The sequence below is a fragment of the Rhodobacter capsulatus SB 1003 genome (assembly GCF_000021865.1).
In the GTDB taxonomy this organism is placed as follows: Bacteria; Pseudomonadota; Alphaproteobacteria; order Rhodobacterales; family Rhodobacteraceae; genus Rhodobacter; species Rhodobacter capsulatus_B.
On the sequence record NC_014034.1, the window covers coordinates 2,076,874 to 2,132,780 of the forward strand.

General features: G+C 67.0%; 49 protein-coding genes, 1 tRNA gene and 1 pseudogene (1 of these 51 running past the window's edge). 19 read left to right on the plus strand and 32 right to left on the minus strand.

The genetic code is table 11. The features are described 5' to 3' along the window. The 5 genes from RCAP_RS09540 to RCAP_RS18480 form a co-directional block, all read left to right on the plus strand. A protein-coding gene (locus tag RCAP_RS09540; protein WP_013067644.1) for a DMT family transporter crosses the window boundary here: on the plus strand, nucleotides 1–23 show its 3' portion. The gene continues 892 nt to the left of window position 1, outside the view; 23 of the gene's 915 nt are visible here — the last part of the coding sequence; the start codon falls outside the window, past its left edge; it ends in the stop codon at nucleotides 21–23. 25 nt (nucleotides 24–48) lie between these two features. Next, complete coding sequence (locus RCAP_RS09545; RefSeq protein ID WP_013067645.1) at nucleotides 49–909, plus strand: hypothetical protein; 861 nt, start codon at nucleotides 49–51, stop codon at nucleotides 907–909. A gap of 39 nt (nucleotides 910–948) precedes the next feature. Further along, on the plus strand, nucleotides 949–1,869 hold the full coding sequence (locus RCAP_RS09550; protein ID WP_013067646.1) for a homoserine O-succinyltransferase: 921 nt from the start codon (nucleotides 949–951) through the stop codon (nucleotides 1,867–1,869). Between the two features lie 57 nt (nucleotides 1,870–1,926). Beyond that, nucleotides 1,927–2,002, plus strand: a tRNA-Val gene (locus RCAP_RS09555). 78 nt (nucleotides 2,003–2,080) lie between these two features. Beyond that, entirely contained in the window at nucleotides 2,081–3,682 is a 1,602-nt protein-coding gene (locus tag RCAP_RS18480; RefSeq protein WP_013067647.1) for a DUF6538 domain-containing protein, read from the plus strand. A gap of 67 nt (nucleotides 3,683–3,749) precedes the next feature. Here the strand turns inward: RCAP_RS18480 and RCAP_RS09565 are convergent. From RCAP_RS09565 to RCAP_RS09605, 11 genes and pseudogenes are all read right to left on the minus strand, one after another. Then, nucleotides 3,750–4,031: pseudogene (locus RCAP_RS09565) on the minus strand (transposase); the annotation flags it as partial. Nucleotides 4,032–4,176: 145 nt separating this feature from the next. After that, complete coding sequence (locus tag RCAP_RS09570) at nucleotides 4,177–5,049, minus strand: ParB N-terminal domain-containing protein (protein ID WP_013067648.1); 873 nt, start codon at nucleotides 5,047–5,049, stop codon at nucleotides 4,177–4,179. Beyond that, nucleotides 5,046–5,588: a ribonuclease H family protein gene (locus tag RCAP_RS09575; RefSeq protein WP_013067649.1), complete on the minus strand. Its 543-nt coding sequence runs from the start codon at nucleotides 5,586–5,588 to the stop codon at nucleotides 5,046–5,048. Before RCAP_RS09575 ends, RCAP_RS09570 begins: the two co-directional genes overlap by 4 nt. After that, nucleotides 5,585–6,244, minus strand: a complete 660-nt coding sequence (locus tag RCAP_RS09580) for a hypothetical protein (RefSeq protein WP_013067650.1) — start codon at nucleotides 6,242–6,244, stop codon at nucleotides 5,585–5,587. Before RCAP_RS09580 ends, RCAP_RS09575 begins: the two co-directional genes overlap by 4 nt. Beyond that, entirely contained in the window at nucleotides 6,241–6,378 is a 138-nt protein-coding gene (locus tag RCAP_RS19595) for a hypothetical protein (protein ID WP_157850510.1), read from the minus strand. The genes RCAP_RS09580 and RCAP_RS19595 overlap by 4 nt, the downstream gene beginning before the upstream one ends. A gap of 662 nt (nucleotides 6,379–7,040) precedes the next feature. Then, nucleotides 7,041–9,356 (minus strand): EcoAI/FtnUII family type I restriction enzme subunit R, encoded by a 2,316-nt coding sequence (gene hsdR, locus RCAP_RS09585; RefSeq protein ID WP_013067651.1) that lies wholly within the window; start codon nucleotides 9,354–9,356, stop codon nucleotides 7,041–7,043. Between the two features lie 14 nt (nucleotides 9,357–9,370). Next, nucleotides 9,371–10,576, minus strand: a complete 1,206-nt coding sequence (locus RCAP_RS18920; protein WP_013067652.1) for a restriction endonuclease subunit S — start codon at nucleotides 10,574–10,576, stop codon at nucleotides 9,371–9,373. After that, nucleotides 10,573–12,021, minus strand: a complete 1,449-nt coding sequence (locus RCAP_RS09590) for a class I SAM-dependent DNA methyltransferase (RefSeq protein WP_013067653.1) — start codon at nucleotides 12,019–12,021, stop codon at nucleotides 10,573–10,575. Before RCAP_RS09590 ends, RCAP_RS18920 begins: the two co-directional genes overlap by 4 nt. A gap of 68 nt (nucleotides 12,022–12,089) precedes the next feature. After that, nucleotides 12,090–12,683 (minus strand): recombinase family protein, encoded by a 594-nt coding sequence (locus tag RCAP_RS09595; protein WP_013067654.1) that lies wholly within the window; start codon nucleotides 12,681–12,683, stop codon nucleotides 12,090–12,092. A 497-nt stretch (nucleotides 12,684–13,180) separates the two neighbouring features. Continuing rightward, on the minus strand, nucleotides 13,181–14,278 hold the full coding sequence (locus tag RCAP_RS09600) for an MraY family glycosyltransferase (protein WP_013067655.1): 1,098 nt from the start codon (nucleotides 14,276–14,278) through the stop codon (nucleotides 13,181–13,183). A 361-nt stretch (nucleotides 14,279–14,639) separates the two neighbouring features. Beyond that, nucleotides 14,640–15,149: a hypothetical protein gene (locus RCAP_RS09605; protein WP_131618305.1), complete on the minus strand. Its 510-nt coding sequence runs from the start codon at nucleotides 15,147–15,149 to the stop codon at nucleotides 14,640–14,642. 221 nt (nucleotides 15,150–15,370) lie between these two features. Between RCAP_RS09605 and RCAP_RS09610 the strand changes: the two genes are divergently transcribed. From RCAP_RS09610 to RCAP_RS09620, 3 genes are all read left to right on the plus strand, one after another. After that, nucleotides 15,371–16,771: a phosphohexomutase domain-containing protein gene (locus RCAP_RS09610; protein WP_013067657.1), complete on the plus strand. Its 1,401-nt coding sequence runs from the start codon at nucleotides 15,371–15,373 to the stop codon at nucleotides 16,769–16,771. Between the two features lie 117 nt (nucleotides 16,772–16,888). Beyond that, nucleotides 16,889–18,322, plus strand: a complete 1,434-nt coding sequence (locus RCAP_RS09615) for a mannose-1-phosphate guanylyltransferase/mannose-6-phosphate isomerase (protein ID WP_013067658.1) — start codon at nucleotides 16,889–16,891, stop codon at nucleotides 18,320–18,322. Nucleotides 18,323–18,326: 4 nt separating this feature from the next. Continuing rightward, the gene (locus RCAP_RS09620; protein WP_013067659.1) at nucleotides 18,327–19,307 is read left to right on the plus strand and encodes an NAD-dependent epimerase/dehydratase family protein; all 981 of its coding nucleotides are present in this window, start codon (nucleotides 18,327–18,329) and stop codon (nucleotides 19,305–19,307) included. Between the two features lie 8 nt (nucleotides 19,308–19,315). Here RCAP_RS09620 and RCAP_RS09625 read toward each other — a convergent pair whose 3' ends face one another. Next, nucleotides 19,316–20,122: a sulfotransferase family protein gene (locus tag RCAP_RS09625; RefSeq protein WP_013067660.1), complete on the minus strand. Its 807-nt coding sequence runs from the start codon at nucleotides 20,120–20,122 to the stop codon at nucleotides 19,316–19,318. Continuing rightward, nucleotides 20,119–21,549, minus strand: coding sequence for a hypothetical protein (locus RCAP_RS09630; protein WP_013067661.1), 1,431 nt, complete (start codon nucleotides 21,547–21,549; stop codon nucleotides 20,119–20,121). Before RCAP_RS09630 ends, RCAP_RS09625 begins: the two co-directional genes overlap by 4 nt. Nucleotides 21,550–21,660: 111 nt before the next feature. Between RCAP_RS09630 and RCAP_RS09635 the strand changes: the two genes are divergently transcribed. Together RCAP_RS09635 and RCAP_RS19295 are read left to right on the plus strand one after the other, a co-directional pair. Beyond that, nucleotides 21,661–23,151, plus strand: coding sequence for an oligosaccharide flippase family protein (locus tag RCAP_RS09635; RefSeq protein WP_013067662.1), 1,491 nt, complete (start codon nucleotides 21,661–21,663; stop codon nucleotides 23,149–23,151). Nucleotides 23,152–23,317: 166 nt separating this feature from the next. After that, nucleotides 23,318–23,884 (plus strand): calcium-binding protein, encoded by a 567-nt coding sequence (locus RCAP_RS19295; RefSeq protein ID WP_013067663.1) that lies wholly within the window; start codon nucleotides 23,318–23,320, stop codon nucleotides 23,882–23,884. A 6-nt stretch (nucleotides 23,885–23,890) separates the two neighbouring features. Here the strand turns inward: RCAP_RS19295 and RCAP_RS09645 are convergent, their stop codons facing one another. After that, a complete protein-coding gene (locus RCAP_RS09645) occupies nucleotides 23,891–25,255 on the minus strand; it encodes an FAD-dependent oxidoreductase (RefSeq protein ID WP_013067664.1) in 1,365 nt (454 codons plus the stop codon). A gap of 136 nt (nucleotides 25,256–25,391) precedes the next feature. Here RCAP_RS09645 and RCAP_RS09650 point away from each other — a divergent pair, with 136 nt between their 5' ends. Then, nucleotides 25,392–26,588: a polysaccharide pyruvyl transferase family protein gene (locus RCAP_RS09650; protein WP_013067665.1), complete on the plus strand. Its 1,197-nt coding sequence runs from the start codon at nucleotides 25,392–25,394 to the stop codon at nucleotides 26,586–26,588. Here the strand turns inward: RCAP_RS09650 and RCAP_RS09655 are convergent. Next, complete coding sequence (locus tag RCAP_RS09655) at nucleotides 26,557–27,798, minus strand: glycosyltransferase (protein WP_013067666.1); 1,242 nt, start codon at nucleotides 27,796–27,798, stop codon at nucleotides 26,557–26,559. The genes RCAP_RS09650 and RCAP_RS09655 overlap by 32 nt on opposite strands. A 246-nt stretch (nucleotides 27,799–28,044) precedes the next feature. On the opposite strand from RCAP_RS09655, the gene RCAP_RS09660 reads away from it, so the two are divergent. The 4 genes from RCAP_RS09660 (at nucleotide 28,045) to RCAP_RS18485 (ending at nucleotide 33,016) form a co-directional block, all read left to right on the plus strand. Then, nucleotides 28,045–28,950 (plus strand): glycosyltransferase family 2 protein, encoded by a 906-nt coding sequence (locus RCAP_RS09660; protein WP_013067667.1) that lies wholly within the window; start codon nucleotides 28,045–28,047, stop codon nucleotides 28,948–28,950. 145 nt (nucleotides 28,951–29,095) lie between these two features. Next, nucleotides 29,096–30,241, plus strand: coding sequence for a glycosyltransferase (locus tag RCAP_RS09665; RefSeq protein WP_013067668.1), 1,146 nt, complete (start codon nucleotides 29,096–29,098; stop codon nucleotides 30,239–30,241). A gap of 4 nt (nucleotides 30,242–30,245) precedes the next feature. Further along, complete coding sequence (locus RCAP_RS09670) at nucleotides 30,246–32,357, plus strand: YjbH domain-containing protein (protein ID WP_013067669.1); 2,112 nt, start codon at nucleotides 30,246–30,248, stop codon at nucleotides 32,355–32,357. Then, a complete protein-coding gene (locus RCAP_RS18485) occupies nucleotides 32,354–33,016 on the plus strand; it encodes a YjbF family lipoprotein (protein WP_013067670.1) in 663 nt (220 codons plus the stop codon). Before RCAP_RS09670 ends, RCAP_RS18485 begins: the two co-directional genes overlap by 4 nt. Before the next feature lie 30 nt (nucleotides 33,017–33,046). On the opposite strand, the gene RCAP_RS09680 is transcribed toward RCAP_RS18485, so the two are convergent. Next, complete coding sequence (locus tag RCAP_RS09680; RefSeq protein WP_031321251.1) at nucleotides 33,047–35,122, minus strand: GumC family protein; 2,076 nt, start codon at nucleotides 35,120–35,122, stop codon at nucleotides 33,047–33,049. A 302-nt stretch (nucleotides 35,123–35,424) separates the two neighbouring features. Between RCAP_RS09680 and RCAP_RS09685 the strand changes: the two genes are divergently transcribed. Both RCAP_RS09685 and RCAP_RS09690 read left to right on the plus strand, forming a co-directional pair. Beyond that, entirely contained in the window at nucleotides 35,425–36,123 is a 699-nt protein-coding gene (locus RCAP_RS09685) for a sugar transferase (protein WP_115503954.1), read from the plus strand. Between the two features lie 109 nt (nucleotides 36,124–36,232). Further along, entirely contained in the window at nucleotides 36,233–37,612 is a 1,380-nt protein-coding gene (locus RCAP_RS09690) for a polysaccharide biosynthesis/export family protein (RefSeq protein ID WP_013067673.1), read from the plus strand. A gap of 30 nt (nucleotides 37,613–37,642) precedes the next feature. On the opposite strand, the gene RCAP_RS09695 is transcribed toward RCAP_RS09690, so the two are convergent. From RCAP_RS09695 to RCAP_RS19600, 3 genes are all read right to left on the minus strand, one after another. Next, entirely contained in the window at nucleotides 37,643–37,888 is a 246-nt protein-coding gene (locus RCAP_RS09695; RefSeq protein ID WP_013067674.1) for a hypothetical protein, read from the minus strand. Nucleotides 37,889–37,982: 94 nt separating this feature from the next. After that, nucleotides 37,983–39,005, minus strand: a complete 1,023-nt coding sequence (locus RCAP_RS09700) for an NAD-dependent epimerase/dehydratase family protein (protein ID WP_013067675.1) — start codon at nucleotides 39,003–39,005, stop codon at nucleotides 37,983–37,985. A gap of 168 nt (nucleotides 39,006–39,173) precedes the next feature. Then, on the minus strand, nucleotides 39,174–39,347 hold the full coding sequence (locus RCAP_RS19600) for a hypothetical protein (RefSeq protein ID WP_013067676.1): 174 nt from the start codon (nucleotides 39,345–39,347) through the stop codon (nucleotides 39,174–39,176). Nucleotides 39,348–39,636: 289 nt separating this feature from the next. Here RCAP_RS19600 and RCAP_RS09705 point away from each other — a divergent pair, with 289 nt between their 5' ends. Further along, nucleotides 39,637–40,134: a hypothetical protein gene (locus tag RCAP_RS09705; RefSeq protein WP_013067677.1), complete on the plus strand. Its 498-nt coding sequence runs from the start codon at nucleotides 39,637–39,639 to the stop codon at nucleotides 40,132–40,134. Between the two features lie 95 nt (nucleotides 40,135–40,229). On the opposite strand, the gene RCAP_RS19605 is transcribed toward RCAP_RS09705, so the two are convergent. The 13 genes from RCAP_RS19605 to RCAP_RS09770 form a co-directional block, all read right to left on the minus strand. Further along, entirely contained in the window at nucleotides 40,230–40,547 is a 318-nt protein-coding gene (locus RCAP_RS19605; protein ID WP_157834366.1) for a hypothetical protein, read from the minus strand. A gap of 80 nt (nucleotides 40,548–40,627) precedes the next feature. Continuing rightward, nucleotides 40,628–41,230, minus strand: coding sequence for a YjbF family lipoprotein (locus tag RCAP_RS18490; RefSeq protein ID WP_013067679.1), 603 nt, complete (start codon nucleotides 41,228–41,230; stop codon nucleotides 40,628–40,630). Beyond that, the gene (locus RCAP_RS09720; protein WP_013067680.1) at nucleotides 41,227–43,347 is read right to left on the minus strand and encodes a YjbH domain-containing protein; all 2,121 of its coding nucleotides are present in this window, start codon (nucleotides 43,345–43,347) and stop codon (nucleotides 41,227–41,229) included. Before RCAP_RS09720 ends, RCAP_RS18490 begins: the two co-directional genes overlap by 4 nt. A gap of 141 nt (nucleotides 43,348–43,488) precedes the next feature. Further along, a complete protein-coding gene (locus tag RCAP_RS09725; protein WP_013067681.1) occupies nucleotides 43,489–45,681 on the minus strand; it encodes a polysaccharide biosynthesis tyrosine autokinase in 2,193 nt (730 codons plus the stop codon). A gap of 106 nt (nucleotides 45,682–45,787) precedes the next feature. Continuing rightward, the gene (locus RCAP_RS09730) at nucleotides 45,788–46,216 is read right to left on the minus strand and encodes an arsenate reductase/protein-tyrosine-phosphatase family protein (protein ID WP_013067682.1); all 429 of its coding nucleotides are present in this window, start codon (nucleotides 46,214–46,216) and stop codon (nucleotides 45,788–45,790) included. A 5-nt stretch (nucleotides 46,217–46,221) separates the two neighbouring features. Then, nucleotides 46,222–47,298, minus strand: a complete 1,077-nt coding sequence (locus RCAP_RS09735) for a polysaccharide biosynthesis/export family protein (protein ID WP_013067683.1) — start codon at nucleotides 47,296–47,298, stop codon at nucleotides 46,222–46,224. Between the two features lie 96 nt (nucleotides 47,299–47,394). Continuing rightward, nucleotides 47,395–48,231, minus strand: a complete 837-nt coding sequence (gluQRS, locus tag RCAP_RS09740; RefSeq protein ID WP_013067684.1) for a tRNA glutamyl-Q(34) synthetase GluQRS — start codon at nucleotides 48,229–48,231, stop codon at nucleotides 47,395–47,397. Further along, nucleotides 48,228–49,565, minus strand: a complete 1,338-nt coding sequence (trmFO, locus tag RCAP_RS09745; protein WP_013067685.1) for a methylenetetrahydrofolate--tRNA-(uracil(54)-C(5))-methyltransferase (FADH(2)-oxidizing) TrmFO — start codon at nucleotides 49,563–49,565, stop codon at nucleotides 48,228–48,230. Before trmFO ends, gluQRS begins: the two co-directional genes overlap by 4 nt. Before the next feature lie 67 nt (nucleotides 49,566–49,632). Beyond that, nucleotides 49,633–49,983 carry a DUF6614 family protein gene (locus tag RCAP_RS09750; protein ID WP_013067686.1) on the minus strand — a complete coding sequence of 117 codons (351 nt, stop codon included), beginning with the start codon at nucleotides 49,981–49,983 and terminating at the stop codon, nucleotides 49,633–49,635. A 60-nt stretch (nucleotides 49,984–50,043) separates the two neighbouring features. Continuing rightward, entirely contained in the window at nucleotides 50,044–50,748 is a 705-nt protein-coding gene (locus RCAP_RS09755; RefSeq protein WP_013067687.1) for a hypothetical protein, read from the minus strand. 29 nt (nucleotides 50,749–50,777) lie between these two features. Further along, nucleotides 50,778–53,429: a DNA gyrase subunit A gene (gyrA, locus tag RCAP_RS09760; protein ID WP_238530258.1), complete on the minus strand. Its 2,652-nt coding sequence runs from the start codon at nucleotides 53,427–53,429 to the stop codon at nucleotides 50,778–50,780. Between the two features lie 250 nt (nucleotides 53,430–53,679). Beyond that, a complete protein-coding gene (locus RCAP_RS09765) occupies nucleotides 53,680–54,165 on the minus strand; it encodes a disulfide bond formation protein B (protein ID WP_013067689.1) in 486 nt (161 codons plus the stop codon). Between the two features lie 2 nt (nucleotides 54,166–54,167). Beyond that, nucleotides 54,168–54,752, minus strand: a complete 585-nt coding sequence (locus RCAP_RS09770; RefSeq protein WP_013067690.1) for a YqaA family protein — start codon at nucleotides 54,750–54,752, stop codon at nucleotides 54,168–54,170. Between the two features lie 139 nt (nucleotides 54,753–54,891). Between RCAP_RS09770 and ypfJ the strand changes: the two genes are divergently transcribed. Beyond that, on the plus strand, nucleotides 54,892–55,800 hold the full coding sequence (gene ypfJ, locus RCAP_RS09775) for a KPN_02809 family neutral zinc metallopeptidase (RefSeq protein ID WP_013067691.1): 909 nt from the start codon (nucleotides 54,892–54,894) through the stop codon (nucleotides 55,798–55,800). The last annotated feature ends 107 nt before the right edge of the window (nucleotides 55,801–55,907 follow it).

Below are 55,907 nucleotides of genomic sequence, written 5' to 3' on the forward strand. Positions count from 1 at the left end.
ACGGCGGCCGCGACGCGCGCTAAACCCGGGCCAAACGAGGGGGCTCGCATGATCTACGCAAACCGCGCCGAATGGCGGACGGCCAGCCGCAAACGGGTGTTGTTCTTCGGCATGTCCGGTCTGGGCAAGACCTATCTGGCCAACATGCTGCGCGCCGCCCCCACGGGCTGGTTCCATTACTCGGTCGATTACCGGATCGGCACGCGCTACATGGGCGAATACATCGCCGACAACTTCAAGCGCGAGGCGATGAAGAACCCGTTCCTGGCGGAACTTCTTCTGTCGGATTCGGTCTATATCGCCTCGAACATCACCTTTGACAATCTGGCGCCGCTTTCGACCTATCTGGGCAAGCCGGGGTCCGAGGCCAAGGGCGGGCTGACGTTCGAGGACTACATGATCCGGCAGAACCAGCATCGCGGCGCCGAACAGGCGGCGCTGATGGACACGACCTATTTCATCGAACGCTCGCAGGCGATCTACGGGCTGCCGCATTTCGTCTGCGACTGCGGCGGCTCGATCTGCGAGGTGGTCGACCCCGAGGACCGGAACGACAAGATCCTGCGCGAACTTTCCGACCACCTCTTGATGGTCTGGATCGAGGGCAGCGCGGAACATACCGAGGAACTCGTGCGCCGCTTCGACCGCGCGCCGAAGCCGATGTATTACCAGCCCGCCTTTCTGGAAAGGAAATGGCTGCAATACCGGGTGGAACGGGGCCTGCGCGAGGACGAGGTGAACCCCGACGATTTCATCCGCTGGACTTATCATCAGGCGCTGGCGCATCGGCAGCCGCGCTATGCGGCGATGGCGCGGAACTGGGGGGTCAAGGTGGCTGCGTCAGATGTGGCTCTTGTCCGCGACGAGAAAGACCTTACATCGCTCATTGCCTCGGCGCTTCCGGCCTGAGGCGCGTCTGAACCTCCTCTGCCAAGTATCGGAAAGACAATGCCCATCACCCTGCCTGCCACGCTGCCCGCCTTCGACATCCTGTCGCAGGAAGGCGTGATGGTGATGACGCCCGAACGCGCGGCGCGGCAGGAAATCCGGCCGCTGCGGATCGGGCTTCTCAATCTGATGCCGAAGAAGATCCAGACCGAAAACCAGTTCGCCCGGCTGATCGGCGCGACGCCGATCCAGATCGACTTCCAGCTGATCCGGATGACCGCGCATCAGACGAAGAACACCGCCGCCGAGCATATGGCCGAATTCTACCGCCCCTTCGCCGAGATCGAGGCCTCGGGCGAGAAGTTCGACGGGCTGATCGTCACCGGCGCCCCGATCGAGCATCTGGCCTTCGAGGACGTGACCTATTGGGACGAGCTGCAGCGCGTCTTCGACTGGACGCAAAGCCATGTGTTTTCGACCTTCGGCGTGTGCTGGGGGGGGATGGCGATGGCCTATCACTTCCACGGCGTGGCGAAGCACCTGCTGGACGCCAAGGCCTTCGGCTGCTTCCGCCACCGCAATCTGGCGCCGACCTCGCCCTATCTGCGCGGCTTTTCCGATGACGTGCTGGTGCCGGTGAGCCGCTGGACCGAGATGAAGCAGGACGAGTTGGACCGGGCGGGGCTGCGCACGCTGATCGCGGGCGACGACACCGGCCCCTGTCTGGTCGAGGACCCCTGTCACCGCGCGCTTTATGTGTTCAACCATTTCGAATATGACAGCACGACGCTGAAGGACGAATACGACCGCGACGTGGCGGCGGGCAAGCCGATCAACGTGCCCGCGAATTACTACCCCGACGACGACCCGTCGCAGCCGCCGATGAATCGCTGGCGCAGCCATGCGCATCTGCTTTACGGCAACTGGGTGAATGCGATCTATCAGGACACGCCCTACGATCTGGCAAAGATCGGCAGCTGATCCGGTCCAAGATCGCGCTTGCGGTGCTTGCCGCACGCAGGCTAAGAGCAGGGCACCGGGTGATTAGCTCAGTTGGTAGAGCGCCTCGTTTACACCGAGGATGTCGGGAGTTCGAGTCTCTCATCACCCACCACCGCAGCCCATTGTTTTCCATAAGGAATTGCCAATAAAGGCAAATCTGCGCCTCTACTGGTACATAGAGGTGGTACATATGGGACTCAAAATGCCAGCCCCGGTTCTGATCGGTTCGACCTACTATCTGCGCGTCCATGTGCCCGCCGACGTGGCCCCGAAGGTGCGCGGCAAGAGCGTCTCGGTGCCGGTGGCTGGAATGTCCTGCGTGGTGCGGGTCAACGGCCCGGTGAAGGTATCGCTGCGCACCAAGGAGGCGAAGGAGGCCAAGGCCCGCTTTGCCGTCGCCCATGCCGCGCTGGAGGCGCATTGGGAGGCTGTCCGCAATGGGCCACGAGCGCTGACGCACAAGCAAAGTCTAGCCCTTGCCGGGGCGCTCCGGGCGTTCTGGATCGATGCCTTCGATGAAGACCCGGGAAGCCCCAAACGCTGGCAGAACGTGCAGGAAGTAAATGCCGCAGCCAAGGCCGGGCGACTGTCACTGCCCCTGATCGGCAAGGACGCGCAGCTTGAGGCCAGCCTGAACGCCCGCTTTGGCCCTATCGTGGATGCGTTCCTCGCGCACAAGGGCATTCTGCTTGCGCCCGAGTCGCGGCTGCCATTGTTGCGCCACGTCGTCGATGCGATGGACGACGCGGCGAAGGTGACCGAAGCGAAGGCGATGGGCGATTATTCCCAGCAGGGCAAGGCGGCACTCTACCCAGCGCTTGACCTTCCCGTTGCCAAGCCCTCGCCAAAGTCGGCGCCACCGTCGCCCAAGCTGACCTTCTCCGGCGTCATTGATGCATGGGTTGCGGCCAAGGCGCGGGGAAGAAATGCGGCCCCCGTACGCCCGGACACGGAACGCAAGTACCGCCGGGAATGCGCCGAGTTCGTCGCCTTCCGCGGCTCCGACGATATGACCACCGTCACCGCCCGCGAAGCCGAGGCGTGGCTGAATGCGATGCTGAGCGAGGCGAAACTGTCGAACAATTCGATCCGCCAGCGGTTGCAAAATATCCGCTCGGTGGTCGAACACGGGCGGCGGCAAAGCCTTGGCGAGTTGTTCCCGATGGGCAACCCGCTGGAGTTCGTGCAATTGCCCGAGGCGGCCCCGGTGGCGAGCGATCTGCGCACCCTGACGCTGGCCGAGGCAGAAGCAATCCTGCGCGCCGCCCGCGCCGAAACCCGGCCGGAACTGCGCTGGCTGCCGTGGCTCTGCGCCTATTCTGGCGCGCGGGTCAACGAGGTGGCGCAGCTGACGCCCGGAGACTTCTTCCAAGTCGGCGAAGACTGGTTCTATCGGCTCACGACGATGGGCGGCAAGACGCTGAAGAACCGGCACAGCGAGCGCCGAGTGCCTGTTCACCCCGATCTGGTCGCCGAGGGGCTGATCGTCTTTGTCGAGAGCCGCAGGGATCGCCCGGAGGAACGCCTGTTCCCGCGCCGGTCACAGGGGAACGTGGCAACATGGGTGCGCGAGAAAGTCGGCCTGACGCGCCCCGAACTCGCCCCGAGCCACGGCTGGCGCCACCTCTTCGAAGACAAGGCGCTGGTCGCCGGAATGCTGGACGCCGCCCGGCTCTATCTGACCGGGAGATCTGGGGGCGGCTCCGCTGCCGGGTATGGAAAGAGCGAGGTCATGCTGCCAGGGCTGGCGGCCGAGATGCGGAAGGTGGAAGGAATTCTGCATCGCCTATAGAGCAAAGGCGCACATAGCGTTCCGGAGACTTCTAAATTGATCGCCCAGGGTCCAGCCTCATTGAGTTTCACAGCCAGAACAAGACGGTTACGGCGAGGAGGATGGCGGAGAAGAAGGTCTGTGAGCAGCGGTCGTATCGGGTTGCAACACGCCGCCAGTCCTTCAGACGACCGAACATGATTTCGATGCGGTTGCGCCGTTTGTAGCGCCTCTTGTCGTATTTCACCGCCGTCTTGCGGGAGTTCCGGCCCGGGATGCAGACCTTTATCCCCTTGTCTTTCAAAGCTTCTCTGAACCAATCGGCATCATAGCCCCGAGCGGCCAGCAGCCAGCCCGCCTTGCTCATCGATCAGATCTCCTTGCGCAGCCTGAATCACGCCAAATGCCTGAAATCAATGGGTCTGAACCCTAACAACCTCCCTGCCCGCCAAAAGGCGGACAAGGAGATGCAAGATCACCTAAATAGGTGTTCCTTCTACATGGGCGTTTGGCGCTCAGAACTGCGGATCGGGGTCGTCGTCTTCCACGTCCTCGGCCGCCTCGTCACCGCCCGACCGCGCCAACTCCAGCCACTCGTTCGCCTCCTCCTCGCCACCGAGCAGGTAATCGAGCATCTGCTTCAGCGCGTTGTCGCCAAGCGCTTCGCCGATCGCCTCCCAGATGGCCTGTTGTTCGCGCAGGATGGGCCGTTCGGGATGCTTGCGACGGTCGAGAAGTTCACGAATGTCCCCCGCCAGTTTCCCGATCTCGGCCTTGCGCTGGGCGTCCGTCATCTGCCCAAGCCCGGCGTCATTTGCATCATCCCGCGTCCGGCGATCTCGCGCCCAAGACCCGGTGATCTCGATGCCTTCCTCCTGCATCACCCGGAACCGCGCCCGCATGTTGTCCACCGTTGCCCGCGCCACATCGGCCCAAGCGGCGATCTCTCGGACCTTGTAGCGGCGCGGCACAGGCTCGCGCACAAGCCGCCATGCTGCATCCATCCGCTCGGCCTGAGAAAGCCCCCTTGTGCGCTTCGCATTGGCCCGCAGCGCCGCGCCGAGGGCATCCCGGCGATCCGTCCCGACAAGGACAATGGCCGGGATCGGTTGCGACCACTTCACCGCGCGATAGGCCGCAAGGCGGTGCGCCCCGTCGAGCAGGATCAGCTTGCCCGATGCCCCGATCTCGCCCGGCCCGGCTCGCCACAACAGCACCGGATCGAGCGGCGCACCCGTGTTTCGGATCGTGCTCGCAAGGTCCGCCTTATGGGTCGCGTCGATGCCATCCGCCCGGAATTTGAAGTCGGCGCTTTCGGCAATCTGGTCGAGGGTCACCTCCATGGTGACGGAACCCGGTTTCGCCGTGATCGGTTGCATCGACGTCATGCCAGTTCTCCTTCCATTACTTCGATCACACGCGGTTTTCGTTGCGCCCGCCCCTTCGCGGCAAGCTGGTCGGCTTCGGCGTTCATCCGGTCGTCGGAATGGCCGCGCACCCACTCGAAAGTGACGTCGAGGCCATCGCACAGCTCAACGATCTCTCTCCAAAGCGCGACGTTTTCGGGTTCCTTGCCGTCAGCTTTGCGCCAGCCCTTGGTGATCCAGCCGGGCAACCACTCGTTCTTGCCGTCGATCAGATACTTGCTATCGCTGCGGATGAAGGCGGGCATTTTCTCGCCTTTCCGGATCAACTTGAGCGCCTCGACCGCTGCGCGCATCTCCATCTCGTTGTTGGTCGTCTGTTGCTTGCAGCCGTAGATATGTGCGCGCTTGATCTCTCGGCCATCACGGTAGCGGCACAGGATGGCCGCATAGCCGCCCCGTCCGGGGTTCGGTTGGCAGGAGCCGTCGGTGTAGACAATGATGCAGGTCGGAAGGGGCAGCGCGGCCCCGGTCGTTTCGTTGCTCAAAGGTTCGTCCTTCATTGCAGGTTGGAGATTGCGGTGGCGAGCCGCTGTTTCGTCTCGGTCGCGGCCTTGCGGTCGCGCGCGTCGAGGTCTGCCAGACGCAGCCCGATGGCGCCGAAAGCGGTCATCAGCTTGCGCCCAAGGAGAGCCGCCGCCTTGGGCGTCATCTCGCGGTAGATGCGGACCTGCTGGCCCGTCCGGTGATCGTAGCGCAGCCCGACATGGCGGCTCGACAAGGCCCGGACGCGCCGGGCGATCTGGACGCGCAAGGCGTCATCGGTGCGAAACCGCCGCGGCCGGTCGCGCCACATCAGCACCATCGCCAGAACCGTCGCGATCACCGTGGCCGGTGAAACGTCCTGCGCGATGGACACGATCTCGTTGGCGGCGCTGCGCTCATAACGGTTGCCGATGCGGCGACTGGAGGCGGCCCCGGCCTCGGCGACAATGCTGGCCCAGATCTCCTCCGTCAGGGGCCAGGTCTCGTTGCTGGGGTTTCTGGCAATCCGCGCTTCGATCCGCGCAAGATAAGGCGCCAGTTCGGTTTTGGTGACGCCGCTCTGATCGGGCGCACCGTGCCGCCGAAGCGTGCTCTTGTGGCGGCGGCAATGAGGTGAAAAGTCGGATGCGGCGGGGCTGCCGCAGTTCGGAACGGTGCAGATGCGCGCGGTCATGGCGTGACCTTGCGGCTGCCGGGTCGAGAGGTGGTGTCGTGGTTCAGGTGGTTCTCCTTGGATTTGTAGCCGCCCCCAGAGAGACAGGGACGGTTGGTGATGCGATTGTGGCGGGTTTGGGATGTGGGTTCCATGATGTGCCTCCTGTGCTGAGGAGGACGCGGCACATCGGGCGCGCTCGACGGTGGTTTCGCCCCTGCCGGGGCATCATCAGCGGGACGGCCTCAGTCCCGGACCTCGCTGAAACCGCTTTCGCGGCTTGCCCTTCACGCATTGGATTGCGACCATCGGGCCAGAGACATCCACCTCCGTCTATTGTGCGGTGGCCCCGTGACGTGGGTCAGACGCGCCAGCCATCCGGGCCGACCTCGGCCGCCACGAAGGCGGAAAGAGCGGTGCCCGACGCGGGCAACCCGGCGGGCGATGGGGAGTTTGAAGCTGTGCCGAGGGCCGCAGCACTGCCCGGAAAACAGGCTGGCTACGGGAAGAGCCGCTGCACGATGGGCAGGGCTGGTTGAGGTTCGGTCCTTGCGGTCGGCCTGTTCCTGACGGAAGGGGCCGTGGGGGTTCACCGGGCAGAATAAGCCCGGGGATGGTGCTTATGACTCAGGATTCGCGATCGCGCAAGAACTATTTTCAAACGAAATCATTGCGTTGACGCACAAAGTAGAAAATCTGCTGCGAAAATACCCGATAGCTCTTTGGCATCATGGGGTTGGCCGGTGGAGCCGCTGCGCCTGTGCCCGGATTTGTGCCCGGCGTTCACATACCATGGCAGGAGCGAAAGGGGGCACGATCACTGCCGATAGAGATTGCGCTGCACTTTTATGAAAGCCTCACGAATCGTCAGCACATCACCAAGAACGGCTTTCGCATCCGCAACGGAACCGTAGCGGCTAACAAGGAAGTTGCCCAACTTGCCCACCGCCAGTTCGCCCTCGCCATGCGCCTCGTAGGCTTGCAGGATGCCTAGCAGGAACTCCTTCATCTTGGCATCTGCCTCAGCAAGCCCCTCGGTGCGGGCGGCTTCGGCTCGTTCGGAGCGGGTCTTGGGCGGCACCGTGAACCGGATATAGGCAAGCACATCGAACAGATCGCTGTCGGGGGCGTCGATCAGGCGGCGCATGTCCGCCATCTTGTCGGCGTCATAGCCCCGCTGCTCCAGCACGGCGATGAAATGTTCCCGGCGCTCGGGGTCGCTCCACTGGCGGCGCAGATCGTCCTCGTCCACCACCAGCGCCACCAGATCGCCGAACAGCCGATCAAGGAACTCTTGCGCCGACATCGGCTTGCCGTCCGGTCCCCAATAGGTCGTCGAACCGATGTAGAGGATCTTGCGAGCCTTGCCGTCCGCCAGTTTGATTTCCAGTTTCACCTTCGGCTCGACCTCACCCCCGCCTTCCGGGGGCGGTGCGGGCGGGTCTGTCGGATCGGGCTTGGGCACCTTCGGTCCCGGCGGATCACTCTCGGGTGGCAGCGGTTCGCCATCCCACTCCGGGTCGTTGAAATGCTCGTGCGCCCGCACGAAATCGTAGATCGTGAAATAGTCCTTGCCGTCATAGGTCCGGGTTCCCCGTCCGATGATCTGCTTGAACTCGATCATCGAGCGGATCGGGCGCATCAGCACGATGTTGCGCACATTCCGGGCATCGACGCCGGTCGAGAGTTTCTGCGAGGTGGTCAGGATCGTCGGCACAATCTTGTCGTTGTCCTGAAAATCCCGCAGGTGCTGCTCGCCCAACTTGCCATCATCGGCGGTGACTCGGTGGCAATAGTTCGGGCTGGTGCTCACCTTGATCTGGTTGATGTGGTCCCGCACCCGCAGCGCATGGTCCTGCGTGGCGCAAAAAACCAAGGTTTTCTGCCGCTGATCGATCTGCGCCATGAACTCGGCAACCCGGCTGCGCTCTCGCTCGTCGATCACGATCTTGGTGTTGAAATCGGCTTCGGTGTAGCGGTCCTTGTCGATCTCGCCCGCCACGATCTCGTCGGTGCCATCCCAGACATATTCGTCCAGCGTGCTTGCCATCTGGCGCACCTTGAACGGCGTCAGGAAGCCGTCCTCGATCCCCTCCCGCAGCGAGTAGACGAAAACCGGATCGCCGAAATAGGCATAGGTGTCGGCGTTATGCTTGCGCTTCGGCGTGGCGGTCAGCCCCAACTGCACGGCGGGGGCGAAATACTCCAGAATGCCCCGCCAGTTGCCCTCGTCATTCGCCCCGCCCCGGTGGCATTCGTCGATGATGATGAAGTCGAAGAAATCCGGCGCATAGCCCTCATAACTGGGCTGACCGTCGCCGGTCATGAATGTCTGAAAGATCGTGAAGAAGATCGAGGCGTTCTTCGGCACCTTGCCCCGCTTGCGGATCGTGTCGGGGTCGATGCGGGTGATCGCATCCGCCGGAAAGGCGGAAAAAGCATTGTAAGCCTGATCCGCCAGAATGTTGCGATCCGCCAGAAACAGCACCCGGGGGCGGCGCTTCGGCTCGCCTGACAGGTTCCAGCGGGCGTGAAACAGTTTCCATGCGATCTGAAAGGCGATCGAGGTCTTGCCCGTGCCCGTTGCCAGCGTCAGCAGGATGCGCTTGTCGCCCTGTCCCACCGCCTCCAGCACGGCGTTGATGGCGTGGTGCTGGTAATAGCGCAACTGCCACTTGCCGCCCGCCACCTCGAAGGGTACCTCGCCAAAGCGGTCCCGCCACAGGCTCACCTCGCCGAAACACCGATCCCAGAGCGCATCGGGCGTGGGAAAGGGCACCACATTGCCCTCTGCCCCGCTGGACATGTCGGCTTCATACCAGCCCAGCCCGTTCGTGGCATAGCAAAGCCGGGCTTTCAGCCGCCCGGCGTAATCCTTTGCCTGAGCCAGCCCGGTGGTATGCGCCAGCCCCGCCCGTTTCGCTTCGATCACCGCCAGAATCTGATCCCGATAGGTCAGGACATAATCAGCGGAAAGGCTTGGAGCTTTGTTGCCGCCGGGCAGGATGCGCCCCGGGGTGATCGAAAACTCTCGCCGGATTTTCGCCCCGGGAACCGTCGTCCACCCCGACGCCACAAGGACCGGATCGATCCGGTTGGCACGGGTGTCGGCTTCGGTCTCGTTCTCAAACATGGGGAGAGTGTAGGTCAGCCCAACTCGCCTGAAAAGGCTTTTTGCAGAAGGGATTGCCGCAGGGAGGTGAGGTCGGCAAGGGTCGTGGTGAAATGCTTCTCGAGAGAAGACACATGGTTCCGAGCCTCTCGCATCTTCGCTGTGACGGCTTCTTGTCGGGACAAGTCGTGCGGCATCCGCACCTTTAGTGCACTCCACTTGGATTTGTTTATGATGGGCAATGTTGCCTGACCAGCATTTTGAATAACTTCCCTCTGGAAAGACTTGCTCAGCATTTGCAGATAGACGAACTCTCCGCAAATACCGACACTTGGAACGAGAGCATTTATTTGCTGGTTGGTGGCAATACTTCGATCCGAGAATCCCGCTTTCCCGATGGTTGCGCCAATGCAAACCATCAAGGCACTCCCCGGAGGCAAAATCCGAGAGGACGCCGCTCCCTTTTCGCTTAGACCTTCACTTTCATAGTTCAGTCGCCCATCGGGAAGAAAGTCTCCCGGCTTTATAAAAGGAATGAAGGTGCCAGTGTTGCCGGTTTCGGAAGTTCGGGGTGTTGAGCCGGTAACGGTTTGTCCAATATCGGACAAAGAACATTCTCGCCAATCGGTAGAGTTTTTTTCCAGTTCCTCTCGCAAAGTCGCCTCGAACAACTCCCTTGCATCGGCGAGGTTGGCCTCGGCGTTGGCACGGGCACGGTCGAGCCCCTCGAAGGTTTCATCCAGAATCGCAATGATCCGTTTCTGTTCGTCCAGAGGTGGGAGGGGGATGGGGAGTTTGCCAAGATTTGTTCGGCTGATCCTCTGTCGAGTCGTGCCTGTGCAAGCATCAGCGACAGCAGTCAGATAACTCTGCGACATCGAAAAATATATGAAAAACTCGGGAAGTAAAACATCTCGATCAAAGCGAATGATAGTGCAGTCCACCGCAGTGATCATCTTTTCGCCAGTGTCGGGAATAATGCAGGAACGCCCGACCGGATCAGGGAGCCGTGAAACAAGGCAGTCTCCGGGAAACACTTCTGTGCACCTAAGGCGCTCGAATGTTGCATCATCAATATATCGAGATTTTTCACATCTATTTTTGAAAAAGCCCGTGCCAATATTTCCCGTCTGTATGAGGCGAATGCCGGAATCAGACTGGTCTTTAGTCTCAACCCAGTTGCCATCAGTAATCGTCAAAGCCAGCGAGTGGAGCGGCTTGACCTGCCATCCCGCCTTCACAGCAGCCCCCGGATGCGCTCAAGGATCTCTGCCGTCTCGGCATCCCGGGCAAGGATCGCCTCGATGATCTCTTCGGGGGCCCGCAGCGTCTCTGCCTCGGGGGCGTTCGGGTTTTTGACCGACAGATCGCAGGTGCTGGCATCCACCGCCGTGCGCTCGACGACCCACGCCTTTGCCCCGGTGGCGAAGGTGCGTTGCATCTCGACAAACTCTGCCATGTCGTCGTCGTTCAGCGCATTCGTCTTGCCCAGACTGCGCCCGGGATCGAGTTGGTAAAACCAGATGCGCTCGGTCGGTGCGCCCTTCTCGAAGAACAGCACGACGGTTTTCACGCCAGCGCCCTGAAAGGTGCCCTGCGGGCAATCCAGCACGGTATGCAGGTTGCAGGTGTCCAGCAGTTCCCGGCGCAGCGCCACGCTGGCGTTGTCGGTGTTGCTCAGGAAGGTGTTCTTGATCACCACCGCCGCCCGACCGCCCGCCCGCAGTTTGCGGATGAAGTGTTGCAAGAACAGATAGGCGGTCTCGCCCGATTTGATCGGAAAGTTCTGCTGCACCTCCCGCCGCTCGCCGCCGCCAAAGGGCGGGTTGGCAAGGACGATGTCGTGGCGGTCCTTTTCCTGAATATCGAGCACATTCTCGTTGAGCGAGTTGGTGTGGACGATGTTGGGCGCCTCGATCCCGTGCAGCACCATGTTCATGATGCCGATGACATAGGCGAGGGACTTTTTCTCCTGCCCATAGAAGGTGCGCCGTTGCAGGGTTTCGTAGTCGCTTGCCGAAAGGTCGGGGCGGCGCAGATAGTCATACGCCTCGCACAAGAACCCGGCGGAACCCACGGCGCCATCATAGATCGTCTCGCCGATCTGCGGATCGACGACGGCAATCATCGCCCGGATCAGCGGGCGGGGGGTGTAGTATTCGCCGCCGTTGCGCCCGGCATTGCCCATGCGGCGGATGCGGGTTTCATAAAGCGCCGAGAGTTCGTGCTTGTCGGCTTGGGTCTTGAAGGCGAGCCCGTCGACGATTTCCAGCACATCCCGCAGGATATAACCCGAACGGAACTTGGACCGCAGTTCGGTGAAAACCTCGCCGATCTTGTATTCGATCGTGTCGGGACCGGTGGCACGGTCGTGGAACAGCGCCAGATGCGGGAACAGTTCGCCATCGACGAAGCGCACCAGATCATCGCCGGTCATGGCGGTGTCGTGGTCAAACACGCCGTTCTTCTTTGGCGCCGCCCAACGGTCCCAGCGATAGCGCCCGTCAATGATGGGGGCATAGGTCTTGCCTTCCAACTCGGCCCGATCCCGCCGCTCGCCCTCAAGGTCGTGCAGGTATTTCAGGAACAGCACCCACGAGGTCTGCTCGACATAGTCGAGTTCGTTGGAGATACCTTCCTCGGCACGAAGGGCTTTTTCGATGGCGTTGAAGGCGTTCTCATACATCTGCTCAGTCCTGTGCGCTTTTGGCCCTTCTTTCAGAACGAAATCGCACGGGCAAGGGCAGGAAGCCGTCACATCGACGCGGGCAACGTGACATCGCTGGCCCCGTTTTTCGCCTCCTCCAGGATGCGATAGACGCTGGCCCGGCCGATGCCGAGCCGCTTGGCGATCTCGGTGCCGCCGATGCCTTCCGCTTGCAGCCGCAGCACCTCTTCGGCCTTGGCGCGGGCGGTGGGGGCGCGGCCCTTGTATTTGCCCTCGGCCTTCGCCTTGGCGATGCCTTCGCGCTGCCGCTCCAGCATGATCTCGCGCTCGAACTCGGCCACGCCGCCAAGGATCGTCAGCATCAGCTTGCCGGTGGGCGTCGCGGTGTCGATGCCCATGGACAGGATGCGCAGCGCCACGCCCTTCGCCTCAAGCTGCCCCAGAATGCCCACCAGATGCGCCACAGAGCGCGCCAGACGGTCAAGTTTGGTGACGACGAGCGTATCCCCATCCCGCGCGAAGGCCAGCGCCTCGGCCAGCTGCGCGCGGCTCACGACGTCGACCGAGGAAACCTGCTCAACAAAGATCCTCTCGCAGCCGACGGCCTCAAGATCGCGCCGCTGGGCATCGAGCCCAGCTTTCTGGTCGAGGGTCGAGGTGCGGGCATATCCGATCAGCATGGCGGGCCTCCAATTGTCTCACTAACTCTTAGACATAGATGGCGGATCTGTCCCAAAATGCAAGATGTATTTCATTGGAACAGTATTCAGGAGACCTTGAGACGCCTCACTAGACCATGCCCTGCGAGACGCACCCACGATGGAGAACGCGGGCCGTGCTGATCGTGCCGGTGGTTCTGGCGAGCATCGCTAACCGGGAAAGCTCAAGCAAACGCGGCCCCCACCGGGGGGAACCGCGCCGCATCCGCCGTCGAGGGCTGACCTCTCAGATTTTTGGGCCAAAATCCTAGGACAGACCTTTGACGACTGGTACATAGACATGATACATCTGCGCCATCCAAGGCGCAGAAAACTCCTTGTAAATCAATGCCGCGGCGGCGATGGGCGCAGACTTCGAGTCTCTCATCACCCACCAGAAATCCCGCAAGATCGCATCTACGCCAAAGGCGCCCCGGTCGGACCGGGGCGCCTTTGGATCAGCAAGCAGCGACCGGGGATCAGGCTTCCGACATCGCCCTCGGGCGCAGCGCAAGGGTGATCCCGCCCAGCAGCGCCACCTTGCGGTAGATCACCAGATACACCACCGTCACCAGCGCGATCGCCACCAGAAGCAGCGGCGTGCTCTCCCGGAACAGCACCATCAACACCGTGGACAGGAACGGCAGCCCCATCACCACCAGCCCCGACAGCGCGTTGCGCAACTGCGGCGCGCCCAGAATCCCGGCCAGCCGACGCGCCCGCGACCGATAGATCAGGCTGTGCAGATGCAGCCGGTCCGCCTGCCCGGGGTTCGTGCCCGCGCGCACCAGACGGCGGTGGATCGAAACCATCGTCTCGGTCACCGGATAGGACAGCGCCAGCAGCCCGACCAGCGGCGAGACCTCCGGGTTTCGGGCAGGCAGCGCCACCGCAAGCGCTGCCAGCATGAACCCCGTCGCATAGGCCCCGGCATCGCCCAGAAAGATCCGCCCCATCGGGAAGTTCATCAGGAAAAAGCCGCCAAGCGCCCCGGCCAGCACCAGGCTGATCCCGAGAAGCTGCTGATCCCCGACCTGCGCCGCAACCACCCCGAACCCCGCCAGAATGATGATCGAGGTGCCCGAGGCCAGACCGTTCACCCCGTCGATCAGGTTGATCGCATTGGCCACCCCCCCCACCGCGAAGGCGGTGAACGGAATGGCGAAAGCGGCGAAGGCGAAGATCAGATCCAGACCGGGAAGGCCGACCTGCGCCACATGATAGCCCGAGGCGACACAGAAGATCAGGCCCGAGCAGATCGTCGCCAAGAGCCGGGTTTTCACCCCCACCCGCTTCGTCACATCCTCGATCAGGCCGAAGACAAGCGCGGGCAGCGCCGACAGCGACATCACCCACCACAGCGCGCGCGTCCCTTCGGGCAGCAGCAGCCCGCCCGCGACCGCCCCGGCACAAAGCGCCACCCCACCGACCCTTGGCGTCGGGGCATGGTGCAATTTTTGCACGCCACTGTGGCTGTCATGGGTCAGATGCCCATGAAACCGCTGCGTGAGGATGATCGCCAAAGCCACGAAAAGACTGACGACCAGAGACAAGGAAAAAGCAGCCGAGTGGATCATCACCACCTACCCGAAGTTGTGAACTGTATTTGAAGGAATGAGAAACAGCAGCACCATTAACACTTCATTCATCTTAAGGTAGATTGACGCCTTGTCCTAGAGGCTTTCACTCGGGGATTGCTGCAATGCCGCAATTTTGCGCAGACCGGCGCAAGGCCATGACAGAGTTGAACATCGCCGGGCAGCAGAATGGTTAATCGTTCCGACGCGCACCCAAAAGCGCCCGTCGCGCGGCGCGCTGACCGGGGAAAGACCGGGGCAAGGACCGGCGGGCGGCCGAATCACCTGCCCGGATCAGCTGTCCGGCGCGCGGATCGGCGCCCCGGTTCCGCGGCGGCGCCCCGGTCCGGCCCGGTCGCGCTCAGGCGCGGTGACATTCCGGAACGCCCAGATCGATGAGCTGCGCCCCCGAGATCGTGCGCAGGCCCACGCTGTACCGGCCCTCGCGCAGGTACCAGTCGCGCAGGGCGGGCGGATAATGCGCCGCGATCACCCGCGACCAGAAGTCGAATTCCTCGGGGGCAAGCGCGAGGCCGAAATAGCTGGGGCGATGGAAGCCGAACTGGCTGTTGCGGTTGATGCAGCTGCCGGGCAGGCCCAGATACATGGTGCAGGCGGAATAGCAGGCGCCGCGGATCTCGACGGTCTGGCCCGCGGCGGCCATGGCGCGGATGCGGTTGGCAAAGGCGCCGACATCGCCGCCCAGATCATTGCGCACGATGATCGGCGCAGGCGGCTGCCCCCCCGTCACAAGGTCCTGCGCCGCCGCGCCCGAAAGGCCGAACGGCGCCGCGCCGCCCAGCCCCGCGCCAAAGGCCATCACCAGCGCAAAGCGCCGCCCCGCCCGCAGGCGGGCGAAAAAATCCGTCATCACGATCACCCCAAGTCCCGGCATGCCAAGGCACGCCCCCCCGGACGCCTCGCCAGCGCCCAAGACCACTAGAGCGCCGCGGGTTTAACAAAGCCTTAGCTTCCTCCCGACCCGGCCGGACCGAATGGCTAAACTTCGAGGCAAAGCCGACACCCCCATCGCCTTGCTCGACAGCGCCGCGCCCGGACCTTAGAACGGGGCCAAACCCCAAGAGGACAGTGATGCCCCCCAAATTCGGAACCAGCGGCCTGCGCGGACGTGTCGTCGATCTGACGCCCGGGCTGATCGGCGCCCATGTCGCGGCCTTCCTGACCGCCTGCCCGACCGGCACCGGCCTGTTCGTCGGCCAGGATCTGCGCCCCTCCTCGGGCCGGATCGCGGCGGAGGTGATCGCGACGGCGCGCGCGGCGGGGCTTGCGGTCCGCGATTGCGGCGCGCTGCCCACGCCCGCGCTGGCGATGGCGGCGATGGCTTCGGGCGCGGCGGCGGTGATGGTCACTGGCAGCCACATCCCGGCCGACCGCAACGGGCTGAAATTCTACACCCCCACCGGCGAAATCACCAAGACGGACGAGGCGGCGATCCTGGCCGCGCTGGGCACCCCGGTCCCGCCGCGACCCGAGGGGCAGCTGACCCCCGCCCCGGCAGTGGCCGGGGCCTATGTCGCCCGTTACGTCACCGCCTTTGGTCCCGCGGCGCTTTCGGGGCTGCGGCTCGGGCTTTATGAACATTCCTCGGTGGCGCGCGATCTGCTGCACGCGATCCTGCAGGGGCTTGGCGCGAAGGTGCTGCGGCTGGCGCGCTCCGACAGCTTCATCCCCGTCGATACCGAGGCGGTCGATCCCGCAACCCGCGCGACGCTGGCCGCCTGGTGCCGCGACCACGATCTGGCGGCGGTGCTTTCGACCGATGGCGACGCCGACCGGCCGATGCTGACCGACGGCACCGGGCAGGTGATCGCGGGCGATCTGCTGGGCGTGCTGACGGCGCGGGCGCTGGGCGCGCGGGTGATCTGCACCCCGGTCTCGTCGAATTCGCTGCTCGACCAGCTTCCCGATTTCGACGCCGTCACCCGCACGAAGATCGGCTCGCCCTTTGTCATCGCCGCGATGGAGGCGGCGCGGGCACAAGATCCCGCTGCGAAAATCGTGGGATTCGAGGCGAATGGCGGCTTTCTGCTTGGCTTTGACGCGGCGGGTCCGGCCGGTCCGCTGCCCGCCCTGCGCACCCGCGATGCGGTGCTGCCGCTGCTCGCCCCGCTTGTCGCCGCCCGGCGCGCGGGGCAAAGCCTGGCCGCGCTTTGCGCCGCCCTGCCCGCCCGGGTGACCGCCTCGGACCGGCTGACCGACATGCCGACCGAGGCCAGCGCCGCCTTTCTGGCGCATCTGTCGCAAGAGGGCGCCGCCCGCGCGGCTTTTCTTGCCCGCTTCGGCACCGAGACCGCGCTGGACCGCACCGACGGGCTGCGGATCGGGCTGCAGGACGGGCGGGTGCTGCATCTGCGCCCCTCGGGCAATGCGCCCGAATTCCGTCTTTACACCGAAGCCGCCACCGCCGCCGCGGCGCAGGAGTTGCTGGCCGACGCGATGGCAGCGGTGGCCGCGGCGCTGGGCCGGAATTAAGGAATTGCGGCCGCGCCGCCTTCGTGCTTGCCTTGCACGGTCCAGACTTGCACCGTCACGACTTGCGCCTTCACGACTTGCGCCGTCACGACGTTCACCATCCCGGGGGGGCAGCCGATGATCTATCCGACAATCCTGTGTGGCGGCTCCGGCACCCGTCTGTGGCCGCTCTCGCGCAAGTCCTATCCGAAGCAATTCGTGCCGCTTCTGGGCCCGGAGACGCTGTTTCAGGCCTCGGCGCGGCGGCTGCACGGCCCTGGCTTCGCGCCCCCCGTGGTGCTGACGAACAGCGATTTCCGCTTCATCGTCACCGAACAGCTGGCCGAGGCGGGCATCGATCCCGGCGCGATCCTGATCGAGCCCGAGGGCCGCAACACCGCCCCCGCCGTGCTCGCCGCCGCGCTGCATGCGCTGCAAGACGACCCCGAGGCGGTGCTGCTCGTCGCGCCCTCGGATCATGCGATCCCCGATGCGGTGGCCTTTCGCAACGCCGTCACCCGCGGCCTGCCCGCGGTGGCGGCGGGGCAGATCGTCACCTTCGGCATCACGCCGACGCGGCCCGAAACCGGCTATGGCTATCTGGAACTGACCGCGCCGCCGGGCCCCGGGGGGGCGCCGGTGCCGCTGGCCCGTTTCGTCGAAAAGCCCGACCTTGCCCGCGCCGAGGCGATGCTGGCGGCGGGCACCTATCTGTGGAACGCCGGGATTTTCCTGTTTCGCGCCGCCGACATGCTGGAAGCCTTTCGGACCCATGCGCCCGAGGTTCTGGCCCCGGTCGAAGCCGCGCTGGCCGCGGCGCGCGCCGATCTGGGCTTTTTGCGCCTGGATCCCAAGGCCTGGGCGCAGGCGCCCGACATCTCGATCGACTATGCGGTGATGGAACGGGCGACGAACCTTTGCGCCGTGCCCTTTGGCGGCGACTGGTCGGACCTTGGCGGCTGGGATGCGGTCTGGGCGGCGCAACCGCGCGATGCGGCCGGGGTGGCGACCTCGCAAGGCGCGACGGCGATCGAATGTCACGACAGCCTGCTGCGCTCGGAAAGCGAGGGGGTCGAGCTGGTCGGCATCGGGCTGACGAATGTGATCGCGGTGGCGATGAACGATGCGGTTCTGGTCGCCGACATGTCCCGCGCGCAGGAGGTGAAAAAGGCGGTCGAGGCGCTCAGGACGCGCAAGGCCAAGCAGGCGGAGCAGTTTCCCAAGGATCACCGGCCCTGGGGCTGGTTCGAGACGCTGGCGCTGGCCGACCGCTTTCAGGTCAAGCGCATCGTCGTGCATCCGGGCGCCAGCCTGAGCCTGCAAAGCCACCACCACCGCGCCGAACACTGGATCGTCGTGCAGGGCACGGCGCGGGTGACGGTCGATGACCGGGTGACGCTGGTGACGGAAAACCAGTCCGTCTATGTGCCCTTGGGCGCGGTGCACCGGATGGAAAACCCCGGCAAGATGCCGATGGTGCTGATCGAGGTGCAGACCGGCGCCTATCTGGGCGAGGATGACATCATCCGCTATGACGACCCCTATGCCCGCGGTCCGGGCGCGAAGGGATGAGAGCATGAGAGATTTCGACCCCAATGGCGCGACCCAGGTGGTCTTCGGCGGCTCGGGTTTCATCGGCACGCATCTTCTGGGGCGGCTGCGCGCCGCGGGCGCGGCACGGATCGTCAGCCTCGATCTGCGCCCGCCCGCGCGGCCGGTCGCCGGGGTGGACTACCGGATCGGCGACGTGCGCGATCTTTCGGGGCTGACGCTTCCGGGGCCGGTGCCGCGGATCTTCAACCTCGCGGCGGTGCATACGACGCCCGGTCACGCGCCCTGGGAATATTACGACGCCAATGTCCGCGGCGCCCGCGAGGTGGCGCGGTTCGCCGCCCGGCAGGGCTGCGGGCAGATCGTCTTCACCAGCTCGATTTCCGTCTATGGCCCCGACGAGGCCGCCAAGGACGAAAGCACCGCCCCCGCGCCGGTGTCGGATTACGGCCGCTCAAAGCGCATCGCCGAAGATCTGCACCGCGACTGGCTCGAGGCCGACCCGGACCGCCGTCTGGTGATCGTTCGCCCCGCGGTCGTCTTCGGTCTGGGCGAGGGCGGCAATTTCACCCGGCTGGCGCGGATGCTGGAAAAGGGGATTTTCGTCTATCCGGGCCGCAGGGACACGATCAAATCCTGCATCCATGTCGCCGATCTGCTGGACTGGATGCTGGCGGCGGCGGATCTGCGCGAACGCAGCGTGCTGTTCAACGGCGCCTATGCGAACCGCTACACGATCGAGGAGATCGTCGAGACCTTCCGCCGCGTCGCCTTTCCGAAGGCGCGCACGGCGATGCTGCCCGCCGGGGTGCTGAAGACGGCGGCGGCGGCCCTGCGGCCGATCTCGGCCACCGGCCTCGGCATCCATCCCGAGCGGATCGAGAAGCTGATGATCTCCACCAACATCCTGCCGCTTTGGGCCGAGGCGGCGGGGCTGGCGACCCGCGACCGGCTGGAACCGGCGCTGCGGGCCTGGCGCGCGGCGGGCGGCGGGCGGTTCCTGTAGCGCCCGGCTCAGCCGCCGCGGATCATCGCCTCGAAGCGCAGATAGGCCGCCTCGGCCTGATCGCGCAGCGCTTCGGGGATGTCGAGCGGCACGGCGGCATCGCGGGCCGGGTCGTCGCGGCGCGGCTCGATCCGGGTGAAACGGCCGCTTTGCGTCGGATCGCCGCCCCCGCCCCGGCGCGAGGCCGCGGGGCTGACATAGCGGTTTTCCAGCGCCGGAACGATCCGCAGCGCGGCGGAAATCCGCGAAAGCTCCGCCTCGGGGTCGCGGATCAGCGCGCCGAAGGTCAGCCAGACGCGACGATCGGGCGGAAACCGCGCCCAAAGCCGCGCCAGCGCATCGAGCCGGGTGACGTAATAGCGCGCCGCCGCCGCATCGTCGGGATATTCGTCTTCGCGGCCAATGCCCCGGAACAGATCGCGGATCGAGCGGATGCTCGGCCCCGGCCGCCGCGCCAGAAAGATCGCCCGCGCGGCAAAGAACCCGGGCGGGGCTTGCGCGTCGTGACGGTCGTGCAGGATCTTGTCGAACAGATGCGCCGCCCCGGGCCGGAAACTGCCCCGCCGCGCCTGATTGACGACAAGCCGCCCCAGCGCCGCGGGGCCGTCGTAGCGGATATGCGCCTCGCCGTAGCCGCTGATGTCGGGGCGCGAACACAGGATGTTCGACAGCGCCGTCGAGCCGCAGCGCATATGCGCCAGCAGAAAGATCGACCGCTCGAACCGACACTGCGGCAGAAGCAGCCGCAGCCCCTGCCCCAGCCCCTGTTTCAACCCCTCTTTCAGCCCGGCGCGCCAGGGATCGGTGGGTGTCATCTGTCCTCCATGCCGTGCCGCGGGCGATGGCGCGGGGCGGCCGGACGGCGGCCGTTCAGCCACAGCCCGACCAGAAGACCGGCCATGCCCAGAAAGATGTAATCCAGATTGGGGCTCGACTTGACCACCAGCGCCCGGCACAGGCAGCCCGCCATCCCCAGTTTCAGCGCCGCCGCCAGCGGCCAGCGCAGCGCATCCGCCCGGTCGAACGGCAACCGGAACAGCCGCCACAGGAACAGCAACAGCAGCAAAAGCCCGATCAGCCCCGTCGTGCCCAGCGTCGCCGCGATCCAGCTTGACGCCCGCACCGAGCCAAGCCCCGCCCCAAGCCCCCAGGTGTCCAGGAAATTGCGATAGGCCTGCGCATCCCAGCTGCCGCGTTCCTCGGCCGATTGCGTCGAGAGCTTGTCGAGAAGCGCCCGGTCAAGGAACTGCGCGACCGCCGGAACGGTCTGGTAAAGCGTCACAAGGGCCAGAAGCACCAGCCCCAGCGCCGCAAGCCCGCCCAAGACCACCAGCGCCGCCCGCCGCGGCACCCCGGCCCGGCGCCGCCGGGTCAGCTCGAAAAGCCGCGGCAGCGCGAAGACGATCAGCAGCAAAAGCCCGCCCACATAGGCCGAAGACGAGGTCGAGCGCAGCCACAAGATCACCAGAAGCGCCAGCAGCCAGACCGGCCAGCGCCGCCCCGACCGGTCGTGATAGACCTGGCCCAGCCAGAAGCCGATCAGCCCGATCAGCACGTAACCATAGGACGAGGCTTCCGAAAACCCGCCGATCGGCCGGTTCAGCCCGGCCATCTCGTTGCCCAGCATCAGCGCGTAATTCGCCGTGCGCAAGGGCTGCAGGATCCAGCTGGTCCCCGTCGCCTGGGTGGCGATGTCCAGAAGGCCCAGACCGGCATGGCAGAGCGTCACCGCCGTCATCGCGCGCAGCACGATCCCCGGATCGGGGCGGCGCGCGGCGACCAGGGCGACGGCGAAAAACAGCAGCGTGCTCAGAAGCATGCGCAACAGCTGCGACAGGTTCCCGCCGCCCGGCGCCAGCGGCTGGCTGACGATCCCCGCCTCGTTGCCCGCCCGCGCCAGGCTGAAAACCTGCGTCGCGCCCGCAAACAGGCGCGGATAGAACAGCGTCGCGAAGACCGCATGGGCCAGAAACAGCGCCAGCACGATCCCCGCCCCGCGCGGCGCCAGGAGCCGGGCCAGATCCTCGCCAAAGCCGCGCCGCAGCACCATCATGCAAGCCAGCGTCACCACCACCAGATCGCTGGCCAGAAGCGAGGTATTCCCCAGCGCGGGCAGGTTGATCGCCGCCATCATGCCAAAGGGGATCGCCGCGAACAGCGCCACCACCGCCCCCGACGGGCCGCGCCAAAGCGCCCAGATCACGAAGGCCAGACCGAAAAGCGTGCTGGAAACGAATTGCATGAAGCCAGAGCGGGTCCGAGCTGGGGGCGTTGACGCCGGGGTGATTTCCGATATGCCTTGCTTTCGAAGGCGGTCTGGCGCCTTCACGGCACCCGCACAGTATAGGGGACAGTGGCAGCCCATGACCAGCGATTTGCCCCCCCCCGCCGCGGCGGCGGTCCCCGCTCCGCCCGGGCCAGCCGCGGACGGCGCGGCGCGGCGGCGATCTTCGCCTTTGTCGCGCGGGCGACGCAGCAGCTTTCGACCTTTGTCATCACCCTGCTGGCGGCGCGGTTCCTGACCCCGGCGGATTATGGCGTCTATGCGCTGGGCATCGTGTTCGTCACCCTGATCCAGACCCTCAGCTACACCGGCTTTTACCATTTCATCGTCACCGCGCGAGAGGACGACCGCGCCGTCGAGGCGACCAGTTTCTGGCTGCTGGCGGCGCTTTCGGTCGCCGCCTCGGCGCTGCTGGCACTGGCCGCGCCGCAGATCGCCGCCGTGCTGCATGCGCCCGAGCTGTGCCGGGTGCTGCAGCTTCTGGCGCTGGTGCAGCCGGTCGCGGGGCTTGGCGCCTGGTATTCGGCGGTGCTGCTGCGCCGTCAGCAGGTGAACCGGCATTTCCAGATCATGTTCTGGCAGAATGCGCTGGCGCTGGTGGGGGGCGTCTTGCTGCTCTGGTGGTGGCAATCGCTGCTGGCGCTGGTGGCCTTTCGCTGGCTGCGCGTGCTCTCGGCGCAGCTGCTCTACACGCTTTTGACGCCGATCCGGCCCGGGCGCGGCTTCGATCCGGCGCTGGCCTGGCAGGCGCTGCGCTATTCGGGCGGGCTTTACGGGTCGCGGTTCCTGAACTTTTTGCAGCTTTACGCGGGCGATCTGCTGCTGGGGCTGATGTTCACCACCGCCGAGGCCGGGCTTTACCGCTTTGGCAACCGCATCGCGGGCGGCGCGGTCGAGGTGGTGCAACAGCCGATGTCCAGCTTCGCGCTGACCCAGCTTGGCGCCGCCGCGCGGCAGGATCGCGACCTTTCGGCGCTGATCGCGCGCTTTGCGGGCACGGTCGCGGTGCTGACCGGCGGCGTCGCGGCGACGGTGATCGTCTTTGCCCCCGTGCTGATGACCGAGGTCTTCAACCCCGCCTATGCGGCCGGGATCGGCGTCACCTATGCGATGGCGATGCGGGCGGTCTTCGGGCTTGGCGGGCTGCTGCTGGAACCGGCGCTGGCGGCGCAGCACAAGACCCGGCTGGGCATGATGTTCAACCTCGTCTTCGCGCTGGCGACGGTGCTGGCGGCGGCGCTGGCGGCGCCCTTCGGCCTGGCCGTGCTGGCCTGGAGCCAGGCCGGGACCGGCCTTCTGGGCACCGCCGCCGCGCTGTGGCTGCTGCGCCGCGAGGGCATCGCGATCGGCGCCGCGCTGCGGGCGCTTTGGCGCGCGCTCGGGCTGGTGCTGGGCTACGGGCTGGCGCTGGCGCTGGTCTGGCCAGAGCTGCAGGCGGGCTTCGGAACCGGGCTTGTCGGGCTTGGCCTTGGCCTTGCGGCGGCGGCGGCGCTGGGCGCGGTCACGCTGCTGCTGGGCTGGCGGCTGCGGGTCGTCAGCCTCTCCGCCTTTTCCGGCTGATCGGGCGGCGCCCCGCCCGGCCGCACTTATTAACCATTTCGGCCTTAATTATTTCATAACCATAAAGCCAAGATGGCGGCTGTCTTCCCCCGTCGCGCGGGGCCCGGGGCCATTCCTGCCGGGACCCGAGGAGCCTCTGCGCGACCCAGCCCCGAAAGGACCCCGGATGCGTGGCTTTCCGTTTTTCCAAATCAACCTTCTTGACCTGTTCAAGGCGCTCAAGGTGAACGTGCTCGACAATTCCGACAACCGGCTCAGCGCGGGGGCGGACAGCGATTTCGTTCTGGGCCTTGGCGGCGCCGATTCCCTGGCCGGCAATGACGGCAACGACACCCTTCTGGGCGGCACCGGCAATGACCTGCTTCTGGGCGGCGCGGGCACCGACCGCATCGACGGCGGCGCGGGCAATGACGAGATCTACGGCGGCAAGGACGCCGACCGGCTCTTTGGCGGCAGCGGATCGGACACGCTTTCGGGCGATTTCGGCGCCGACACGCTGAGCGGCGGCACGGGGCGCGACACCTTTGTCTTTGTCGCGCGCACGGCCGATGCGACCGATGTCATCACCGATTTCGCCTTTGGCGAGACGATCCAGCTGAAGGGCTTTTCGGGCCATGCCAGCTACGAGACGGTGAACGGCAATGATGTCGCGGTCTCGATCGACGGCCATGTCATCGCGCTGCTCGAAGATGCGGCGGGCCGCGTCAGCGACGCCACCTTCACCTATGTCTGAGCGCCGTCACGGCTGAGCGTCGCGACCCGCGTGGGCGAGCCCCGCGCGGGTCAGCTCTTCCTGCACCCGCCGCACGACGCCGCTCGCGGTGGGCAGATATTCGAACCGCCCCTGCCGCCCGACCGGCAGCACCCCCGCCTGCACCAGCCGCTCCAGCACCGCCGCGCGCCGGGCAAGCTGGCCCGGGCGATACAGCGGATAGGCCTGCGGCGTCGTCACCGCGCCTTCCAGCCGCAGATCCTCGGCCAGACCCAGCCGCAGACATTGCGCGGCGAATTCGGCAAAGACCGTCTCGGGGCTCAGCGCCTCGCCGGGCAGAAGCGTCGCCTCGACCGAGAAATACTCGCGCGTGATCGCCGGATCGGGGTAGATCCGGGAATAAAAGGTGGCGCGTTTCCACCGCCCCGCGCCGTGGAAGTTGAACAGAAGAGTGCCCGCGCCGGGCGCAAACCGCCCCGCCGAGACGAAAAGCGTCATCAGCGACAGGCTTTCAAAGCCGCTTTCCGTGCCGAAAACCGCGCGGTGCAGCGTGTCAAGGGGCGCCGCCCCGACCACGGTCGCGACGCGAAACCGCCCCGCCGGGCTGGTGACGACCATCCGCCCCGAAGCCTCGCGTTCGATCCGCGTCACCGGCGCCTGCAACACGACACGCCCCCCCGCGGCTTCCAGCTGTGCCCGGATGCGCTCGAAGAGCACGCCATAGCCCGCGCGCGGCCGCACCCGCAGCGGGTCCCGCGGCTTCACCCGAAAGGCGCCGTGGCGCAGCCCGTTCCAGCCCGCCCGCGCCATCGCGGCGAAATCGGTCTGCCGGTGCACGAAGCGCATCCGGTCGACAAAGAATTCCTCGTCGATCGCCTCGGGCGGGCTGACGTTGAACCGCGCCACGTAATCGCGCAGCCCGGTGCCGCGGTAAAAGACCGGCCCGAGCCGGTTCACGCAGGCCCGCTCCAGCGTGCCGTCGCGCCGCAGCAAGAGCCGCGCCGCCAGCATCGCCGCCACCGCCCCCGCCAGCCGCGCCCGCGGCCAGCGGCGCAGATCGCGCAGCTCGATCGGGTAATGGCACAGCGTGCCTTCGGGATCGATCCGGCACTGCACGCGCTGCACCTGCGGGCACAGATCGCGCAGCCCCGGCGCAAGGTCGAAAAGCGCCGCCGTCTCCTCGTAAAAGATCGCGCCCAGATCGAAACTGTAGGGGCCGATCTCGACCGAATGATGCATCCCGCCGAGCCAGTCCCCGGCCTCGAGCAGCACCACCCGGTGCCCCGCCCGCGCCAGCGCGTCGGCCGCGGCCAGCCCGCCGATGCCGCCGCCGATCACCAGAACCCCGGTGTCCTGCGCCGGGTCCCTCCGCGCTGCCTGCAGATCTTCCATCGGCGTTCCCCCGCCCCTGTCGCCGCACTCTGACCCGGCCGGGGCCCGCGTTTCAAGACCTTTCGCCCCCCGCCGCGCTTGCCATCATGCCGCATTCCGGTCTAGCTGGCCGGACCCCAGCCCGCCGGAGCCGCCGATGCCGCCTGCCCCCCTGATCCGCCTGATGAACGTCAAGTTCAGCCCCAATCTGGGCGACGGGCTGCTGTCGGACTGCCTCGAGGCGGGGCTGCGCGCGCGCGGCGTGGCGGCCGGTTCGATCGATCTGGCGGCGCGGACGGGCTACGGGCAGGGACTGGCCGGGCGTGGCCGGGTGCTGCGGCTGCTGGAGGCGATGCCGCCGGGGCTGCGCGCGCAGGCGGTTCGGGCGCCGCTCGCCCTTGCTTCGGCGCGCAAATGGGCGCCGCATTATGCGCGTGAACTGACCGGGGCGACGGCCATGGTGATCGGCGGCGGCAATCTTCTGTCCGATCACGACCTGAACTTTCCGACCAAGCTGGCCCTGGCACTGACCGCGGCGCGGGACCGCGGCCTGCCGGTGGCGTTTCACGCCTGCGGCATGGCCGCGGACTGGAGCGCCGAGGGCGAGCGCCGTCTGCGCCGTGCCCTTGCGGGCGTCGATCTGCGGGCGGTCTTCCTGCGCGATGCGCCCTCCTGCGCGCGCTGGGATGCCCGCTTCGCCGAGACGACCGGGCAGCGCGCCAGCCAGGTCCGCGACCCCGGGCTGCTCACCGCGCTGACCTGGGCGCCGCCGCCGCGCGACCCCGGGGCGGCCGCGCCGATCGGGCTTTGCGTGATGTCGCATCTGGCGCTGCGCTATCATGCGCGCACGACGCTTGCCGCCGCCGATCTGCTGCGCTGGTATCGCGCGCTTGCCCGGGCCCTGTGCCGGGACGGCGCGCGGCTGCGCGTCTTCACCAACGGCGCCCCCGAAGACCGCGAGACCCTGGCCCTGCTTGCCCCCGATCTGCGCGCGTTGGGGGCCGAGATCGTGCAGCCCGAAACCCCGGCCGATCTCGCCGCGGTGATCGCGCCCTGCGCCGCGCTGATCGCCTTTCGCATGCATGCGGTCATCGCCGCCTATGCCAGCCGCGTGCCGGTTCTGGCGCTGAAATGGGATGACAAGCTCGACGCCTTCCTCGCCTCGGTCGGGCAGGAAGGGTGGCTGGCCGATGCCGCCACGCTGGCCCCGGAGGCGGCGGCGAAGCGCGTGCAGAGGCTGGCGGCAACGGGCGGCGATTTCTCCCGCCAGCCCGCGGTGATCGCCGAGGCCGGGGCGGATCTCGACCGGCTGCTGGCGGCGCTCAGCCCGGCCCCGCCGCCAAAGACCCGGTGACGCCCGCGTAAAGCTCCAGAAGCCCGTCGCACCAGGCGTCCGTCGTCAGGCACAGACCGGCACGGGCGCCAAAGCCCGCCTCCGAAACCTGCCGCAACGCCGCGGGCGGCAGATCGGCCACAAGGCGCAACAGCGCGGCAAAGGCCGCCGGGTCGCGGGTGTCGCAGGCCCAGCCCAGCCCCTGCGCCGCGATCTCGGGGGCCAGAAGCGCGGGTTCGGAGAGGATCACCGGCAGGCCCGACAGCACCGCCTCGGCCGCGACCAGACCGAAGGGCTCGGGGTAGCGCGAGGGCATGACGACGGCGCGGGCCTGTTGCGCCTCGGCCAGCATCCCGGCGCGGTCAAGCCAGCCGGTGAAGCGCAGCTGCGGATGCGCGCGGGACAATGGCGCGCGCAGCGGCCCCTCGCCCACCACCGTCAGCGCCACCCCGGCCGCCTGCGCCGCGCCGATCAGCTCCTCGATGCCCTTTTCCGCCTCGATCCGGCCGATGAACAGAAAGCCGCGGTTCGTCTCGGCCGGGATGCGGCAGGGCGACAGCGCCTCGGCCGGGTTGCGCAGCACCCGCAGCCGCGCGGCCGGATAGCCCTGCGCCACCAGGCGCGGCGCCATCGCCGGATGGATCAGCACGATGCCGCCCCAGGGCGCGCGGCGCGGCAGGCTGCGGTGCAAGATCGCCTGCCGGGCGCTGCGCCAGAGCTTTTGCGCGAAGCTGCGCTTGTCGCACTGCGTCGTCAGGCAGGCGGCCGAAAGCCCGCGCCGGGCGCAGGGCCGCATCGCCTGATAATCCATGAAGCCGCCATTCGGGCAGGCCAGAAAGAAATCATGCGCATGGATGAAAACGCGCGGCGCCACCGGCCGCAGCGCGGCAAAGACCGCGGGCGTCAGCGCCTTTGACCAAGAATGGACGTGATAGACGGTGTCGGGCCCGTCATGGGCGGCGATCACCCGCGCCAGCATCCGCGCCACCGCCGGATTGTAAAGCCCGCGCGTCGCCGCGACATGGGGCGCGGCCTCGGTCAGCGGCTGCGCCCCCGCCAGATGCACCTCGACGCCGATGTCGCGCAGCGCCGCGGCCCCCGCGCCGCGATCGGCGCTGGCAAAGACCACGGCCAACCCGCGCGCCCGCAACAGCCGCGCCTGCAAAAGCGCCAGGCCGGTGGCGCCGCCACGCGCGACGCTGGCATCGTTGAGGATGACGACCTTCGGCACCGATGTTCCTTTCGCCCTCGCGCCAAAGGCGCGGTCTTTCCGTCGTTCTTGCGCCTGCGGCGCGGTCTTTTCGTCGTTCTTGCGCCTGCGGCGCGGTCTTTTCGTCGTTCTTGCGCCTGCGGCGCGGGGCGACTGTGACGGCTTTGCCCCGGCGCGGCAACCGCTTCGTGCCGCCCGGGGCAGCGCTTTGTTGACATCGCGCCCCGCGCCCGCCATCACCCGCACAGGCAGGACGCAGGGCAGGACATGACAGCAGAGCCGAAGACCCGTATCGCGGTGGTGATCTGTTCGGTCGGACGGCCGGACATCCTGCGCGAGCTGATGCCGCATCTGCAGCGCCAAAGCCGCGCCCCGGACCGGCTCCTGCTGATCGGGCATCAGGACAGCGACATCGGCTTCGATCCGGCGCCGCTGTTTGGCCCCGAAACCCGCGCCGAGACGGTGCTGACCCGCAAGGGCCTGTGCCTGCAGCGCAATGCGGGCCTGGACCGGATCAATGGCGACTGCGATCTGGTGGTGTTTTTCGACGATGATTTCGTCCCGGCGCAGGATGCGCTGGAAGGGATCGTCGCCGCCTTTGCCCGCTGGCCCGAGGTGAACGGCATGACCGGCCTTGTGCTGGCCGATGGCATCCTCGGCCCCGGGCTGGATGATGCGCAGGCCCGCGCGCTGGTGGCCGCCTATGAGGCCACGCCGCGCGGCACGCCACAGATCCTGCGCAGCGGGCTGCAAAGCCTTTACGGCTGCAACATGGCCTACCGGATGGCGGCGATCGGCCCGGCGCGGTTCGACGAGACCCTGCCGCTTTACGCCTGGCAGGAGGACAGCGATTTCGCCGCCCGCCTGCCCGGGGGGCGGATCAGGACAGACGCCTTTGCAGGCGTGCATCGGGGCACGAAATCGGGCCGCGAGACGGCTGGGCGGCGGCTGGGCTACAGCCAGATCGCCAATCCCTGGTATCTGTGGCGCAAGGGCTCGATGCGGGGGCGCTTTGCCGCCCGGCTGGCCTTGCGCAACCTTCTGGCCAATCACCTGAAGATGGCCCGGCCCGAGCCCTGGATCGACCGGCGTGCCCGGGCGGCGGGCAACTGGCTGGCGCTGCGCGACATTCTGCGCGGCCGGTCGCATCCGGGCCGGATCCTGGAGCTTTGAGCCGCGGCGGGACGCGGAAATCCTCTTGCGCCGGGCCCGGACTTGCCCCGATAACGGCCGGGGCCCGACAGGCCGGGGTGAGCCCTGTCGCGCCGGAACGGGCAACCGGCAGGGGCGCTGCCGGGCTGGATTTGGGGGCAGGCCGATGACCGTGCAAGACGTTGATCCTTTCGCGGCCGGGGCGGCCGACGGGCGCCGGGTGGCGCTGATCCATTACTGGCTGGTGGGGATGCGCGGCGGCGAAAAGGTGCTCGAAGCGCTGTGCCGGATGTTTCCGCAGGCCGACATCTTCACCCATGTCGTCGTGCCCGAGCGGATCTCGCCCGCGCTGCGCCGCCATGCGATCCATCAGACCCGGGTCGGGCGGCTGCCCTTTGCGCCGCGGCTGTACCAGAAATACCTGCCGCTGATGCCGCGCGCGCTCGAAGAGCTGGATCTGAGCGGCTACGATCTGGTGATCTCCTCGGAATCGGGTCCGGCCAAGGGGGTGATCGCGCCGCCGAACGCCCCGCATCTGTGCTATTGCCATTCGCCGATGCGCTATCTGTGGGACCAATACACGCTTTACCTGAACGGCGCGGGCGGGCTGACGCGGCTGATGATGCCGCATCTGGCGCATCCGCTTCGACAATGGGACGTGACCAGCGCCGCGCGCGTCGACGGCTTCGTCGCCAATTCCGCCTTTGTCGCGCGGCGGATCGAGAAATACTGGCGCCGCAGCGCCGATGTCGTGCATCCGCCGGTGGCGGTGCAGGAATTCGCTCCGATCCCCGCGGCAGAGCGCGGCGATTATTACCTCTGGGTGGGCGAGCTGACGCATTACAAGCGCCCCGATATCGCGGTCGAGGCGTTTCGCCGGCTGGGCCTGCCCTTCAAGATGCTGGGCGGTCCCGACAAGCTGGCGAAGGCGCTGGCGCGGCAGGCCGGGCCGCGGACGCAGATCCTGGGCAAGCGGCCCTTTGCCGAGCTCAAGGCGCTGATGACGGGCTGCAAGGCGCTGATCTTCCCGGGCGAGGAGGATTTCGGCATGGTCCCGGTCGAGGCCATGGCCTCGGGGCGGCCGGTGATCGCGCTGGGCCGCGGCGGGGCGCTCGAAACCGTGGTCGAGGGGGAAACCGGGCTGTTCTTTCACGACCAGTCGGTCGAGGCGCTGGTCGATGCGGTCGAACGCTTCGAGGCCTCGGGGCTGGGGCGCGACTGCACCGCGGCCTGCGTCGCCCGGGCGGCGGATTTCTCGGAGGAGCGGTTCGTCGCGGGCATCCGCGCCAGCCTGGCCCGGATCGGCGCCTGAGCCGATGGCCCGCCTGCGCTTTCCCGCGGCCGCCCCGACACTGACCGGCCTTGCGCTGGCGGCGCTGACCGGCCTTTCCGCGCCCGCCCGCGCCGAGGGGCTTTCAAGCTACGGCACGCCCGGGCTGATCGATCTGCCAGCCGCCACCGCCGCGCCCGATGGCACGCTGGCCTGGACCTCGTCCTTTCTGGGCGGGCACACCCGCAACACGCTGCAGTTCCAGATCACGCCGCGGCTGTCGGGGGTGTTTCGCTATTCGATCCTGCGCGGCTATTTCGACACGCCCGAGGCCGATCTTTACGACCGCAGCTTCGATCTGCATTATGTGTTCCGCACCGAAAGCCCGCGGTTTCCGGCGCTTGCGGTGGGCTTGCGCGATTTCGGCGGCACCGGGGTTTTCGGCGCGGAATATCTGGTCGCGACGAAGCGGTTCCTTGACAACCGGCTGGCGCTGAGCGGCGGCATAGGCTGGGGGCGGCTGGGATCGTATCACGGGTTTCGCAACCCGCTGGCGGTGCTGGGCGAGCGCTTCGAGACCCGGCCGGGCCTGACCAGCCTGTCGGAAACCGGCCGCGTCTCGTTCAACCGCTTCTTCCGCGGCGAGGCGGCGCTGTTTGGCGGGCTGAGTTATCAGCTGAACGACCGGCTGCAGCTGGCGGTCGAATATTCCTCGGACGCCTATCGGCGCGAGGTTGCCAGCATGGGCTTTGCGCATCGCAGCCCGGTGAACATCGGCCTGAGCTGGCAGGCAAGCGAGGCGCTGACGCTGACGGCCGCGGTGATCGGCGGGGCGCAGCTGGGGCTTGGCTTCAGCTACCAGCTCGACCCGCGCGCGCCGCGGGCGCCGGGCGGGCGCGAGAGGGCGGTGGCGCCGCTTTTGCCGCGCGCCGAGATCGCCGCTTTGGGCTGGCCCGCCGGGAACACGGAGGCCAGCCGCAGCCGTCTGGCATCGGCGCTGGCGCGCGACGGGCTGCGGCTGGAAAGCTATGCCGAGGACGGCGCCCGCGCCCGGATCGTGCTGGCCAATCCGGGCTTTCGCGCCGCGCCGCAGGCGCTGGGGCGGGCGGCGCGCGCGATGGCCAACAGCCTGCCCGCCGGGATCGAACGTTTCGAGATCACCCTGACCGCGCAGGGCATGCCGACGACGCAGGCCGCGTTCCGCCGCGCGGACCTGCATCAGCTGGAACATGCCTGGGACGGCAGCTGGCAAAGCTTCGCCCGGGCGCAGATCACCGACGCGCCCGCGCGGCTCGCCCCCGATCCGGGCGTCTATCCGGCGCTTGACTGGAGCCTGCTGCCCTATGTCCGCACCGCGCTTTTCGACCCCGACAGCCCGCTGCGCGCCGATGTCGGGCTGGCGGCCAGTGCCAGCTACCGGCTGGCGCCGGGGCTTTCGGTCGAAACGCTGATCCGGCAGAAAGCCTTTGGCACGCTGGATCAATCGAGCCGGATTTCGAATTCGATTCAACCGCATGTGCGTTCCGACGCGCCGCTTTACGACAAGCTTTCGGGGCCGCAGCTGGTGCAGCTGAGCGCCGATTACCTGGTCCGGCCCGGGGGCGATCTGTATGGCCGGGTCTCGGCGGGCTATTTCGAACAGATGTTCGCGGGCGTCTCGGGCGAGATCCTGTGGTATCCGCAGGGCAGCCGCCTCGCCCTTGGCGCCGAGCTGAACCATCTTGTGCAGCGCGATCCCGCCGCGCGGCTGGGGCTTGGCGACTATCGCGTCACCTCCGGCCATGCCTCGGCCTATTACGATTTTGGCGACAGCTACCGCGGCCAGCTCGATCTGGGGCGCTATCTGGCGGGCGACTGGGGCGGCACGCTGACGCTGGCCCGCGAATTCGACAACGGGTTCCGCGTCGCGGCTTTCTTCACCCTGACCGGCATTTCCTTTGACGATTTCGGCGAGGGCTCGTTCGACAAGGGCATCAGCCTGACGATCCCGCTGGACTGGCTGACCGGAGAGCCGTCGCGGCGCGGCTTTGCGCAGACGATCCGGCCGATCCAGCGCGACGGCGGCGCCCGGGTGGCGATCGCGCATCGGCTTTACGAGGAGGTCCGGGGCACGAATGCCCAGACGCTCTCCGATCAATGGGGCAAGTTCTGGCGATGAACAGGCGGCAGGTTCTGACGGCTTTTGCGGTTCTGGCGGCGCTTGCGGGCTGTTCCTCGGACCCGGGAACACGGGCGCTGCTGGCGGGGGCGCTGCCCTTGCGCGCGCGCGCGGCCGAGCCGAACCCGGACTTTGCCGCGGCCGAACGCGCGGGCGCCCCGGCCCTTGCGGCGGCGGTCGAATCCCGGCCGGAGGCGATCGCGGTGCTGCGGCGGCAGACCGTATCGGAGCCCGACGGCGTCGAGACGATGATCGCGGCCGATGGCGCGCAACTGATGTTTCAGGGCGGGCTTCTGGTCGGCAGCCGGGGCTTTGGCGCCGATGTGATGGCCGCGGAGGTGACGCAAAGCGCGGCGCTGGTGCGGGGGCTTTCGGCCGGCACATCGACGCGGCTGATGACGCTGATCGACGGCAATGACCATGCGGTGACGCGGGCCTTTCGCTGCCGGATCACCCCGGGCGAGATCGAGACCGTCCGCATCGGCCCCCGCGCCGTCCCCACCCGCACGATGACCGAGGCCTGCCGCGGTGCGCTGGCGCGGTTTTACAATTTCTACTGGGTGGTGCCCGAGACCGGCGAGATCGTGCAATCCAGCCAGTGGACCGGGCCGCTGACCGGCAAGATCTCGCTGCGCCGGATCGATCCGGGGCGGCGCTGAGCCCCGCCCCGATCCTGGCCCCGATCGCCGCTAGTCGCGGTAATATTCCGCATGCGCGCCGTAGCGGGCGCCATAGCTGCCGCCCTGCCCGTAACGCTGCATCCGGTCGGTGTCGATCCGGCTCAGGATCAGGCCGCTGACCTTCTGGCGCACGCTGGCGAAAAGCTGCAGCGCCTCGAAGACCTCGCGGCGCGGGGTGCCGTCCCAAAGCACCGAAAACAGCGCCGCATCGGCCGATTGCGCGATGATCCGGGCATCGGGCACCACGAGGACCGGCGGCGTGTCGATCAGGATATAGTCGAAGCGGCGCCGCATCTGCGCGATGAAGCCCTTCCAGGCGTCGGACATGAACAGATCGGCGGCATTGACCCGGCTGCGCTCGCCCATGATCAGCGACAGGCCCAGTTCGGGATGGGCGATCACCACCTCGTCCACCTCGGCCGCGCCGGACAGCAGCGACACCAGCCCCTTGCGCCCGGCATGCTGTGGGAAATATTCCGCCAGCATGTTGCGGCGGATGTCGCCCTCGATCAGCAGCACCGACTTGCCGATGCCGACGAAATTCATCGCCAGCGCCAGCGCATTCGTCGTCTTGCCCTCGCCCGGCACCGAAGAGGTCAGCATGATCACCTGCGGCGGCGCATCGACATTGGACAGCAGCACCGAGGTGCGCAGGTTGCGCACCGCCTCCATCGCCGCCGAGGAGGGTTTCGCCGCCAGATAGCCCATCACCTCGCCCCGCGTCGCGCCGGGAATGACCGGGATCTGCCCCATCACGACGAGGCCCGTGTCCTCCTCCAGCTGGCGCGCGGTGCGAAAACCGTCGCGCAGCAGGTCGCGCAGCAGCACGACCGCCACCCCCGCGATCAGGCCCAGCACGGCGCAGAACGCCAGGATCAGCCCCTTGCGCGGCGCCGTCGGCACCTTGGGCACCACCGCCGCCGAGAGGATCCGGCTGTCGGCCTGCTGGATGCCCTGCTGCGCCGAGGTTTCCTTGAGCCGCCCCAGGAAATATTCGTAAAGCGTGCGGTTCGCCTCGGCCTCGCGCGTCAGCTGCTGCAGCGCGATCATGTCGTCGCCCTGCCGCGAGATCTGCCGCGAAAGCGTCGTTTCGGTGCGCCGCATCGCCGCCAGCTGATCCTCGGCCCGGGCCCGTTCCAGCCGCGCCCGCGCCAGCAACAGGGCAAATTGCGCCTCGAACTCGGCGCCAGTCCCGGCTGCCAGCCGCGCCAGCCCGGCCTCGCCCGCGGCCGCGACCTTTTCATCGGGCGTCCGCGCCGCTTCCAGCGCCGCGGCCCGCGCCGAAGCCCGCGCCGCCGCCTGCGTCGTGTCGGCGATCCGCTCGCGCAGATCCTTGAGCTGCACCTGCAGCGCCGCCAGCGACTCCTCGGAAATCAGCGTCGTGCCGACATTGAAGGATTTCACCTTTTCCTCGGTCGCCTCGAGCTGGCGCTTCAGCGCGGCCACCCGGTTGCCCAGCCAGACCGTCGCCTGTTCGGTCGCCTCGAACTTCACCTCGATCTGGTTGACGATATAGCGCTTCGTCCAGGCATCGGCGATCCGCGCCGCCTTTTGCGGGTCTTCGGACTGCACCGCAACCTCGAAGACATAGCTGTCGGGCAGGTTGCGCACCGCCAGATGGGCCAGAACGGCATCGACCACCCCCGCCCGGATCGCCGCCGGATCGGGCGCCGCGGCCGCGCCGAAAAGCCCGCGCAACCGCGCCCGCAGGGACGGCGCCCCCAGCGTGGCGTTGAATTCCGGGTCCGCGGCCAGATCGAGCTCCGCCACCACCTTTTCCGCCACCCCGCGCGAGCGCAGCACCTCCACCTCGGTGTTCAGCTCGTCCGAGCTGCCGGTCAGCCCGCCCATCATCCCCTCGAGGTCGATCACCTGCGGCTTGCGGGTTTCCAGCACCACCGTCGCCCGCGCCGTATAGACCGGCGTCGCGAGGAATTGCGCATAAAGCAGCCCCAGCGCCACCGCCACGGCAAAGCCGGCCGCGATCGTCCGCCAGCCCGCCCGCAGGGTCCGCAGCCCCTGCGCAAGATCGATCATCTCGTCCTCGGGCGCGGGACGTTCGGCGTGAGTGTGAGGAGCGTTCATCTGCATTCCATCGAAACCGTCGCGGCGGGGCGCAAGGCATTGCCGCACCCGCAATCCGCCCCGTCCTAGCAGAGTTTGCCCGACAGGCTAAGCGCTTTCCACCGCACCGCCGCAACCGCCGCATTGTCCGGGCTTCGTGCAACAATCCTGCCCTGCCCGGGCGCAGTGCCGCCATTTGGAACCGGTCGCGTCTCATTTGCGCCATACTCGTAATCAATGGGTTAACGCGTGATCTGCGAAAGATCCCGCGTGCGATCGTTCTGGGTGCCGAGACCTTGCGAGCTGACCTCTGGGAGTGTGAGATGGCCTTTTATGACATCGGATCTTCGGCCGAAGACCTTGTCGCGCTGGAGCGGGCGCTTGCGCCCCGGCCCGGCGTCCTGCGCGCGGTCTATGCCCGTTTCGGCAAGCGGCTGGCCGATCTGGTGCTGGCGGTGCTGATGCTGCCGGTGCTGCTGCCGGTGATCGCGCTGATCTGGCTCTGGGTGCGGCTTGACGGCCATCCGGCGCTGTTCTGCCAGCCCCGCGTCGGACGCGACGGCCGGATCTTCGCCTGCTACAAGTTCCGCACCATGGTCCCCGGCGCCGAACGCGTGCTGGCCGAGATGTGCGCCCGCGATCCCGCCATCGCCGCCGAATGGGCGACCTATCAGAAGCTGCGCCACGATCCCCGCATCACCCGCGCAGGCGCCTGGCTGCGCAAGCTCAGCCTTGATGAATTGCCGCAGATCTTCAACGTGTTGAAGGGCGACATGAGCCTGGTCGGCCCGCGTCCCTTCCTGCCCGCACAGGAACCGCTTTACCGTCAGGCGGGCGGGCGGGCCTATTTCCGGATGCGTCCGGGCGTGACCGGGCTGTGGCAGGTCGTCAGCCGTCACGACACCACGCTGGCCGCCCGGGTGCAGTTCGACGAAAGCTACGGCCGCGATCTGTCGCTGCGCCGCGATCTTGGCCTGATCCTGCGCACCGCCGGGGTGGTGGCGCGCCGCACCGGCGCCTGAGACGGCACGGCCCTCTCCCGGCGGGGCAGGGCCAGATTGCGAATCTCGCGCCCGCAGCCTAGAGCGGAAGCAGCGCGCCCGCAGTTGCCCGGCCGCCCCAGCCCCGGAGATGACCTTGCGCCTGCTGACCGTGCTGCTGACCGCGACGATGCTCTCTCAGACCCTTGGCGGCTGCGGCGTCGCCTATCACGGCGCCAAGGTCCGCCCCGGCATCAGCGCCGAGGGCAAGGTCCGCGTCCTGCCGGTCAGCGCGGAATCGGTGCTGGTGGCCAATGCCGCCCCCTATCAGCCGCGCCAGCTGCCCAGCTATTTCCGCCAGACCGCGGGCCTTGGCGGCACCTTGGCCGAACCCGTCGCCGCCCCCGAAGGCACGCTGCCGCGCCTCGCGCGGCCCGAGCCGCCGCAGATGCGCCTGCCGCCGCCGCTCGCCCCCGCGAGCTATCGGATCGGCGTCGGCGATGTCGTGCTGCTGGCGACCCCGCGCGACGGCACCACGGTCGGACAGCTGACCGGGATCCTCGCCGCCCAGACCGCGCGGCAGGGCTATACGGTGCAGGATGACGGCACGATCTCGGTGCCGACGGTGGGGCGGGTGCAGATCGCGGGCCAGACCGTCGACGACGCCGAGGCGACGCTGTTCCAAAGCTTCCTTGACCGGAAGATCGACCCGACCTTCTCGCTGGAGATCGCCGAATTCCGGTCAAAGACCGTGGCGATCGGCGGCGATGTCGCGGCGCCCGGGGTGGTGCCGGTGACGCTGGCGCCGCTGCATCTGGACGCGGCGCTGGCGGCGGTGGGCGGGGCGACCCCGGCCGATCCCGACACCGCGCTGGTGCGGCTGCACCGCGGCGGCAAGCTTTACCAGATGCCGCTGAAGGCGGTGCAGGAAGATCCCGCGGTGGGGCAGCTGCCGCTGGCGGCGGGCGACAGCCTGTTTGTCGACAGCGGCTATGCGCTGGACCGGGCGGCGGCCTATTTCGAGCAGCAGATCACGCTCGCCAATTTCCGTCAGGCCGAGCGCAAGTCGCGGCTCGAGGCGCTGCAGACCGAGGTGGCGCTGCGCCGGTCCGAGCTGTCCGAAGCGCGCGAAACCTTTGCCACCCGGCTCGATCTGGGGGCAGAGGCGCGCGATTACGTTTATGTCACCGGCGAGATCGGCAAGCAAAGCCGCTTCCCGCTGCCCTTCGACCGCAAGGCGACGCTGGCGGATGCGCTTTACGAGGCGGGCGGCGGGCTGAGCACGGCCAGCTCGAACCCGAAAGAGATCTATGTGCTGCGCGGCTCTGCCGATCCGCTGGAATATGACGCGATCACCGCCTGGCATCTGGACGCGGGCAACATGGCGGCGATGCTGCTGGCGACGCGCTTCGATCTGCATGCCAATGACGTGATCTTCGTCGCCGCCCAGCCGGTGCAGCACTGGAGCAACGTGATCAAGGCGCTGACGCCCTCGTTGCTGGTCTCCTCGGTCAACGCCGTCTCGGAATAAGACGGCCTGCGTTCGAGCGGGCGGGCGGGCTCAGTTGGTGGAGGGGGTCGAGCTGCCGCCGCCGCCGCCCGCCGAAAGCGCCGCAAGCCCTGCCACGCCGCCCAGAAGCGGCAACAGGAACACCAGGTTGGTGGCGCGGCCGACGGGCAGATCGCCCTCGGGCAGGACCACCGCGGGTTTGGTCTCGTCCTTTTCGGTCTTCGGCGCCGATTGCGCCAGCGCGGGCGCCGTCAGCGCCAGACTGCCAAGAAGCGCCAGAACCACCGCAGATTTCATCCCCGTCCCTCCCGCAAGCAAGACCCTTTCGCGGCAATTCTAGCACGGCCGCCGCGGCTTTCACAGCGCCGCGGCGCCCTGCCCCGCCGCCCGGTCATTTGTTGTAATACCCGCGATACCAGTCGACGAAGCGGGCGATGCCGTCGCGGAAATCGGTCTGCGGCCGGTAGCCGGTCAGGCTGTGCAGCAGCGTCGCATCGGCAAAGGTCGCGGGCACGTCGCCCTTTTGCATCGGCAGGTAATTGCGGAGCGCCGTCTTGCCCAGACAGGCCTCGATCGCCTCGACGAAATCCAGCAGCCGCACCTTGTCGGAATTGCCGATATTGACGATGCGGAACGGCGCCACCGGCGACAGGCTGTCGCCCGCGGGCACCACGCCATCCTCGGGGCGCTGCGGCACGGCGTCGATCAACAGCCGGATCCCGCGCACGAGGTCATCAATATAGGTGAAGTCGCGATACATCTCGCCGTGGTTGTAAATGTCGATCGGCCGGTCATCGAGGATCGCATCGACGAATTTGTAAAGCGCCAGATCCGGCCGCCCCCAGGGCCCGTAAACGGTGAAGAAGCGGAACATCGTCACCGGCAGGTTCCACAGATGCGCATAGGCATGGGCCATGCTTTCATTGGCCTTTTTCGTCGCCGCATAGATCGTCAGCTGGGTGTCGGCCTTGTCGGTCTCGGCAAAGGGCATCTTCGGGTTGGCGCCGTAAACCGAGGAGGTCGAGGCGATCAGCAGATGTTTCACCTGCAGCCGCCGCGCCGCCTCGATCACGGAGAAGGTGCCGATCACGTTGCTGTCGAGATAGGCGCGCGGATTTTCCAGGCTGTAGCGGACCCCGGCCTGGGCGGCCAGATGCACGATCACCTCGGGGCGGAAGGCGTCGGCCACGGCATCGAAACGGGGCTGATCTTCCAGCATCGCCTCGGTCGCGGTGAAATTCGGATGCGCGCGCAAGATCGCATGCCGGTCATGCTTGAGCGCGACATCGTAATAATCCGTCATCCCGTCATAGCCCTGCACCCGCCAGCCCTCGGCCAGAAGCAGCCGGGCCAGGTGAAAGCCGATGAAACCGGCGGTCCCGGTGATCAGGATGCGGGGAAGCTCTGCGCTCAAGGCCTGTCTCCGTTCTTGGGCATCGGGCAGCGCGCCAAGCCGCAAGCCCGGCCCCGCCACGCCTTTGCCAATGCCATCCGCGGGCAGCCCCGTCAATTCCGCAGCGGGGAAACCGGCCCGAAGCGGCCCCCGATCTGTCGGAAGGATATGCCGGAAACGGCGTCCCGTTCAGACCCGGGTCGCCTGCGCCGGTCGCGGCGCGGCGCCGACGGCGGCATCCGACGCGGGCGGCACGGGGGCCTCCTCGTCATATTGCGGCGGCTGGTCCTGCACGAGCCCGAGCCTGGCATTGAGAACCATCCACAGGATCGCGCAAACCGGGAAGATCAGAAGAGCCCACATCGGTCAGATACCTTTTCGGCAAAGCTTAGCAAAGCATGCGCAGGAAATCACTACCGATCCGTTAATTATGTTCGCTCCGCAGAGGTTTTGCCCGAAGGCGCCGCATCCGGCGCCCGGGCGCGGAAAATACCGGTCATTCGCCTCAAGTTTGAAACGAAGAACCGGCCCCGGTCCGGGCCCTGCTCACCACTCCTTAAGATCCTTGCTGTCTGCTGGTTTCCGGGTGTCGGGGAAGCATGATGGTGAGGGCCATCCCCCCGACGTGAAGTGGGAACGAAGGGGTAATTTCATGTGGGAACAGGCAACCCGCCTGCGGGTCCTGCCGCGCTTTGCCGCGCGCAGGATCGCAGGCGCTCTCTTGGTCTTTGGTTTGATCGGCATGCCGCCGGGGGCACCTCGGGCGCAGGAGGTCTATCTGGCCGCCAATCCGATCATCGTCACCGCCGACCGGGGCGGCTATCTTGGCAAACGCAGCGATCAGATCGACCGGATGCGCTCGATCGGGCAGCGGGTGGAGTTGCGCGGCACCTGCCTGTCGGCCTGCACCATGTATCTGAGCCTGCCCAATGTCTGTGTCGCGCCCGATGCCGTCCTGGGCTTTCACGGTCCGAGCAAGAACGGCATACCGTTGCCGCAGCGCGACTTTGACTACTGGTCGCAGGTGATGGCCCGCAACTACAGCGAGCCCCTGCGGTCGTGGTTCATGACCAAGGCCCGGTTCATCACCAACGGCTATTACAAGGTCAGCGGCGCAGAGCTGATCCGGATGGGCTATCCGCAATGCTGACGCCGGAAAAGCTGCGGCTCAACTAAAGGAAACCGGCGGGGCCTTTCGGCGCCGCCGGCCCTGTGTCATTCGGCACCGGCGCGTTGCGCCGGAGCTTATTGCTGCGTGTCGGTGGTGGCACCGCCACCGCCGCCCGCCACGGCCGCCGCCACCACACCGGCCGCGGCCACGCCGCCAAGCGCACCAAGACCGCCGAGCAGCGGGAAGAAACCGGTGGCTTCAGGTTCGACACCGGCCTCTTTCGCGTCGGCTGCCGCGCCGCCGGGCGCGCCGGGCTTGGCGGCCGGGGTTTTGACGGCCGGGGGCTGCGCGGCCGGAGCCTTGGCCGAGACCCGCGCGGCACCCGGAACCTGCTGTGCCTGAACCGCGAAAGGCAGGGCGCAAAGAAGGCATGCAAGACAGATTTTCTTCATGATCGTCTCCAGAAATATTTGGGTCAACATATCACGCGGCGCCTTGTCTGCAAAGCTTGTCCGGCCGTTTCGGGGGCATTTCACCCGCTTCTGCCGGTCATTGCGGCGGTTTCCTCCAGGTTGAACGGCCCGACATCGACATATCCCAGCGCGGGAGAGATCCATTGCCGGGATTTCGCCACCCGACCGGCCGAATCAAGCTCGAAGACATTGGTGAAGGCGTGATCGCGCGCGCGGCAGCTTTCCTCGAAGCGGCGCAGCCCGTTTTCGACGCCCAGGGCCCGCATCGAGCAGCCCGCCGTCAGCCAGGTGGAATGGTTGTCCCCGGTCAGATAGCGCAGCTTGCGCCGGTAGACCCCCTCTGCCTGCCCGGCCAGCGCGGCGCGGGTGGGGGCGGCATCGGCCCCCATCAGATCCTCGCCCAGACCGCGGCTGGCAACCAGAATGCCGTCGTCAAAGGAGAGCGTGATCCGGTCCAGCGTCTGCCAGGTGCTGACCGGGCCATTCTGCCCCACCGGGCGCAGCACCGCCCGGGCCTTGCGCGCGGGCAGATCGGCGCGGATCAGCGGCGCGGTCAGAAACGGCTGCGCGGCGGCGGCCAGCTCGGCCTGTTGCCGCGGCGAGGGCCCGCAACCGGCCAGAGCCGCGGCGCAGGCAAGCAGAACAAGCGCTTTTCCCGTCATTTCCAGAACCGCCCCCAGGATGCATCCAGCGCCGAGGCCTGTTGGCCGCGCACGGTTTCGTAAAGCCGCCCCGGCACGGCAAGCCGCGCGCCGCCGTCGCGCTGCACCGGCCGGATCGTGGTGTTGATCGCCCGCCGCTCCGGCTTGCCGGTGATCCAGTCGATCGGGATCGTCAGGCTGATCCCCTTGTCAAAGGAGCCCTCGCCGAAATCCTCGGAGGAGACATTGGTGAGCGTGGCAAAGGCGCCGATCTTCCAGCCGTTGTCGAATTCGCGCGCCAGCGTGACCGTCGCCCCGGTGTCGCCCGCCAGATAGCGGCCGACATCGATCTGCCCCATGAAGCCGCCGTCGAACTGGTAATAGGCCGAGAGATGGCCGGTGGCGACATCGTAATCGCGAAAGCCGAACATGTCGTCGAAGGCGCGCTGCTTCGTCCAGTTCACCTCGGCCCCCAGCGCGAGGCGGCTGTTTTGCGGCTTCCACAGCAGTTCCGAGGACACCCCGCCATACATCTGTTCCAGCAGGCCGACGGTCACCCGGCCATAAAGATCCCGCCCGGGCCGGACATACCAGGCGCCGGTCAGTTCGGTCAGGCTGGTGTCGCTGCCCTTGGCGTAAAGATAGCCGTCCGAGCGCACATGCGGCAGCACCGAGGTCGAGGGGCGGATGGTCCGGTCCATGTTGCCGACCAGCTTCTGATGCAGCCGTGCCGAGAAGACCAGGCCCGCCGTCGGCTCGAACCGGGCCGAGGCCGCCACCCCGCCATCGATGCGCAGGGGCGAATCCGGGTCGAAGAAACTGGGCGTCACATAGGGGTCAAGCCCCGCGGTGAAGGCGGGGAAATAGCCGCCGTTCGGCGCCAGCGATGTCGGCGCATCGGCGATCCGGGTGCGGGCGCGCATCAGATCGGAGGCGACGGGGTGGAATTCCAGCGCCTCCAGATCGGCGCGGCGCAGCAGCACCGAGGAGACCGGCATGCCCTTTTCGGTCAGCCGGATCTCGAAACGCTCGATATGGGCGGGGGCAAGGCCGGTCAGCGCGCGGGCGGCGCGGCCGGTCGCCTGCGCGGCGATCGGATAGCGGTCGTTTCCGATCTGGATGCGCAGGGTGTCGCCGTCGCGGGCAAGCCCGTGCAGGGTGAGGCCTTCCTTCTCCAGCGCGCTCCGGGTGGCGGCGATCAGCGCGCCCTCGTCCAGATCGGGGCTGGGCCCGGCCGAGCCCGCGCGCGGCACGACAGGCGGCGGCGCGGCATCCAGCCCCGAGCCCATGCGCGGCTGTTTCGGGTTCAGCGCATAAGTGAATTGCAGCCCCAGTTCCGAACCGTACAGATAGCGTGCCGAGAAGGTGGTGCGGTCGCTGTAGTGATAATCGGCACCAAAGTTCAGGGGCGATTTGCGCTTGAAGGCGGCGCCGTCCTCGCGGGCGTAATCATCCGAGGAATATTCGGCCACCAGCCGCCAGCGGTCGTTCGGGCGCCATTCCACCCCGCCGAAGAAGGCGGCATCGCCGCGAAACCAGGTCTTGGCCTGAAAGCCGCCCCCCGGGCCGGATTCGGCGAAGGGACGGTATTTGAACGCCGGTTTCAGCACGCCCAGTGGGTTGGTGAAGCCGCCATGCGAGCCCAGCCGCCCCCAGCCCAGCCCGAGCGTCGCCCGCAGCTGCGGCGAAAAGGTCTTGCTCGCCACCACATATTCGCCGCCATAGATGCCGGTGCCGACAAGGTCGTTGACCCCGATGGCAAAGGCCGGACGGTAGGTGCCCTCCTCGAGGAAGCGATACTGCAGCGAAAAGCTGCGGTCGTAGCGATAGGGCTCGACCGGGCCGCCGGGGTTGCGGCGGATGTCATGCAGCAGCGAATAGCGGAACGAGGCCGAGAGCCGCTCGGAGATCTGAAAGGTCAGCGCATGCCGGGTCTGGTTCTGGACATGGCTGACGGCATAGCCCAGCTCGCCGTCTTCGCGGCCAAAGGCGCCGGGCATGTCGATCAGCCCGGGCACGCCGAAGCTGTTGTAGCCCCAGGCCGTGCCCTCGGGCCCCGCCGCGGCCGGACCGGCCGAAAGCCCCGCGATCAGGGCCGCAGAAGAGATCAGGAAAAACGGTTTCGACGGTCTCGACATTCTGCCCTGCCTTGCCGGAATATATTCTTCAACTTTGGTCCAATCTGCTGCGCCCGCGCCGGGGCGTCAACCAAAAGGAGAGTGCCCGCGCCGCGAGATCGCCGCCCGTGGCGAGCCTGCCGCAGCCGCGCCCCTCCCGGTTCAGCCGCGGTCGGATTTGTAGTCATAGCGATAGTTGTAATAATGATAGGCGCCGCCGTAGCGGGCCCCTTCCTCGACCTTGTAGCCGTTCAGGATCGCCCCGGTGATCGTGCTGCCCGCGGTCTCGAAGGCGCGTTTGACCGCCTCGACCTCGCCCGCCATCGTTTCCAGATGCCGCGCGACCACGATCCGCGCGCCGACAAACCGCCCGATCACCACCGGATCGGTGACGGCCAGCGCGGGCGGGCTGTCGATCAGAACCAGATCGAAGCGCTCCGACAAAAGCTGCAGCAGCGCCTCGAACTCGGCCCGCATCAGAAGCTCGGACGGGTTCGGCGGAAACCGCCCCGAGGTGATCACCGAAAGCCCCGGAACCGGGCCTTCGACCAGCACCTCTTCCAGCGTGCATTCCCGCGCAAGATAGTCCGACAGCCCCGGCGCGGTCTTCGGCCTGCCGAAATAGCGCCGCAGATAGCCCTTGCGCAGATCGGCATCGACCAGACACACCCGCTGCCCCGCCTGCGCCGCCACCGTGGCGAAATTGACCGAGGTGAAGCTCTTGCCCGCCCCCGGCGCGGCCGAGGTGATCAGGATCGTGTTCGTGCGCGCATCGAGCATGCCGAAATGCAGCGAGGTGCGCAGGCTGCGCAGCGCCTCGATCACCAGATCGTCCGGATTGGTCAGCGCCATGATCGGCAAGGCCCCCTTGCGGCGGCGATGGTTGGCCGCCTCGGGCGAGAAATTCACCGTGGCAAAGACCGGCAGGCCCAGCTTTTCCAGCTCCTGCGCGCCGCGGATGCCGCGGTTCAGCAGCCGCCGCCCGAAAACCGTCGCCGCCCCGAGCACGAGGCCGAGCAGCAGCGACACCGTCAGGATCCGCCCCGCCCGCGGCGCCACCTTGATGTCGCTGGCATAGGCGGTGTCGATGATCCGCACCGAGCCCACGGTCGAGGCCTGCACCACCCGCAATTCCTGCTGCCGGTTCAGAAGCTGCACATAGACCTGCTGCGACACTTCCAGATTGCGGCTGAGGTTGAAGATTTCCTTTTGCGTTTCCGGCAGGTTGGCGGTCGCCTTGCGCAGATCGGCCAGCTGCGTCTCCAGCGTGGCACGGTTTTGCAAAAGCGCCTGATAGACCGGGTGATTGACCGTGAAGCGGTCCTTCAGCTCCTCTTCCTTCAGCGAAAGCGCGTTCAGCTCGGTCTCGAGCTGCGTCGCGCGGTCCAAAAGCGCCTTGGTCTCGTAATCGACATCCACCGATTGCTGCGCCTGCCGATAGGTGTTCAGCGCATCCTGCGCCGCCGCCACCGCCGCCTCGGCCTTGGGCAGCTGCGCATCGATGAACCCCAGGGAATTGCGCGCCTCGGCGGCAGAGCGGCTGACGTTCTGGCTGACATAGGCCTGGGCGATCGCATCCAGAATCCGCTCGGCGCGCTCGGGCACCGCATCGCGGTAGCTGACCTTGAGGATCGACGAGCCCTTCGGCGCCTCGGAGACGCCGAAGTTTTCCTGCAGCTCCTTCACCATGTCGGGCAGCGCCTGTTTCGAGACCAGGAATTCCCGCCCCACCGGCCCTTCGAGCCGGTCGACAAGGATCGCCCCCCCCGCCCCGGGCAGGTTCAGCCGCCGCCGCACCGGGCCTTCCAGCACCGCCCCGTCGGGCAGGGTCAGCCGGAATTCCCCCGGCGCGGTGATCCGCAGCACCAGCTCTTCGCCCAAAAGCGCCTCGGGCAGGTCAAGAACGCTGACCGCGATCGCCTCGTTGCCATGCCGGCGCGACGGAAACAGCAGATCCGGCACTCCAAGCCGCACCGGCAGCATGCCCAGCAGGGGCCAGGGCCGCGGCTCGGCCAGGATCTGCAGGTTCAGCCCCTGCACCACCTCGCCCATCACCATCCGCGATTTCATGATCGCCATCTCGGCCTCGCCGGGGGATTTCGTCCCGACATCGCCGCTGAGCAGTTCCTGCATCCCCTCGGGCAGCGCCAATGCCCCGGATTTCGTTTCAAGCTGCAAGAGCCCCTCGGCCTGATAGACCGGCGTCGCGCGCAGCACCGAAAACACCCCCAGCGCCAAGGAGGCCGCGGTGATCCCGGCAATCCAGAGCTTGCCCGCCCAAAGGTGACCGGCAAGCTCCATCAGATCGATCTCGTCGCTCTGATCCGGGGTCGGACGGGGGGCGGTGCTGGTCATCTCAAGGTCCTGTCAATCAGTCAAACATGCAGTTCGGGACAAATGATCCCGCAATGGGACGCGCCCGTCCCGGGCAGGCCGGGGCGAGCGCTTTCGTGTTTACGCGTCAAAGGCGCGCAATCCAAGGCTCTGCCGCGGCGAGGATCCGGTCACGCGTCGCGCGGTGCACGTCCAGATCGCGGCGGAACGGGTCGGCGATGCCCTGCCCGCCCGTCCAGTGGTCAAACAGCATCACCCGCCCCGAAAGCTCCGGAAAGCGGCGAAAGATCTCGGCGCGGTGGCCCGGTTCCATCACCAGGATCAGATCCTGCGTCGCGCCGATCTCGGCGCTCAGCTGCCGCGCCACATGGCCCGACAGATCCAGCCCGACCTCGGCGGCGACAGTCGCCGCATCGGCATCGGCGCCATGCCCCACCACCGCCGCCAGCCCCGCCGAGGACAGCCGCAGCCCCGGCCGCGCCCGCGCCAGAACCGCCGCCCCGAGCGGAGAGCGACAGATATTGCCGACGCAGACCACCAGAACCGAACGGATCATGGCGGTCAGTCGGTGCTGATGTCGCCGGTGGTCTTCACCACCGTCACCGTCGGCAGGATGCTGGAAATCAGGCGGTTCCAGCGATAGACCGGGGCCGAGGTCACATAGATCACGTCTTGCGGCAGGATCACGAAGCGGGTGCCGATCAGATAGGCGGTCGGGTTCGAGGCGTCGAGCTGATAGACGGTGATCCCCATCGGCTCGTCGCGGAAGACGAAGATGCCGCGGGCATCGGCCTTGTCCTCGGCCAGACCGCCGACGCGGGTGATCGCCTGGGTCAGGGTGATGTTTTCCAGCGTCAGATCGATCGTCGAAGGGCTTGACATTTGGGCCAACAAATAGGCCTCCTGCACCGTCTGCCGCCCGACGCTGACGACATCGCCGTTTTGCAGCACCGGGTTGTTGGCGCCGATGCCCTGTTCCAGAAAGGCCTTCATGTCGACCTGATGGCTGCGCCCGCCGCGGCGGATGGTGACGGCGCGCGGATCGGCCGTTTCGGTCAGCCCGCCCGCCGCGTCGATCGCATCAAGCAGCGTCAGGGGCACATCGGTCAGCGGCTGGCGGCTGGGGCTGCCCACCTCGCCCGTCACCGAGACCGACTGGCTCTTGTAGCTCGCCACCCGGACCTCGACCTGCGGATCGGGGAAGAAGGCGGCAAGCTTTTTGCGCAGATCGTCGCGGATCGCCTCGGGCGTCTTGCCGCGCGCGGGCACCTGCCCGACGTAGGGGTAAAAGAACGTGCCATCGGCCTGCACGCGCTGGCCCGCCTGTTCGACCGTGCGCCCGGTGCCCGCCGCCTGTGTCAGCTCGGGATGGTCCCAGACCGTGACATCAAGCACGTCGCCCACGCCGACCCGGTAATCCCAGGCCGACGAGGACAGCGAGGCCCGGCTGCCCGAAAGATCCCGCGGCGTGTTGAAGGCATCGATATTGTCGGCCGTCAGCTTGACCACGATGACATTGGTGGACATTTCCTCGACCTCGGCCCGGACGGCCTCGGTGCGGACCGGAAAATCGGTCTTGGTCACGTCGCAGGCCCCCAGAAGCAGACCCGACGCCGCCGCAAATACAGCGAATCGCATGAATTCCTCGCAAACTGCTTGGCAGACAGTGGGGGTTTCTTACGCGATGCCGAAGGAAAATCCAACCGCCGGTTGCGGCGGCGCGGTTTGCCACAGCTAAAGACCGATCAGGCGGCGGATATCGGCGGGAGAGGCCCCCTCGGCGCGGTATTTCGACAGCGCCCGGGCATTGTCGCGCTTGGCCAGACGCTTGCCCGCATCGTCGCGGATCAGCCCGTGGTGGTGATAGACCGGCACCGGCAGGCCGAGCAGGCGCTGCAGCGTGACATGGATGCAGGTCGCCTCGAACAGGTCTTCGCCGCGGGTGACATGGGTCACGCCCTGCGCCGCATCATCGAGCACCACCGAAAGGTGATAAGATGTGCCCATCTCCCGCCGCGCCAGAACGACATCGCCGACGGCGCGGATCATCGTTTCGGGGCGGATCTCGTGCCAGCCGCGATGCGCGGGGCCGGTCTCCTCAAAGCCTGTCTCGGTCGCGGCAAGGTCCATGCGCAGCCGCAGCGCGGTTTCGGGCAGGGCTTGGCCCGGGCGCGGGCGGCCCTTGTCGCGGCAGCTGCCGGGATAGACGATGCCGTCGGGGCCAAGGGGCGCCCCCTCCTGCGGGGCCGAGGCGGCCTGTTCGATGTCGCGCCGGCTGCAGGTGCAGCTGTAGACGAGCCCCCTTTGCCACAGCCTTTCAAGGGCGTCGCGATAGAGCGGCAGACGGTCGGACTGCCGCAGCACCGGCCCGTCCCAGGTGATCCCGAGCCAGCGCAGATCGTCCAGAAGCTGCGCCTCCCACTGCGGTTTCGCACGCGCGCGGTCGATATCCTCGATGCGCAGCAAAAACCGCCCGCCCGCCGCCCGGGCCATGTCATGGGCCAGGATCGCCGCAAAGGCATGGCCCAGATGCAGCGGGCCGGTGGGCGACGGGGCGAAGCGGGTGATCACGCCTGCGCGGCCAGCCAGGCGGTGAAGACCTCCTTGGCGCGGTCGGTATAGCCCTTGTAGCGGTCCTTGCGGCCGCGCCGTCCGCCCCGCGCGTCATCGAGCGGCGGGAAAAGGCCGAAGTTCACGTTCATCGGCTGGAAGGTCTTCGCCACCGCGCCGCCGGTGATGTGGTTGACCAGCGCGCCCATCGCCGTCTCGGGGCCCGGGGGCGGCAGGCTGCGCCCAAGGATCCCGGCCGCCGCCATCCGCCCGGCCAAAAGCCCCATCGCGGCGCTTTCGACATAGCCCTCGACCCCGGTGACCTGACCCGCAAAGCGCAGGTTCGGGCGCGCGCGCAGCCGCATCTGATCGTCCAGCAGCGTGGGCGAGTTGAGAAACGTGTTGCGGTGAATCCCGCCCAGACGCGCGAAAGACGCCTGCTCAAGTCCGGGGATCATTTTGAAAACAGCGGTTTGCGCGCCATACTTCATCTTGGTCTGAAAGCCGACGATGTTGTAGAGCGTGCCAAGCGCATTGTCGCGACGCAGCTGCACCACCGCATAGGCCTTGGTCGCCGGGTCATGCGCATTCGTCAGCCCGACCGGCTTCATCGGCCCGTGGCGCAGGGTTTCCCGGCCACGTTCCGCCATCACCTCGATCGGCAGGCAGCCGTCGAAATATCCGGCGGTTTCGCCCGCGTGAAACTCGGTCTTCTCGGCCGCGAGCAGCGCGTCGATGAAGGCCTCGTACTGATCCCTGGTCATCGGGCAGTTGATATAGGCGGTCCGTTCCTCCTCGGTCTCGCCCTTGTCGTAGCGGCTTTGCCGCAGGCACCGAATGTCAGTGGTCTCGGCATGCACGATCGGCGCGATCGCATCGAAGAACGCAAGGCTTTCCGCCCCGGTCACCGCCCGGATGCTCTCGGCCAGGGCGCCCGAGGTCAGCGGCCCGGTGGCGATGATCCAATGCCCCTCGGCGGGCAGCTCGGTGATCTCTTCTTCCGCGACGGAAATCAGCGGATGCGCCCGCAGGGCCGCGGTGACGGCGCCCGAGAAGGCCTCGCGGTCAACGGCCAGCGCCCCGCCCGCGGGCAGCGCATGGCGGTCGGCCGTGGCCATGATCAGCCCGCCCGCCGCGCGCATTTCCCAATGCAAAAGGCCGACGGCGTTCCGTTCGTCGTCATCCGAGCGGAAGGAATTCGAGCAGACCATTTCCGCGAAATCGCCGGAACGATGCGCAAAGGTGCCCACGCGCGGGCGCATTTCGTGCAGCACCACGGGAACCCCTGCCTGTGCCGCCTGCCACGCCGCTTCCGAGCCGGCCAGACCGGCGCCGATGATGTGTAATCTGTCCATGCCGCCTGATACCGCCCCCGAAGGCAGCGTGCAACGGGATCAGAGTGGCGGGATCAGAGTGGCGGGATCAGATCAGCGCGATGCGTTCGCGCCGTTCGGCATCGGGGAAGGGGCGGTACAGCCCGACCGAGTAAGAGGCGATCATCGCATGCATCAGCTCGTAATGCCGCATCTCCCCCTCGGTGAATTGCGCGACCGAGCGGAAGGCCTTTTCCAGCGCCGCCATGCTTTCGAATTCGACTTCCAGGATGAAGCCCGTATGCGGCCCCGAGGCCAGCCCCATCTTGCGCCGCATCAGCCGCCAGCCGCCGATCAGGCCTTCCTGTTTCAGCTCGCTCATCCATTGTTCGACCGAGGCGGCAAAGGCCAGCGCCTTGGCATCGCTCTTCAGCTCGATCATGCAGTGGTAAAGATCCATGCTTTTCTCCCTCGGGCGAAGACAGAAAAGCATGGATGTCTTGAGAATGGCTTAAGCGGCTCAGTTGCCGATGATCGACTGCGACAGCCCGCGCTTGCCAAAGGTGACGCCATTGCCGCCCATCAGGAACTTCACGCCCAGACCCAGGGTCAGCTCGCGGTCCGACTGGTTGCCATCGACCAGCCCGAGCGAGCCGTCGATCTTCACCCCCGAGGGCATCGCATAGCCCAGCGTCGCGTCAAAGGCGGTGGTGTCCGAGCCGTGATCGGCATTGACCGTCTTGACCCGGCCGCCCAGCGACAGCGCATCCGTCAGCGCATAGCGGCCATCAAGGCCAAGGATCGTCGCGTCATTGCCGTCATTCTTCAACAGCGTCGCATTGCCCTCGACGGTCAGCAGGCCGAAGTCATGCGTGGCCTCAAGGCCGTAATGCTCCATGTGATTGCCGCCGACCCATTCATGGCCCAGAAAGCCGCCGACCGCGAAACCGTCATTCACATGGCCGATCGCATGCAGGGTGACATTCGTCGCCTCGTCGTTGCTGTTGGTGAAATGGTGCTGCGCCACGTCCAGCTGCGCGGCAAAGCCCGGGGTGAAGCCATATTCCACCGCGCCTTCGAGCGCGAGATTGTTCTTGTGCCGCTGCTGGCCCTCGGCCAGCCCCGACCAGGTGAAGCCCAGTTCCGCCCCGCGCACCGAACCTTCGGCCAGCGCGGCGACGGGAAGCAGCGCCGCAACCAGCGCCAGAGGGACAATCTTGTGCATCTTCAACCTCATGGAGTTTGTTCTTGGTCTTACGCTTCGGCCTCGTCATCGCCCGGATCGGCCACACGGGCGACCGAGACGACCTCTTCTTCGGCGCCGGTGTTGAACACCTTCACCCCCCCGGCCGCGCGGGAGCGGAAGGAGATCCCCGCCACCGGGCAGCGGATCGATTGCCCGGTCGAGGTCGCCAGCATCACCTGATCGGTCGGCTCGACCGGGAAGGAGGCCACCAGCGCCCCGCCCCGCATCGACTTTTCAAAGGCCGTCACGCCCTGACCGCCGCGGCCGCGCACCGGATAGCTGTGGCTGGAGGAAATCTTGCCCAGACCCTTGGCGGTGATCGTCAGGATCAGATCCTGCGCCGCCAGCATTTCGGCATAACGGGCATCCGACAGCACGCCTTCGCCGCCCTCGGCCTCATCCTCGGCATCGCGGTCGGTCTCGGCCTCGTCCTCGGTCTCGCCGCCCAGTTCCGCGCGGTAGCGCTTGACAAAGGCGTCGCGTTCCCAGGGTTCGGCCTCGAAATGGCGAATGACCGACATCGAGACGACCTTGTCCCCCTCGGCCAGCCGCACCCCGCGCACGCCGGTCGAAGAGCGGCCCTTGAAGATCCGCACCTCGGGCACCGGGAAGCGGATGGCCCGGCCGGACGCCGTCACCAGCATGATGTCGTCCTCCTCGTGGCACATCCGGGTGTCCACCAGCGTCACGCCTTCGGGCAGTTCCATCGCCCGCTTGCCGTTTTTCATCACCTTGGCGAAATCGGAGAGCGCATTCCTGCGCACGTCGCCGTCCGAAGTGGCGAAGAAGACCTGGAAATCGTCCCAGGTTTCCTCGGGCTCGTCGACCGGCATCAGCGAGGCGACGCTGACGCCCTGCGGGATCGGCAGGATGTTGACGATCGCCTTGCCCTTCGAGGTCCGCCCCGCCAGCGGCAGGCGCCAGCATTTCAAGGAATAGACCATGCCGTCGGTGGTGAAGAACAACAGCTGCGTATGGGTGTTGGCGACGAAAAGCGTGGTGACGACATCGTCTTCCTTGGTCGCCATCGAGGCGAGCCCCTTGCCGCCGCGGCGCTGAGCGCGGAATTCGGCCAGGGGCGTGCGCTTGATGTAGCCGCCCGAGGTGATGGTCACCACCATGTCCTCGCGCTCGATCAGGTCTTCGTCGTCGAGGTCCCCGGCCCAGTCGACAATCTCGGTGCGGCGCGGCACGGCATGGGCGGCGCGGACCTCGCGCAGCTCGGTCGCGATGATCGCCATGATCCGCTCGCGCGAGGCGAGGATGGCCAGATAATCGCGGATCTTGCCCGCAAGCTCGGCCAGCTCGTCGGTGACTTCCTGCACCCCCATCGCGGTCAGCCGCTGCAGCCGCAGGTCCAGAATGGCGCGGGCCTGAACTTCCGACAGGTTGTAGGTGCCGTCGTCATTGACCGGATGCAGCGGATCATCGATCAGCCGGAGATATTCGACGATCTCATGCGCGGGCCAGCGCCGTTCCATCAGCCGGTCGCGGGCCTCTGCCGGGTCTTTCGACGACCGGATCGTGGCGACGACCTCATCGACGTTCGAGACGGCGACGGCCAGACCGCAGAGGATATGGCTGCGCTCGCGCGCCTTGCGCAGCTCGTAAGCGGTGCGCCGCGCCACAACTTCCTCGCGGAAGGCGATGAAATGGCTCAGGAAATCGCGAAGCGTCAGCTGTTCCGGCCGCCCCCCGTTCAAGGCCAGCATGTTGCAGCCGAACGAGGTCTGCAGCGGCGTGAAGCGGTAAAGCTGGTTCAGCACCACATCGGCCGTCGCGTCGCGCTTGAGTTCGATCACTACCCGCACGCCGACGCGGTCGCTTTCGTCGGCGATCGAGGCGATGCCCTCCAGCTTCTTCTCGCGCACCAGATCGGCCATCTTCTCGATCATCGTCGCCTTGTTCACCTGATAGGGAATCTCGTCGATGATGATGGCGAAACGATCCTTGCGGATCTCCTCGATCCGGGTCTTGGCGCGGATGATGACGGACCCGCGGCCCTCCAGATAGGCCTTGCGGGCGCCGCCGCGGCCCATGATCTGCGCGCCGGTCGGGAAATCCGGGCCGGGCACATAGTCCATCAGCGCTTCCGAACTCAGATCCGGGTTTTCGATCAGGGCGAGCGTCGCATCGATCACCTCGCCCAGATTGTGCGGCGGAATGTTCGTCGCCATGCCGACGGCGATGCCGCCCGCACCATTGACCAGCATGTTCGGGAACCGCGCCGGAAGCACCGTCGGTTCCTTGTCCTTGCCGTCGTAGTTGTCCTGAAAATCGACCGTGTCCTTCTCGATATCGGCCAGCAGGAAGGCGGCGGGCTTGTCCATCCGCACTTCGGTGTAGCGCATCGCCGCGGCGCTGTCGCCGTCCATCGAGCCGAAGTTGCCCTGACCATCGAGCAGCGGCAGCGACATCGAGAAGTCCTGCGCCATCCGCACCAGCGCGTCATAGATCGCCGCGTCGCCATGCGGGTGGTATTTCCCCATCACGTCGCCCACCGGACGCGCCGATTTGCGATAGGGCTTGTCATGCGTGTTGCCGGTTTCATGCATCGCATAAAGGATGCGCCGGTGCGCGGGCTTGAGCCCGTCGCGCAGGTCGGGAATGGCGCGGGACACGATCACGCTCATCGCGTAATCGAGGTAAGCGGTCTTCATTTCCTCGGCGATGGAAACCACCGGGCCCGCATGGTGGGCACGTTTCGGGGTGTCGCCGGAGGGGTCCGTGGGGTCGATGATATCGGTCACGCGGGGCTTCTTCTGCCAGATTTTGTTGTGCCGCCTTATATCGCAACCCATGGCTTGGGTGCAACGGCGAATGGTCTGTCCGGGGGGAAAGGGCGGAATTTGCGTCTTTGGACCAGGAAGAAACGGCGGCTTCTTCCTGGCTCAAACAGGCCCCGGGCGCTCAGCGCCGGGCGCGGCGGTCGCTCAGGAAGGCCGCGATCCAGAGCCCCGCGAAGATCAGCGAGAGGGCCGCGTTCAGGTTCGGCATGGTGATGCCCAGGACCTGCCAGGCGATCTCGTCGCAGCGCACCAGCGGCGCGGCCGAGATCTGCGCCATCAGGTCCTGCGCCGAGAGGCTTGAAATCGGGTTCGAGGTGCAGCTGTCGGGACCGGCAAAGATGTGGCGCTCGACGCCGGAATGATAAAGACCGAAGCCCGCCGTGGTCAGGCAGGCCAAGGCGCCGAAACCGGCAAAGGCCATCGGCAGCCGCAAGAGCACCATCAGGCCCCCCAGAACGGCCGCGACCAGATGCGGCCAGCGCTGCAGCACGCACAGATCGCAGGGCGGAAATCCCAGCGCCTGAAAGATCAGCGCCGCGATCAGCACCGCGGCCGAACCGGCGGCGGCCAGCGCGACAAGCAGGCGCGGGGTCAGGAACGGGGGCATGTTCAGGCTCCTTTCAGGACAAACCAGGCGGCGGCCAGCACCAGCAGCAGCCCGCCCGCAACCCAGACGAGGCGCCGCTCGACAAAGCTGGCGATCCGGGCGCCGAATCGTGCCAGCAGCCAGCCAAGGCCGTAAAACCGCGCCGAGCGCGCGACGATGGCCGAGGCGATGAACAGCACCGGATCGAAGCTGAGCACCCCCGCCAGGATCGTCACCACCTTCATCGGCGGCATATGCGCCAGCCCCGAGGTGACCAGCATCACCAGGATCGCCCAGGTTCCCGCCCCCTCGCGCAGGGCGTCAAAGGTCGCCATCTTGCCCGTCGCCTCCAGAAAGGGCCGGGCCAGCAGGTCGAAGGCGTAATGGCCGATGCACCAGCCGAAGATCCCGCCCAGAACCGAGGTGACCGAGGCGATCAGCGCATAGCGCCAGATCTTTTCGGGCCGCGCCAGCGCCATCGGCACGAAAAGCACATCGGCCGGGATCGGAAAGAACGAGCTTTCGGTGAAGGAGATGAGGCCAAGCGCCCAATCCGCGCGGCGATGTCCGGCCAGGCCAAGGGTCCAGCGGTAAAGTCGTTCGAACATGGGCCCCCGCGGCTGGTTCCGGCGTCTTGGCCGTGCATCGCAAGGCAGGGGGGCGGCGTCAAGCCGGGGCGCGACGTTTTCCCGCTGTCCGGGGCGGCTTTGCGGGGCTAATTTCGCAACCGTGATCGGGAGGGGCGCGATGAGGTGGCAAGGCCGTCACGGCAGCGACAATATCGAAGACCGTCGCGGCAGCGACAATATCGAAGACCGTCGCGGTGGTGGCGGGCGGCGGATCTCGCTTGGTGGCGCGGGCGGGCTTGGCCTTCTGGCGCTGGGGCTGGCGGGCTGGATCTTCGGCATCGACCTGACGCCGCTTCTGAACAGCGAGGGGCTGCACGGGAACGGGATGCCGCGCGAGAGCGCACCGCAGGTGCAGGAGGGCGGCGCGCTGAGCGCGCGCGACCGGGCGATGGGCGATTTCGTCTCGGTGACGCTGGCCGATACCGAGGAGATCTGGGCCGGGCTTTTCCGCAATGATCTGGGCCGGGTCTATCACCCGGCGGTTCTGGTGCTGTTTTCGCAGGTGACGCGCTCGCCCTGCGGCACCGCCTCGGGGGCGACCGGCCCGTTTTACTGCCCGGCCGACGGCAAGGTCTATCTGGACACGGCCTTTTTCGACACGCTCTCGCAAGAGCTTGGCGCCGCGGGGGATTTTGCCGCCGCCTATGTGGTGGCGCATGAGATCGGGCATCGGGTGCAGGACGAGCTTGGCCTGCTCGACAAGGTCGAGGCCGCGCGCGCGACAGCCGATCCGGCCACGGCGAATGCGCTTTCGGTGCGGCTCGAGCTGCAGGCGGATTGCCTGGCCGGGATCTGGGCGCATCACGCGGCGGCGGATTTCGGCACGCTCGAGCGCGGCGACGTGGCCGAGGCGATGAGCGCGGCGGCACGGATCGGCGATGACACGCTCGCGCGAAATGCGGGCCGCCGTCCGATGCCCGACAGCTTCACCCATGGCACCTCGGACCAGCGCCAGTTCTGGTTCGCCCAGGGGTTCACGACCGGCCAGATCGCCTCTTGCGACAGCTTCGCCCGCCGCACGCCCTGAACCCGCCGCGCCGTTTGCTCTTGTCAGATCCGCGCGCGAGGGTAAACGCGAAAAACCGGCCGGGACGGGACGGATCCGCCCGACCGGCAAGCAAAAACCGCCCGCGG

Bases quoted from the DNA above. Each gene is read 5' to 3' on its own strand.
- RCAP_RS09545 (WP_013067645.1), top strand. From the start codon at position 49: ATGATCTACGCAAACCGCGCCGAATGGCGGACGGCCAGCCGCAAACGG.
- RCAP_RS09550 (WP_013067646.1), top strand. From the start codon at position 949: ATGCCCATCACCCTGCCTGCCACGCTGCCCGCCTTCGACATCCTGTCG.
- RCAP_RS18480 (WP_013067647.1), top strand. From the start codon at position 2,081: ATGGGACTCAAAATGCCAGCCCCGGTTCTGATCGGTTCGACCTACTAT.
- RCAP_RS09570 (WP_013067648.1), bottom strand. From the start codon at position 5,049: ATGACGTCGATGCAACCGATCACGGCGAAACCGGGTTCCGTCACCATG.
- RCAP_RS09575 (WP_013067649.1), bottom strand. From the start codon at position 5,588: ATGAAGGACGAACCTTTGAGCAACGAAACGACCGGGGCCGCGCTGCCC.
- RCAP_RS09580 (WP_013067650.1), bottom strand. From the start codon at position 6,244: ATGACCGCGCGCATCTGCACCGTTCCGAACTGCGGCAGCCCCGCCGCA.
- RCAP_RS19595 (WP_157850510.1), bottom strand. From the start codon at position 6,378: ATGGAACCCACATCCCAAACCCGCCACAATCGCATCACCAACCGTCCC.
- hsdR (WP_013067651.1), bottom strand. From the start codon at position 9,356: ATGTTTGAGAACGAGACCGAAGCCGACACCCGTGCCAACCGGATCGAT.
- RCAP_RS09590 (WP_013067653.1), bottom strand. From the start codon at position 12,021: ATGTATGAGAACGCCTTCAACGCCATCGAAAAAGCCCTTCGTGCCGAG.
- RCAP_RS09595 (WP_013067654.1), bottom strand. From the start codon at position 12,683: ATGCTGATCGGATATGCCCGCACCTCGACCCTCGACCAGAAAGCTGGG.
- RCAP_RS09600 (WP_013067655.1), bottom strand. From the start codon at position 14,278: ATGATCCACTCGGCTGCTTTTTCCTTGTCTCTGGTCGTCAGTCTTTTC.
- RCAP_RS09605 (WP_131618305.1), bottom strand. From the start codon at position 15,149: ATGACGGATTTTTTCGCCCGCCTGCGGGCGGGGCGGCGCTTTGCGCTG.
- RCAP_RS09610 (WP_013067657.1), top strand. From the start codon at position 15,371: ATGCCCCCCAAATTCGGAACCAGCGGCCTGCGCGGACGTGTCGTCGAT.
- RCAP_RS09615 (WP_013067658.1), top strand. From the start codon at position 16,889: ATGATCTATCCGACAATCCTGTGTGGCGGCTCCGGCACCCGTCTGTGG.
- RCAP_RS09620 (WP_013067659.1), top strand. From the start codon at position 18,327: ATGAGAGATTTCGACCCCAATGGCGCGACCCAGGTGGTCTTCGGCGGC.
- RCAP_RS09625 (WP_013067660.1), bottom strand. From the start codon at position 20,122: ATGACACCCACCGATCCCTGGCGCGCCGGGCTGAAAGAGGGGTTGAAA.
- RCAP_RS09630 (WP_013067661.1), bottom strand. From the start codon at position 21,549: ATGCAATTCGTTTCCAGCACGCTTTTCGGTCTGGCCTTCGTGATCTGG.
- RCAP_RS19295 (WP_013067663.1), top strand. From the start codon at position 23,318: ATGCGTGGCTTTCCGTTTTTCCAAATCAACCTTCTTGACCTGTTCAAG.
- RCAP_RS09645 (WP_013067664.1), bottom strand. From the start codon at position 25,255: ATGGAAGATCTGCAGGCAGCGCGGAGGGACCCGGCGCAGGACACCGGG.
- RCAP_RS09650 (WP_013067665.1), top strand. From the start codon at position 25,392: ATGCCGCCTGCCCCCCTGATCCGCCTGATGAACGTCAAGTTCAGCCCC.
- RCAP_RS09660 (WP_013067667.1), top strand. From the start codon at position 28,045: ATGACAGCAGAGCCGAAGACCCGTATCGCGGTGGTGATCTGTTCGGTC.
- RCAP_RS09665 (WP_013067668.1), top strand. From the start codon at position 29,096: ATGACCGTGCAAGACGTTGATCCTTTCGCGGCCGGGGCGGCCGACGGG.
- RCAP_RS09670 (WP_013067669.1), top strand. From the start codon at position 30,246: ATGGCCCGCCTGCGCTTTCCCGCGGCCGCCCCGACACTGACCGGCCTT.
- RCAP_RS18485 (WP_013067670.1), top strand. From the start codon at position 32,354: ATGAACAGGCGGCAGGTTCTGACGGCTTTTGCGGTTCTGGCGGCGCTT.
- RCAP_RS09680 (WP_031321251.1), bottom strand. From the start codon at position 35,122: ATGAACGCTCCTCACACTCACGCCGAACGTCCCGCGCCCGAGGACGAG.
- RCAP_RS09685 (WP_115503954.1), top strand. From the start codon at position 35,425: ATGGCCTTTTATGACATCGGATCTTCGGCCGAAGACCTTGTCGCGCTG.
- RCAP_RS09690 (WP_013067673.1), top strand. From the start codon at position 36,233: ATGACCTTGCGCCTGCTGACCGTGCTGCTGACCGCGACGATGCTCTCT.
- RCAP_RS09695 (WP_013067674.1), bottom strand. From the start codon at position 37,888: ATGAAATCTGCGGTGGTTCTGGCGCTTCTTGGCAGTCTGGCGCTGACG.
- RCAP_RS19600 (WP_013067676.1), bottom strand. From the start codon at position 39,347: ATGTGGGCTCTTCTGATCTTCCCGGTTTGCGCGATCCTGTGGATGGTT.
- RCAP_RS09705 (WP_013067677.1), top strand. From the start codon at position 39,637: ATGTGGGAACAGGCAACCCGCCTGCGGGTCCTGCCGCGCTTTGCCGCG.
- RCAP_RS19605 (WP_157834366.1), bottom strand. From the start codon at position 40,547: ATGAAGAAAATCTGTCTTGCATGCCTTCTTTGCGCCCTGCCTTTCGCG.
- RCAP_RS18490 (WP_013067679.1), bottom strand. From the start codon at position 41,230: ATGACGGGAAAAGCGCTTGTTCTGCTTGCCTGCGCCGCGGCTCTGGCC.
- RCAP_RS09720 (WP_013067680.1), bottom strand. From the start codon at position 43,347: ATGTCGAGACCGTCGAAACCGTTTTTCCTGATCTCTTCTGCGGCCCTG.
- RCAP_RS09725 (WP_013067681.1), bottom strand. From the start codon at position 45,681: ATGACCAGCACCGCCCCCCGTCCGACCCCGGATCAGAGCGACGAGATC.
- RCAP_RS09730 (WP_013067682.1), bottom strand. From the start codon at position 46,216: ATGATCCGTTCGGTTCTGGTGGTCTGCGTCGGCAATATCTGTCGCTCT.
- RCAP_RS09735 (WP_013067683.1), bottom strand. From the start codon at position 47,298: ATGCGATTCGCTGTATTTGCGGCGGCGTCGGGTCTGCTTCTGGGGGCC.
- trmFO (WP_013067685.1), bottom strand. From the start codon at position 49,565: ATGGACAGATTACACATCATCGGCGCCGGTCTGGCCGGCTCGGAAGCG.
- RCAP_RS09750 (WP_013067686.1), bottom strand. From the start codon at position 49,983: ATGGATCTTTACCACTGCATGATCGAGCTGAAGAGCGATGCCAAGGCG.
- RCAP_RS09755 (WP_013067687.1), bottom strand. From the start codon at position 50,748: ATGCACAAGATTGTCCCTCTGGCGCTGGTTGCGGCGCTGCTTCCCGTC.
- gyrA (WP_238530258.1), bottom strand. From the start codon at position 53,429: ATGAAGACCGCTTACCTCGATTACGCGATGAGCGTGATCGTGTCCCGC.
- RCAP_RS09765 (WP_013067689.1), bottom strand. From the start codon at position 54,165: ATGCCCCCGTTCCTGACCCCGCGCCTGCTTGTCGCGCTGGCCGCCGCC.
- RCAP_RS09770 (WP_013067690.1), bottom strand. From the start codon at position 54,752: ATGTTCGAACGACTTTACCGCTGGACCCTTGGCCTGGCCGGACATCGC.
- ypfJ (WP_013067691.1), top strand. From the start codon at position 54,892: ATGAGGTGGCAAGGCCGTCACGGCAGCGACAATATCGAAGACCGTCGC.